Origin of the sequence: Clostridium tyrobutyricum DSM 2637 = ATCC 25755 = JCM 11008, from assembly GCF_000359585.1 — a bacterium.
In the GTDB taxonomy this organism is placed as follows: Bacteria; Bacillota; Clostridia; order Clostridiales; family Clostridiaceae; genus Clostridium_B; species Clostridium_B tyrobutyricum.
The window spans coordinates 1-40,570 of record NZ_APMH01000036.1; the positions used below are offsets into that span (position 1 = coordinate 1).

At 30.6% G+C, this 40,570-nt stretch carries 39 protein-coding genes, 7 tRNA genes and 1 other annotated feature; of the genes, 31 read left to right on the forward strand and 15 right to left on the reverse strand.

The genetic code is table 11. The features are described from left to right. Positions 1–95: 95 nt before the first annotated feature. Positions 96–1,325, reverse strand: a complete 1,230-nt coding sequence (locus J418_RS0113165; RefSeq protein ID WP_017895855.1) for a BaiN/RdsA family NAD(P)/FAD-dependent oxidoreductase — start codon at positions 1,323–1,325, stop codon at positions 96–98. Positions 1,326–1,463: 138 nt separating this feature from the next. Here J418_RS0113165 and J418_RS0113170 point away from each other — a divergent pair, with 138 nt between their 5' ends. The 9 genes from J418_RS0113170 to anfO all read left to right on the forward strand — a co-directional run bounded on the left by J418_RS0113170 (position 1,464) and on the right by anfO (position 3,832). After that, positions 1,464–2,273 carry a pyruvate, water dikinase regulatory protein gene (locus tag J418_RS0113170; protein WP_017751354.1) on the forward strand — a complete coding sequence of 270 codons (810 nt, stop codon included), beginning with the start codon at positions 1,464–1,466 and terminating at the stop codon, positions 2,271–2,273. A gap of 129 nt (positions 2,274–2,402) precedes the next feature. After that, positions 2,403–2,477, forward strand: a tRNA-Glu gene (locus tag J418_RS0113175). A 7-nt stretch (positions 2,478–2,484) separates the two neighbouring features. Further along, positions 2,485–2,560, forward strand: a tRNA-Val gene (locus J418_RS0113180). A 6-nt stretch (positions 2,561–2,566) separates the two neighbouring features. After that, positions 2,567–2,643: transfer RNA gene (locus J418_RS0113185), tRNA-Asp, on the forward strand. Positions 2,644–2,689: 46 nt separating this feature from the next. Continuing rightward, positions 2,690–2,764 (forward strand) — tRNA-Glu (locus tag J418_RS0113190). Positions 2,765–2,768: 4 nt separating this feature from the next. Then, positions 2,769–2,844, forward strand: a tRNA-Val gene (locus J418_RS0113195). A gap of 6 nt (positions 2,845–2,850) precedes the next feature. Beyond that, positions 2,851–2,927, forward strand: a tRNA-Asp gene (locus J418_RS0113200). 3 nt (positions 2,928–2,930) lie between these two features. After that, positions 2,931–3,006 (forward strand) — tRNA-Thr (locus J418_RS0113205). Between the two features lie 190 nt (positions 3,007–3,196). After that, positions 3,197–3,832 (forward strand): Fe-only nitrogenase accessory protein AnfO, encoded by a 636-nt coding sequence (gene anfO / locus J418_RS0113210; RefSeq protein WP_017895856.1) that lies wholly within the window; start codon positions 3,197–3,199, stop codon positions 3,830–3,832. 36 nt (positions 3,833–3,868) lie between these two features. Here anfO and J418_RS0113215 read toward each other — a convergent pair whose 3' ends face one another. Further along, on the reverse strand, positions 3,869–4,852 hold the full coding sequence (locus tag J418_RS0113215) for an ATP-binding protein (RefSeq protein ID WP_017751428.1): 984 nt from the start codon (positions 4,850–4,852) through the stop codon (positions 3,869–3,871). After that, positions 4,845–5,831 (reverse strand): DnaD domain protein, encoded by a 987-nt coding sequence (locus J418_RS0113220; protein WP_017751429.1) that lies wholly within the window; start codon positions 5,829–5,831, stop codon positions 4,845–4,847. The genes J418_RS0113215 and J418_RS0113220 overlap by 8 nt, the downstream gene beginning before the upstream one ends. A gap of 192 nt (positions 5,832–6,023) precedes the next feature. Here J418_RS0113220 and J418_RS0113225 point away from each other — a divergent pair, with 192 nt between their 5' ends. From J418_RS0113225 to J418_RS0113280, 12 genes are read left to right on the forward strand one after another with little or no spacing between them, the layout of a single operon-like run. Next, positions 6,024–7,100 (forward strand): NAD(P)H-dependent flavin oxidoreductase, encoded by a 1,077-nt coding sequence (locus J418_RS0113225; protein WP_017751430.1) that lies wholly within the window; start codon positions 6,024–6,026, stop codon positions 7,098–7,100. Positions 7,101–7,136: 36 nt separating this feature from the next. Beyond that, positions 7,137–7,628 carry a MarR family winged helix-turn-helix transcriptional regulator gene (locus J418_RS0113230; RefSeq protein WP_017751431.1) on the forward strand — a complete coding sequence of 164 codons (492 nt, stop codon included), beginning with the start codon at positions 7,137–7,139 and terminating at the stop codon, positions 7,626–7,628. Beyond that, the gene (locus J418_RS0113235; protein WP_017751432.1) at positions 7,621–8,595 is read left to right on the forward strand and encodes a beta-ketoacyl-ACP synthase III; all 975 of its coding nucleotides are present in this window, start codon (positions 7,621–7,623) and stop codon (positions 8,593–8,595) included. Before J418_RS0113230 ends, J418_RS0113235 begins: the two co-directional genes overlap by 8 nt. A gap of 45 nt (positions 8,596–8,640) precedes the next feature. Beyond that, positions 8,641–9,582 carry an enoyl-[acyl-carrier-protein] reductase FabK gene (gene fabK, locus J418_RS0113240; protein ID WP_017895857.1) on the forward strand — a complete coding sequence of 314 codons (942 nt, stop codon included), beginning with the start codon at positions 8,641–8,643 and terminating at the stop codon, positions 9,580–9,582. 18 nt (positions 9,583–9,600) lie between these two features. Continuing rightward, positions 9,601–10,536, forward strand: coding sequence for an ACP S-malonyltransferase (fabD, locus tag J418_RS0113245; RefSeq protein ID WP_017895858.1), 936 nt, complete (start codon positions 9,601–9,603; stop codon positions 10,534–10,536). A 15-nt stretch (positions 10,537–10,551) separates the two neighbouring features. Further along, the gene (fabG, locus tag J418_RS0113250; RefSeq protein WP_017751435.1) at positions 10,552–11,298 is read left to right on the forward strand and encodes a 3-oxoacyl-[acyl-carrier-protein] reductase; all 747 of its coding nucleotides are present in this window, start codon (positions 10,552–10,554) and stop codon (positions 11,296–11,298) included. A gap of 42 nt (positions 11,299–11,340) precedes the next feature. Then, positions 11,341–12,579, forward strand: a complete 1,239-nt coding sequence (fabF, locus tag J418_RS0113255; protein WP_017751436.1) for a beta-ketoacyl-ACP synthase II — start codon at positions 11,341–11,343, stop codon at positions 12,577–12,579. A gap of 1 nt (position 12,580) precedes the next feature. Next, a complete protein-coding gene (gene accB / locus J418_RS0113260; RefSeq protein WP_017895859.1) occupies positions 12,581–13,078 on the forward strand; it encodes an acetyl-CoA carboxylase biotin carboxyl carrier protein in 498 nt (165 codons plus the stop codon). Positions 13,079–13,089: 11 nt separating this feature from the next. Beyond that, positions 13,090–13,539 carry a 3-hydroxyacyl-ACP dehydratase FabZ gene (gene fabZ / locus J418_RS0113265; protein ID WP_017751438.1) on the forward strand — a complete coding sequence of 150 codons (450 nt, stop codon included), beginning with the start codon at positions 13,090–13,092 and terminating at the stop codon, positions 13,537–13,539. 34 nt (positions 13,540–13,573) lie between these two features. Then, entirely contained in the window at positions 13,574–14,926 is a 1,353-nt protein-coding gene (locus J418_RS0113270) for an acetyl-CoA carboxylase biotin carboxylase subunit (RefSeq protein WP_017751439.1), read from the forward strand. 40 nt (positions 14,927–14,966) lie between these two features. Further along, positions 14,967–15,842, forward strand: coding sequence for an acetyl-CoA carboxylase, carboxyltransferase subunit beta (accD, locus tag J418_RS0113275; protein ID WP_017895860.1), 876 nt, complete (start codon positions 14,967–14,969; stop codon positions 15,840–15,842). A gap of 29 nt (positions 15,843–15,871) precedes the next feature. Then, positions 15,872–16,717 carry an acetyl-CoA carboxylase carboxyltransferase subunit alpha gene (locus J418_RS0113280; protein WP_017751441.1) on the forward strand — a complete coding sequence of 282 codons (846 nt, stop codon included), beginning with the start codon at positions 15,872–15,874 and terminating at the stop codon, positions 16,715–16,717. A 46-nt stretch (positions 16,718–16,763) separates the two neighbouring features. Here J418_RS0113280 and J418_RS0113285 read toward each other — a convergent pair whose 3' ends face one another. The 6 genes from J418_RS0113285 to J418_RS0113310 form a co-directional block, all read right to left on the reverse strand. Continuing rightward, positions 16,764–17,285 carry a ferritin gene (locus tag J418_RS0113285; protein WP_017751442.1) on the reverse strand — a complete coding sequence of 174 codons (522 nt, stop codon included), beginning with the start codon at positions 17,283–17,285 and terminating at the stop codon, positions 16,764–16,766. A gap of 61 nt (positions 17,286–17,346) precedes the next feature. Further along, positions 17,347–18,540, reverse strand: coding sequence for a S8 family serine peptidase (locus J418_RS0113290; RefSeq protein ID WP_017751443.1), 1,194 nt, complete (start codon positions 18,538–18,540; stop codon positions 17,347–17,349). 69 nt (positions 18,541–18,609) lie between these two features. Beyond that, positions 18,610–19,044, reverse strand: coding sequence for a DMT family transporter (locus J418_RS0113295; protein WP_017751444.1), 435 nt, complete (start codon positions 19,042–19,044; stop codon positions 18,610–18,612). Between the two features lie 130 nt (positions 19,045–19,174). Further along, positions 19,175–19,666, reverse strand: coding sequence for a dUTP diphosphatase (locus tag J418_RS0113300; protein ID WP_017751445.1), 492 nt, complete (start codon positions 19,664–19,666; stop codon positions 19,175–19,177). Positions 19,667–19,888: 222 nt separating this feature from the next. Continuing rightward, positions 19,889–21,094, reverse strand: a complete 1,206-nt coding sequence (hydF, locus tag J418_RS0113305; protein WP_017895861.1) for a [FeFe] hydrogenase H-cluster maturation GTPase HydF — start codon at positions 21,092–21,094, stop codon at positions 19,889–19,891. 15 nt (positions 21,095–21,109) lie between these two features. After that, positions 21,110–21,355 carry a TM1266 family iron-only hydrogenase system putative regulator gene (locus J418_RS0113310; protein WP_017751447.1) on the reverse strand — a complete coding sequence of 82 codons (246 nt, stop codon included), beginning with the start codon at positions 21,353–21,355 and terminating at the stop codon, positions 21,110–21,112. A gap of 229 nt (positions 21,356–21,584) precedes the next feature. Between J418_RS0113310 and glgB the strand changes: the two genes are divergently transcribed. From glgB to asnS, 9 genes are all read left to right on the forward strand, one after another. Continuing rightward, entirely contained in the window at positions 21,585–23,501 is a 1,917-nt protein-coding gene (gene glgB, locus J418_RS0113315; RefSeq protein ID WP_017751448.1) for a 1,4-alpha-glucan branching protein GlgB, read from the forward strand. Positions 23,502–23,555: 54 nt separating this feature from the next. After that, a complete protein-coding gene (glgA, locus tag J418_RS0113320; RefSeq protein ID WP_017895862.1) occupies positions 23,556–24,983 on the forward strand; it encodes a glycogen synthase GlgA in 1,428 nt (475 codons plus the stop codon). Between the two features lie 53 nt (positions 24,984–25,036). Further along, positions 25,037–27,475, forward strand: coding sequence for a glycogen/starch/alpha-glucan phosphorylase (locus tag J418_RS0113325; RefSeq protein WP_017895863.1), 2,439 nt, complete (start codon positions 25,037–25,039; stop codon positions 27,473–27,475). A 19-nt stretch (positions 27,476–27,494) separates the two neighbouring features. Continuing rightward, a complete protein-coding gene (locus J418_RS0113330; RefSeq protein ID WP_017895864.1) occupies positions 27,495–29,270 on the forward strand; it encodes an alpha-amylase family glycosyl hydrolase in 1,776 nt (591 codons plus the stop codon). Positions 29,271–29,297: 27 nt separating this feature from the next. Then, positions 29,298–30,449 (forward strand): glucose-1-phosphate adenylyltransferase, encoded by a 1,152-nt coding sequence (locus J418_RS0113335; RefSeq protein ID WP_017895865.1) that lies wholly within the window; start codon positions 29,298–29,300, stop codon positions 30,447–30,449. A gap of 35 nt (positions 30,450–30,484) precedes the next feature. Continuing rightward, positions 30,485–31,597 carry a glucose-1-phosphate adenylyltransferase subunit GlgD gene (gene glgD, locus J418_RS0113340; RefSeq protein ID WP_017751453.1) on the forward strand — a complete coding sequence of 371 codons (1,113 nt, stop codon included), beginning with the start codon at positions 30,485–30,487 and terminating at the stop codon, positions 31,595–31,597. Between the two features lie 92 nt (positions 31,598–31,689). Next, the gene (locus J418_RS0113345; protein WP_017751454.1) at positions 31,690–33,507 is read left to right on the forward strand and encodes a DUF4434 domain-containing protein; all 1,818 of its coding nucleotides are present in this window, start codon (positions 31,690–31,692) and stop codon (positions 33,505–33,507) included. A gap of 36 nt (positions 33,508–33,543) precedes the next feature. Next, complete coding sequence (locus J418_RS0113350) at positions 33,544–34,050, forward strand: methylated-DNA--[protein]-cysteine S-methyltransferase (RefSeq protein ID WP_017751455.1); 507 nt, start codon at positions 33,544–33,546, stop codon at positions 34,048–34,050. A 75-nt stretch (positions 34,051–34,125) separates the two neighbouring features. Continuing rightward, positions 34,126–34,376 (forward strand) — a binding site (T-box leader). Between the two features lie 47 nt (positions 34,377–34,423). Next, complete coding sequence (gene asnS / locus J418_RS0113355; RefSeq protein ID WP_017751456.1) at positions 34,424–35,815, forward strand: asparagine--tRNA ligase; 1,392 nt, start codon at positions 34,424–34,426, stop codon at positions 35,813–35,815. A gap of 45 nt (positions 35,816–35,860) precedes the next feature. Here asnS and J418_RS0113360 read toward each other — a convergent pair whose 3' ends face one another. The 6 genes from J418_RS0113360 to J418_RS16250 all read right to left on the reverse strand — a co-directional run bounded on the left by J418_RS0113360 (position 35,861) and on the right by J418_RS16250 (position 39,735). Beyond that, positions 35,861–36,361 (reverse strand): SEC-C metal-binding domain-containing protein, encoded by a 501-nt coding sequence (locus J418_RS0113360; protein WP_017751457.1) that lies wholly within the window; start codon positions 36,359–36,361, stop codon positions 35,861–35,863. Between the two features lie 152 nt (positions 36,362–36,513). Beyond that, positions 36,514–36,714: a CxxH/CxxC protein gene (locus J418_RS0113365; protein ID WP_017895866.1), complete on the reverse strand. Its 201-nt coding sequence runs from the start codon at positions 36,712–36,714 to the stop codon at positions 36,514–36,516. Then, the gene (locus J418_RS0113370) at positions 36,692–37,264 is read right to left on the reverse strand and encodes a GerMN domain-containing protein (protein WP_017895867.1); all 573 of its coding nucleotides are present in this window, start codon (positions 37,262–37,264) and stop codon (positions 36,692–36,694) included. The genes J418_RS0113365 and J418_RS0113370 overlap by 23 nt, the downstream gene beginning before the upstream one ends. Positions 37,265–37,282: 18 nt before the next feature. After that, positions 37,283–38,068: an MBL fold metallo-hydrolase gene (locus J418_RS0113375; RefSeq protein WP_017751460.1), complete on the reverse strand. Its 786-nt coding sequence runs from the start codon at positions 38,066–38,068 to the stop codon at positions 37,283–37,285. 49 nt (positions 38,069–38,117) lie between these two features. Continuing rightward, positions 38,118–39,374, reverse strand: a complete 1,257-nt coding sequence (locus J418_RS0113380; RefSeq protein WP_017751461.1) for a UDP-N-acetylglucosamine 1-carboxyvinyltransferase — start codon at positions 39,372–39,374, stop codon at positions 38,118–38,120. A 196-nt stretch (positions 39,375–39,570) separates the two neighbouring features. Continuing rightward, complete coding sequence (locus J418_RS16250; protein WP_017751462.1) at positions 39,571–39,735, reverse strand: DUF1540 domain-containing protein; 165 nt, start codon at positions 39,733–39,735, stop codon at positions 39,571–39,573. 213 nt (positions 39,736–39,948) lie between these two features. On the opposite strand from J418_RS16250, the gene J418_RS0113390 reads away from it, so the two are divergent. Then, positions 39,949–40,497: a 2'-5' RNA ligase family protein gene (locus J418_RS0113390; RefSeq protein ID WP_017751463.1), complete on the forward strand. Its 549-nt coding sequence runs from the start codon at positions 39,949–39,951 to the stop codon at positions 40,495–40,497. Positions 40,498–40,570: the final 73 nt, after the last annotated feature.

Here is a 40,570-nt window from a genome sequence, read left to right on the forward strand (position 1 = left end):
AAAGTGAGGTTTTTTGTTCATCGCTTAAGCTCTTCTGAACTCACCTGCACAGCAGGTGGTTTTTTTTTGGACAATAAGAAAAAGTGCTGACTGTATTAATTACCAGCAGCACTTTTAGCAGATATAAACCCAGAACTCCAGCACCATTGTAAATTGAATCCTCCACAGTCACCGTCTACATCTAAAACTTCTCCTGCAAAATATAGGTTTTTAATTTTTATTGACTCAAGAGTTTTTGAATCTACTTCAAGGGTATTTACTCCACCAGATGTAACTTGTGAGTTCCTAAAGGAATTAGTGTCATATACAGAAAATTTCCATGATTTCAAAATATGTATTATTTTTATTTTTTCTCTCCAGTTAAGTTGAAATACAGGCTTATGTATATTATCTATGGAAGCTTCTTTTAAAATAATAGGTATTAATTTTTTATTTATAATACCTATAAATGAATCATGAATACTTCTGTAATTAAGCAAACCCCAATGATTTTCAAAAAATTCTACAAGCTGTTTTTCATTTAAATTAGGAAATAAATCTATATTTAAAGATACTTCTTTTTTATTGATTAAATTTCGTGATGCTATTCCGCTTATCTGTAGTATAGGAGGTCCTGATATGCCATAGTCAGTGAAAAGTATTTCACCATATTCCTTTCTCATAGATTTTTTATCTACGAATATTTCACAAGTACCGTTAAATTTTATTCCAGATAATGCTTTAAGTCTATTATGTTTTAATTTTAATTGAACCAATGATGGAGTAGGTAATATTATGCTGTGGCCAAGTTTTTGGGAAAGTAAAAATCCAGATCCGTCAGACCCAGTATAAGCAGCGGATTTTCCACCAGTGCATATTATAATCTTTTTACATTTAAATATTTTATTATTGCATATTATATTAAAATTCTGATTTTCTTTTATTATATCTTTTACTTTACAATCCAGATACACAGGAATTTGCCTATCATCTATAGACATCTTTAGTATATCCAATACAGATGAAGCTTGAAGAGACAAGGGATACATTCTTCCATCTTCTAATTTTGTAAGAGGAAGCCCTAGTGCACTAAAAAAGTCAATGGTATCTTTATATGTAAATTTATTTAATACATCTTTAAAAAAATATTTATTTGTACTGTGATATCTATCTAAACTAATATTTGTATTTGTTATATTACATCTTCCATTTCCAGTAGTTAATATTTTTGTGCCTATTCTATGATTCCCTTCCAATACAGCAGCATCTTTTCCGATGTTTTTAGCTGTAATTGCTGCCATCAATCCGGATGCACCAGCACCAATTATAATAATATCGTGAAACAAAATAATATCACCTCTTAGTGTAAATTAAAATTAATTATACAGTATATTTGAATTTAATGCATTTAAATAACTATTATATAGTTAAATATATTATAATAGTATTTGATGGATATATAAATCTTAAGATAGGTGATGTGTATGCTAAAGATATATGCTGTATCTGATTCTATTGGTGAAACTGCAGAACAGGTGGCAAGAGCAGTAGCTTGTCAATTTTGTGGTGGTGTACAGGTAATAAAAGTACCATATATTAAAAGTTATGAAAATGTTAACGATTTTATAGATGGACTAGAAAAACATAAAAATATAATGATTATATCTACTATAATTTTAGTTGAGGTTAGAGAATTTTTGACACAAAGATGTATAGAAAGTGGTATAGCTATAAATAATATACTTGGTCCATGTATAAGCATGGCAGCTAGAATACTTAATAAAATACCAGATTACAGACCTGGTGCAGTTTGGGAGATGGACTCTAAATACTATGATAAAATAAAAGCTATGGAGTTTGCAATGCAGTATGATGATAGCAAAAATAATTCTGGTATAAAATACGCCGATATCATACTAATTGGACTGTCGAGAACTTCCAAAACACCTATTTGCATGTATCTAGCAAATAAAGGGATAAAGGCCATTAATATACCCCTTATGCCTGAGATACCTGTTCCCAAGGAATTGTTTGAGGTAAATAGACATAAGATAATAGCACTTACTATAAACCCTATAAGATTAATAGAAATAAGAAAAGGCAGATTGGATAGTTATAATACGACTAATAATAATATTAAATATGCTGATGGAGAAAGAGTTCTTCAGGAATTGGATTATGCTGATAGAATTATAAAAAGATTAAGTTGTAAAGTCATTGATGTTACTAAAAGAGCAATTGAAGATACTGCTTTGATTATAATGGATTATGCAGGATATATGAACAAGGAATAATGTAGTTTAAAACATGAAATCTGAAATTTATAAATTAAATTGTATAAAAAATAAAAAAAAGTGTTGACACGTGGGCAAATATTTTGTATTATAGACTATGTCAGGTCGCGAGATAAGACTTGACATCAAGGCCCCTTGGTCAAGTGGTTAAGACACCACCCTTTCACGGTGGTAACAGCAGTTCAAGTCTGCTAGGGGTCACCATATATATGGGCGCATAGCTCAGCTGGGAGAGCATCTGCCTTACAAGCAGAGGGTCACAGGTTCGAGCCCTGTTGTGCCCACCATATAGTGGCTTAGTAGCTCAGATGGTTAGAGTGCCGGCCTGTCACGCCGGAGGTCGTGGGTTCGATCCCCATCTAAGTCGCCATTTATTATTATGTAGTAATATAATAATAAATACATATATTAAATAAGGCCCCTTGGTCAAGCGGTTAAGACACCACCCTTTCACGGTGGTAACAGCAGTTCAAGTCTGCTAGGGGTCACCATTATGGGCGCATAGCTCAGCTGGGAGAGCATCTGCCTTACAAGCAGAGGGTCACAGGTTCGAGCCCTGTTGTGCCCACCACATAATGGCTTAGTAGCTCAGATGGTTAGAGTGCCGGCCTGTCACGCCGGAGGTCGTGGGTTCGATCCCCATCTAAGTCGCCATTTGCTGGCATAGCTCAGCTGGTAGAGCAACTGACTTGTAATCAGTAGGTCGTGGGTTCGATGCCTACTGTCAGCACCAAAGAAGTTTGCAGTGTTACTGCAGACTTCTTTTTTTATATAAAAATTACTTGTTATTAAATTGTAAATAATTAAATATTGAAAAATTTCCATCCATATATTATAATTTAATAAAAATATATACTATATTTTAATATAGTATCATGAAATGGTGGTGAATTTATTAAGTTTATAAACTTAATAAGACTATTATGAAAGATCAAATAGCAGTATTAGTGAATAATAGTGGAGAAATAGGATCTTTTTTAGAACCTGGTGTAGTTAATATATATGTAAATAAAAATCAAAGTTGGAGTATTAAAGATAAAGTAGAATTCGATATAGACAATATATTTGATATGAACTTGCTTAGAAGTAATATAATAAAATTAGTAGAGAACTTAGGCAAGTGTAAAGTTTTTGTAGCAAAAGAGGTATCTGGAATTTTATATAATATTTTAGAAAGGAACGGTATTACTTCTTGGGAGATAAATGGAGATCCTTATGACTGTTTGGATTATGTATATAAAAGAGAATTAGCAGAGGAGAAAAGACTATTATTAGAATCTACTAAACCTAAAGATCATATTAAACAATGGATTATTAAAGATGATGAAAGTTGTAATTATTCTTTGGATTTAGTTGAAATGCAGAATGGGAATCCAAATATTACCAGCAAGCAGGTATTAATGCCATTTCTTGAAAACACAGCATTTTCAAAGCTGATAATATACTGCAGTCATATTCCCATGTGGTTTAAAAAGGAATTCGATAGATTTAATTTAAAATTTGATATTCAAGAAAAGAAAAAAAATAAATTCCAAGTAATTGTTACACATAAGCAGTAAGATATATTGATAAGATATAAAAGAGCAGGAGATTTTTTAAAATCTCTTGCTCTTTATATTTTGTTTTATTCTTATGTCTTCTCCAAAAAATTTAAATAAAGTAAAATTTCCTAAGAGTCTTGATGAAATTCTTTCTGAATACATTTTAAGTATATTTTCCAGCTCACAATTTGTAGATATAAGCATTTTTTTTTGCTTTAATAATCTCATATTTAATATATTAAATAATTCAGTTTTGGAAAAATCAGTTATCTGTTCAGATCCAAGATCATCTATTATTAACAGATCACAATTTAAAAGAAGATCTTTAAGTTTTTCATCATTCGCAAATCGTATGGTCCTTAAATTTTGAATTAACATTTCTGAAGTTCTATATATTACTAAATATCCCTTGTCTAAAAGTTCTTTTGCTATACAATTTGACATAAAAGTTTTACCAGTACCTGCAGTTCCGTAAAAAAGTAAATTTTCAGTTGAATTTGCAAAATTCTCAATAAAATTCCAGGATTTAGATGCTATAATTTCTATATTTTTTCTAGGGCTTCTATGATCCTCTTCACTTCTTTGTGAAGAGAATAATTCAGGATTATAATTTTCAAAATTATTTTTATTCAATATATTTATTAAGTCAGAATTTTTATAGTAAAGTTTTACTAATTTTTGTTTATAGCAACTGCATTTTTTAGTACCTATAAAACCAGTATCTCTGCATTTAGGACATTTGTACTTTATTTCCAAGTAATCCATAGGATAATTATTGGCTACAAGAAGTTCTGACTTTTTTATTCTTAATTCCGTAATTTTTTCTTTTAATTGTTTTAAATGTTTTTCTGTATTTTCTTTATTTTTTAGTAGTTCCATGGATATTTTAACAGAATAAAGTCCTATTTGTTTTTCTATATTTGAAATTTCAGGTAAAATTTTTGATATTTCTATTTTCCGTTTTTGCAAAGATTCTTTTTCTTTGGATTGAATTCTTTCATATATTTTCATAATATCAGAGTGATATCCTTTAATCATTATTATCCCATCCTAATAGTTTCTTTTCTAAATCTTTAAAATCATAGTCCCTCTGTTTAAAATTATTAAAAGTGCTATTTGAATTAGAAATATTTTTAGTTTTGTTATTTATATATTTGATTTTTCTTTTATCCTTTTTTTGAATATCATCCAGAGTTTTTATTTTGTCTTTATGCCAACTTGCAAGTATTCCATCTATATATTTGAAATCTGCCTTGTTAATTCTTTTAAAACATATATCACATGCTTTAAAAATTATATCTACAGAAAAATTATATACATTAAGCCATTTGCTTAAAAGGTCTTCTTGAGGTTTCATGACCTCACCGTCTTTTATACCTAAATAATTTAATATTTTTCGTATATTTATCCATTTATCTTCATGTTTTTTGATGAAAACTTGCGCATCATTTATATTTTTGATTTTAGCATCAAACCATGATATGGCAATTTTTTCTATATACCGACTGTCGGTTTTTCTTTTTAATACACAGTATTGTATTAATAACAGTATAATTTCAGGAGAAAAATTATAATCCTTTATCCAACTTATATATATGGTTATTTCTTTAGATGAGAGAGATCTTCCAAGAAGTTTTTCTATATCTTGCAGCATATCTTTAGTAGAATTTTTATTTAATTCTTCTGCTATATTTATATTAGCTTTATGTTCATCCAATGGTTCAGACAAGTCCAGAAATTTTATGCTATAATTACCCATTTTATCTATAGGGACTATTTTTATTACATTTTCATCATCCCAATAGTTCCATGCATTTATAACATCAGTTTCTAAAAGATGCAGTGCACTTGCCATAACTTCAGAACTTACTCCCACTTCTCCAGAATTGCAATATTTTAGCCCTAGAAGATAAACTTTTACAAATTCTCCTCGGGCTTTTGGCATAAATCTCTCGATAAAGATGTTGCTAACAGGAGTATAATTTGAATCTTTATCTTTAAATACGAAAGTACTCATGCATTAATACCTGCCTTTTATTAAATTATATTTTGATAATTGATCTTAATAATTAATTATATCAAAATATGAGAACTATAACAATGACACTTCATATGTATTTTGATAGAATTGACAGTTAAAAATTTTTAATATATACTTTGATTATCAAATTATTAGACAATTAAAAATTATTTCAAAGGAGACGATCAGATGAGATTACCTCCTCTTATCATAGGAGATTTAAAAGCCGACGTACCTATTATACAAGGTGGTATGGGAGTTGGAATTTCAGGATATAGACTTGCTCAGGCTGTAGCTAACGAAGGTGGAATTGGAGTAATATCTGGAGTCCAAATAGGATATAGAGAACCAGATTTTGAAACCAATACTAAAGATGCAAATGTTAGAGCAATAAGAAAAGAGTTAAGAAAAGCTAGAGAAATGAGCCCAAAAGGAATATTGGGAGTAAATATAATGGTGGCTGTAAGTGATTATGATGAAATGGTAAAGGCCTGTATAGAGGAAAAGGCTGATATTATAATATCAGGGGCAGGACTCCCACTTACTTTGCCAAAACTAGTTGAAGGCAGCAGTATAAAAATAGCACCTATAGTTTCCTCGGGAAAGGCTGCCTCACTTATGATCAGACACTGGTTTAAAAAGTATTCCAGACTTCCTGATCTAGTAGTTGTTGAGGGACCTAAGGCAGGAGGACATCTTGGCTTTCATCTAGAACAATTAACATCAGGTAAAGAAACATTGGAAAATATTATACCTGATGTTATTAAAGTCGTAAAATCTTTTGAAGAAAAATACAATAAAAAGATTCCGGTAGCTGCTGCTGGAGGCATCTTTACAGGAACTGATATAGCACATTTTTTAAAGATGGGTGCATCTGCGGTTCAAATGGGAACACGTTTTGCTGCTACAGAAGAATGCGATGCAGATATAGCATATAAAAATGCTTATGTAAATGCACAGGAAAAAGATATAAAGATAATTAAAAGTCCTGTTGGACTTCCAGGAAGAGCAATAAAAAATAAGTTTATAAAGAAAGCAGAAGATCATAGAATTGCTCCAGTTAAATGCTATAAGTGTTTAAAAAAATGTAATCCCAAGGATACCCCATATTGCATATCCAGGGCTTTAATTAATGCAGTTAAGGGCAATTTAGATGAAGCTCTTATTTTTGTGGGAAGTAATGCATATAGAGTAGATAGAATAATGAAGGTAAAAGAACTTATGGAAGAACTGATTTCTGAAGCTGAAAAAGCATATATTAATTAATATATTATATAGCGCATATTTTAGAAGGGTGATTTGGTGAACATAGGGATAAATATTATAAATGAGTTATTAGTAGATACTTTTAATGATATATTGGAAATAGAACAGAAATCTATTCAGTATATGAATTTTAAGGATCTATCTATTTCAGAAGTACATACTATAGATGCCATAGGAATGTATGATCCTAAAAGGATGACAGAAATAGCAGGTAAACTTGATATAACATTGGGAACACTAACTATCGCCATAAATCATCTAGTAAAAAAAGAATATGTAATTAGAAAAAGAAGTGATATAGATAGACGAATTGTATATATAAGTTTAACTAAAAAGGGTGAACTTGCTTATAGAATTCATCAAAAGTTCCATCAGGATATGATTAATGAATGTGTAAAGGAATTGAGTGAAAGTGAAAAGAAAATTTTAATCCAATCACTTAAAAAATTAACCCATTTTTTCAAATCAAAATACAATGTTGAAAATTTAAAAAATAAGTATGTTAAGAGAAGGGGAAGAGATGAATAAGGTGAAAATTGCCGGTACTGGCAGTTATGTACCAGACAATATAGTAACAAATGATGACCTGAGCAGACTGGTAGATACTAACGATGAGTGGATAAAAAGTAGAACAGGTATAATAACTAGGAGAATTTCACAAGGTGAAGATACATCACAAATAGCTACTAAAGCAGCATTAAAGGCTATGGAAAAGGCCAAAGTACTTCCTGGTGATATTGATTTTATAATAGTAGCCACTGCTACTCCTGACAATTTTATACCATCAACGGCTTGTATGATACAAAATAACATAGAAGCTATAAACGCAACTTGTTTTGATGTATCTGCTGCTTGTTCTGGATTTATATATGCAATGGACATTGCAACTCAATTTATAAAAACTGGGAGAGCCAACAAGGTTTTGATTATAGGTGCAGAAACTCTTTCGAAGATACTTGATTGGAAAGATAGAAGTACCTGTATTTTATTTGGAGATGGAGCGGCAGCAGCTGTATTGAAATCTGGAGATGAAGATGGAATAATTTCAACTTATACGGGGTCGGATGGACGTTTGGGAGATGCACTTACTTGCCGTGCAGTTTCTGTCAATAATCCTTATGTAGATAAAGAGGCAGAAAAGTTCAATCCAGTAGTTAAAATGGATGGAAAAGAAATATTCAGATTTGCAGTAAAGATAATGCAAAAAACTATAAATAAATTGCTTCATGATTCTGGATGCTCAATAGATGAAATAGATTGTATAATACCGCATCAGGCGAATTTTAGAATAATAGAAGCTGCAGCTAAAAGATTAAATATATCTACAGATAAATTTTATATAGATTTAGATAAATATGGCAATACCTCTGCGGCCAGTATAGGGATAGCTTTTGATGAAGCCTATAGAAAAGGAATATTTAAACATGGTGATACTGTTATTTTGGTAGGATTTGGCGGCGGATTAACTTATGGGGGATCATTAATTAAAATATAAAATTAGATTTATTAAAGTTATAATATATAAATAAGGAGGTACCATATGGTTAATTGCGAATTTTCTAAGATGGTAGGTATAAAATATCCCATTATACAAGGAGGTATGGCATGGATAGCTGATAGCTCGCTGGCAGCTGCCGTATCAAATGCTGGAGGTTTGGGAATAATCACAGGAAATGCACCTCTTGATTGGGTTAGGCATGAGATAAGAAAGGCTAAAAAGCTTACAGATAAACCTTTTGGAGTAAATATAATGCTTCTCTCTGAAACAGCAGAAGAAGTAGCTAAAATGGTATGTGAAGAAGGTGTAAAAGTAGTTACTACTGGAGCAGGAAATCCAGGTAAATACATAAATATATGGAAACAAAATGACATTAAGGTTATACCAGTAGTGGCATCAGTAGCGCTTGCAAAGAGAATGGAAAGATATGGAGTGGACGCTGTTATTGCAGAGGGTTGCGAATCAGGAGGTCATGTAGGAGAACTTACTACTATGGCATTGGTACCTCAAGTTGTAGATGCAGTCAATATTCCTGTTATTGCAGCAGGTGGAATAGGTGATGGAAGAGGTGTGGCAGCGGCCTTTATGCTTGGTGCTTCTGGTGTCCAACTTGGAACTAGATTTTTGGTGGCAAAGGAATGTACAGTACGCCAGGAGTATAAAGACAGGGTTATACGTGCAAAAGATATTGATTCACAAGTTACTGGAAGAGTAACAGGACACCCTGTAAGAGTACTTAGGAATAAGTTGACTAGAAAATTTCAGCTTTTAGAAAAAGATAATGCTCCACTTAGTGAGTATGAGAGACTTGGCAAGGGAGCACTTGTTAAAGCTGCTCGAGAAGGTGATGTTGATAATGGATCAGTTATGGCAGGGCAAATAGCTGGACTTGTAAAAAAGGAACAAAGTGCAGATGAGATAATTCATGATATATTTTCAGAATTAGTTAATAGCTTAAATAGGTTAGAGAATATTGTTAAGTAAAAGTTTTGGGAGGATAATATGGGAAAAGTAGCATTTTTATTTTCAGGACAGGGAGCTCAATACACAGGTATGGGAAAAGATCTTTATGAAAATGTAAAGCCTTCAAGAGAAGTATTTGAGAGTGCAGATGAGGCATTAGGATTTTCTATAAGCAGTATGTGTTTTTCAGGTCCCAAAGAACAACTAGATAAAACAGAAAATACCCAACCTGCAATTTTGACAACCAGTATTGCAGCACTTAGAGCTTTGGAACAGTATGGAATAAAACCTGATATTGCAGCAGGGTTAAGTCTTGGAGAATATTCAGCTTTGGTTTTAAGTGGAGCATTTAATTTTAAGGATGCTGTAGTACTGGTTAAAAAGAGAGGTAAGTATATGCAGGAGGCAGTTCCTCAAGGAGTAGGAGCTATGTCGGCTATAATAGGATTAAAAGTTCCTCAGGTTGAAAGTATATGTAATGATTGCTCTGATTCAGGAATAGTTGAAATAGCCAACTTAAATTGTCCTGGTCAGATTGCAATTTCAGGAGAAGAGGCAGCAGTAAAAAAAGCTTCTAAGATGGCAATTGAAAGAGGAGCAAGAAAAGCTGTAGAACTTCATGTAAGTGGCCCATTTCATACATCTATGATGAAACCTGCAGCACAAAAGTTAGAAGTAGAACTTAAAAATATAAATATTTCAAGGATTGATGTTCCTGTAATTACAAATGTTACAGGTGAAATAATAGAAGATATAAGTGATGTAAGGACACTTCTAAAAAAACAGGTTATGAGTACAGTTTATTTTGAAAAGACTATAAAAAACATGATGAACATGGGTGTTGACACGTTTATAGAAATAGGACCTGGAAAAGTATTGAGCAGTTTTGTAAGAAGAGTAAATAGAAAAGTTACCATACTAAACGTTCAGGATATAGATTCCTTAAATTCAACAATAGAAAAATTAAATAATTAGATTGGAGAAATTTAAATGGAAGGTATAAAAGGAAAAGTAGCTGTAGTTACAGGGGCTGCTAAAGGTATTGGTAGAGCCATTGCATTGAGACTCGCAAAAGAAGGAGCTAATATAGTAATAAATTATAGAAGTGATTCAGAGTCTTTAAAAGAACTTGTAAGTGAGATTGAAAGCTTTGGAAGCAAAGTTGTAACGGCACGTGGAGATGTAAGCTCATTCTCTGATGCTAAAAATATTATGGAAAAGGCAGTAGACGCATTTCAAACAATAGATATACTTGTAAACAATGCTGGAATAACAAGAGATGGATTGATGCTTAGAATGAAAGAAGAAGATTTTGATAGAGTTATTGAAGTGAATTTAAAAGGGGCTTTTAATTGTATAAGGCACGTATCCCCTATCATGGTTAAAAAAAGAACTGGAAAGATAATAAATATATCTTCGGTAGTAGGTATAACAGGTAATGCTGGCCAAGTAAATTATTCTGCAGCAAAGGCTGGTATAATTGGATTAACTAAGTCTGCTGCAAGAGAACTTGCTTCAAGAAAGATAAACGTCAATGCAGTGGCTCCTGGATTTATAAATACAAGCATGACAGAAATATTACCACAAAAGACAAAGGAAAATATTTTAAATAGTATACCATTAAAAAGAATTGGAAGCCCAGAAGATATAGCAAATACAGTAGCATTTTTGGCATCCAGCAATGCAGATTATATTACTGGTCAGGTAATAAATATAGATGGTGGAATGGTAATGTAGAGTACTGAATGATAAAATATTATTTAGAGGTTGGTGAAATATATGAAAAACAGGGTTGTAATTACAGGTCTTGGAGCAATTACACCAGTAGGAAATAATGTAGATACCTTTTGGAATAACATAAAAAATGGAGTCTGCGGAATAGATTTTATTAAGGCTTTTGATACAAGTGAATTTAAAGCTAAGGTTGCAGCAGAAGTTAAGGATTTCAATCCTACTGATTTTTTAGATAGAAGAGAATCAAGACGATTGGATAGATTTGCACAATTTGCTCTTGCAGCGGCAAGTGAGGCAGTTAAGGACTCCAAATTGGATCTAGACAGTTTGGATAAAGAAAGATTTGGGGTTGTAGTAGGTTCCGGAATTGGAGGAATAGGAACTTTGGAAAAACAGGACAGGACACTTATAGACAAAGGTCCAAATAGGGTGCATCCATTGTTTATTCCAATGATTATAAGTAATATGGCTGCTGGTAACATTGCTATAAAGTTTGGAGCTAAAGGTGTATGCACTAATGTAGTCACGGCTTGTGCAACAGGCACTAATTGTATAGGAGAAGCCTATAGGATGATTCAAAACGGTATTGCCGATGTTATAATTGCAGGTGGAACAGAGGCATGTGTTACTCCTCTTTCTATAGCCGGATTTGTATCTTTAACTGCACTTAGCAAAAGTGATGATCCCAAAAGGGCTTCCATTCCGTTCGACAAGGATAGAAATGGATTTGTCATGGGTGAAGGATCAGGAATTGTTATATTGGAATCCATGGATCATGCTAAAAAAAGAAATGCAAAAATATATTCAGAAGTAGTTGGATATGGTTCTACTTGTGATGCTTACCACATAACATCTGTAGATCCTCTTGGTGCAGGAGCAGCAAATGCTATGAATATAGCTATTGAGGAAGCAGGAATAGATAAAAAGGAAGTATCTTATATAAATGCACATGGTACCAGTACTGCATCAAATGATAGTGGTGAGACTAAAGCTATAAAAAGACTATTTGGGGATGCTGCATATAACATACCAGTAAGTTCAACTAAGTCCATGACAGGACATTTACTAGGTGCTGCAGGAGCTATAGAAGCTATAGTGTGTGTTAAGTCTATTCAAGATGATTTTATTCCGCCTACCGTAGGTTACAAGGAAAAAGATGAGGAATGTGATTTGGATTATGTCCCTAATGTTGGCAGAGAAATCAAAGTAGAATATGCCATGTCAAATTCATTTGGATTTGGTGGACATAATGCAGTAATCTTATTAAAAAAATGGAGTGAGTAATTTGGATTTTAAAGCAATTGAAGAGATGATACATACTATGGATAGTTCAAGTCTTGGATACTTAGAAGTCAATTGGCAGGATATTTCCATAGTTATGAAAAAAAAGGGTGAGTCTGGTTTAATAAAATTAAGTAATTCAGATAACAATTTGGAAGAATTAAAAGATCAAGTTAAAAAGGTTAAAGAATCTAAAAATGATAATGAAGATACAAAAGATACTCCAAATATTAATCAGGAAGTCAAGCAAGATGACAATATAAAGGAAATAGCAGCGCCTATAGTCGGTACATTTTATAGTAAGTCAGGACCTGATAAACCAGATTATGTGTCTATAGGAGATAAAGTTAAAAAGGGAGACACTCTTTGCATAATAGAAGCCATGAAGATTATGAATGAGATACAAAGCGATGTTGATGGAGAAATTGTGGAGGTTGTTGCCAAAAATCAGGATATGGTAGAATATGGTCAGACATTATTTAAAATAAAACTTAATAGCTAAGGGGGATAATCATGGAAGATCAAAATTTTAATGTGAATTTAGGTATAAAGGAAATTAAAGAGATTATTCCTCATAGATATCCCTTTTTATTAATAGATAAAGTGGAGTATATGGAACCAGGGAAAAAAGTGGTTGCCTATAAAAATGTAACTGCAAATGAATATTTTTTCCAGGGACATTTTCCACAAGAACCTGTAATGCCTGGAGTACTCATAGTGGAAGCATTAGCTCAATCTGGAGCTGTAGCTATACTTACCAAAGATGAGTTTAAGGGAAAGATAGCTTTCTTTGGCGGAATAAATAAAGCTAAATTTAGAAGAAAAGTTGTTCCTGGAGATATTTTAAGGCTTGAGGTAGAAATTATGAAAATAAAGGGCCCAGCGGGAATAGGAAAAGGCATTGCATATGTTGGAGATAAAAAAGCCGCTGAAGCGGAATTGATGTTTATGATAGGAAAATAGATAAAAACTAAAATAGTAGGAGTGAATCTTAAAAGTGTTTAATAAAATTTTGATTGCCAATAGGGGTGAAATAGCAGTTAGGATCATAAGAGCATGTAGGGAAATGGGGATAGCTACAGTAGCAGTTTATTCTGAAGCAGATAAAGATGCTCTTCATGCACAGATGGCAGATGAAGCTATCTGTATAGGTCCAGCTTCACCTAAAGATAGTTATTTAAATGTACAAAATATAATAAGTGCAACAGTTTTGTCAGGAGCACAGGCAATTCATCCTGGTTTTGGATTTTTATCTGAAAATAGTAAGTTTGCAAAGATATGTAAAGAGTGTAACATTACATTTATAGGTCCTGATCCGGAGTGTATTGATAACATGGGAAATAAATCAAATGCCAGGGATATAATGATAAAAGCAGGAATACCTATTGTTCCAGGTTCCAAAGGAGCAATTGAAAATGAGGAAGATCTTTTGAAAACTGCAGTACATATCGGTTATCCAGTGATGATAAAAGCATCTGCTGGAGGCGGTGGCAGGGGAATAAGAATTGTGTATGAAGAGAAGGACATCATAAAAAATTATGAAAATGCAAAAGCAGAAGCAGAAGCATCGTTTGGAGATGGCACTATATATTTGGAAAAATTCATAGAAAAACCAAAGCATGTTGAGTTTCAAATATTAGGTGATAATTTTGGAAATATGGTATATTTAGGTGAAAGAGACTGTTCAATGCAGAGAAGAAATCAAAAGGTGATGGAAGAAGCACCAAGTCCAATTATGACAGAAGAACTTAGGAAAATCATGGGTGAGACAGCTGTAAAGGCTGCCAAGGCTGTTTCATATAATAATGCAGGTACTATAGAATTTCTTCTTGATAAAAATAAAAACTATTACTTTATGGAAATGAACACTAGAATTCAAGTAGAGCATCCTATAACTGAAATGGTAACAGGAATAGATTTAGTAAAGGAACAGATTAAAATTGCTGCAGGAGAAAAGTTGAGTATTTCTCAACAGGATATAAATATACATGGACATTCTATAGAGTGTAGAATAAATGCAGAAGATGTAAGCAAAAATTTTATGCCTTGTCCTGGTACTATAAAAGAATTATGTATTCCAGGAGGATTTAATGTTAGAGTAGATAGTGCTGTCTATTCAGGATATAAGATACCTCCATTTTATGATTCTATGATAGCTAAATTAATAGTATATGGATCAGATAGACAAGAGGCAATAGATAGAATGAGAAGAGCATTGGGAGAATTTGTTATAGGTGGGGTCAGTACTAATATAGACTTCCAATTTGATTTGCTTAACAGTGAAGAATTTGTAAAGGGAACTTATGATACAAAATATATAGAAAAATACATGAAAAATTTAAGCTACTAAAAGTATTTGTACATTACGTGGGGAAGGAGTTGAATAAAGCTTGTTGAATGAATTTTTTAAAAGAACAAAATATATTACTGTAAGCCAGGAGTCTCTTAGAAATGCCGCTGAAGATTCAGATGTAAAACCATTTATACCAAATGGTATGTGGATAAAATGTAGTAAATGTAAAAGAGCTTTATATAAAAAGGATTTAGATAGAAATAATAAAGTTTGTCAGTATTGTGGTCATCATTTTAGAATGAATTCAAAAGAAAGATTAGAACTTATAATGGATAAGGATAGTTTTGAGGAATTTGATGGAAATATGGAATCTGCTAATCCTATAGCATTTAAAGGATATGAAGAAAAGATAGATACAATGAGTAAAAAGACGGGGATGAAAGAAGCTGTAATAACTGGCAAAGGAACTATAGGAGATATGCAAACTGTAATTTGTGTTATGGACAGTAATTTTATGATGGGAAGTATGGGATCTGTAGTTGGAGAGAAGATTACAAGGGCAGTTGAGAAAGCCATAGAAATGCATTTGCCTTTGATTATTTTTACAACCTCCGGTGGAGCAAGAATGCAGGAAGGAATATTTTCACTTATGCAGATGGCAAAAATAAGTGCTGTGCTTAATAAATTAAACAATGAAGGGTTACTGTATATATCGGTAATTACAGATCCTACAACAGGCGGAGTTACAGCAAGTTTTGCCATGCTCGGAGATATAATTTTGGCAGAACCAAATGCCCTTATAGGTTTTGCTGGAAAAAGAGTAATAGAACAAACTATAAGGCAAAAGCTTCCAGATGGTTTCCAAAGTGCAGAATTTTTACTTCACCATGGTTTTGTAGATAGTATAGTTTCAAGGGAAAATTTGAAGAACACTTTAAAAAATATATTGTTTATACATGCTAGAAATAGATAGGAAAATTTAAATTGAAGGGAGGTTTTGATATGGGTAGAATTTCAAAATTACAAGATATTTTAAATGAAAAGTTGGATACTAGAACAGCATGGCAGAAAGTAAAACTTGCTAGAATGATTGAAAGACCTACTTCTTTAGATTATATAGAAAAAATATTTGACAATTTTATGGAGTTTCATGGTGATAGATATTTTGGTGATGATCCATCAATTGTAGGTGGAATTGCACTTTTAGATGGAGAGCCAGTTACCGTAGTAGGTCAGCAGAAGGGACGAAATACCAAGGAAAATATAGAAAGAAACTTTGGTATGCCAGAGCCAGAAGGATATAGAAAAAGTTTAAGACTCATGAAGCAGGCGGAAAAATTTAACAGACCTATCATATGTTTTGTAGATACTCCCGGGGCCTTTTGTGGAATGGAAGCAGAAGAAAGAGGGCAGGGTGAGGCTATAGCAAGCAATTTGATGGAGATGTTCAACTTAAAGGTTCCTATAATATCAATAGTTATAGGAGAAGGCGGAAGTGGTGGAGCACTTGCATTTGCTGTAGCTAATTCAGTTTGGATGCTTGAAAACTCTGTTTATTCAATATTATCACCTGAAGGATTTGCTGGAATACTTTGGCGTGATGGATCTAAAGCGGAACAAGCTGCTGAAGTTATGAAATGTACTGCCAAGGACTTAAAGTATTATGGTGTAATAGAGAAAGTTTTAAAGGAACCTCAAGGTGGTGCACATAAGGACTTGGCCAAGATGGCAGCTCTTATGAAAAGTGAACTTGTAGAAAGTATAGGAATATTTAAAAAATATACTACTCAGGAGCTATTAGATCAAAGATATGATAAATTTAGAAAAATTGGAAAATATAAGGAATAACTATAGATTAGGAATATCTATAGTTATTCTTAAGTAAGATACTATATTAATTTGCTGCATTTGAAGTAGTAGGAGGCACGAAAGTTCTTGCCTGCAACTCTGTATCTAACATATAAAGAGCAGCTGCGTTATCTCCTATTCTCTCTAATTTTTTGATTAATTTATTAAAGGTATCCTCTTCTTCAACCTGTTCATCAATAAACCATTTGAGCAAACTCATTGTGGCATGATCTCTTTCTTCTGTTGCTATATTCATAAGGTTATAAATTCTTTTAGTAACTTTCTTTTCATGATTTAGAGCTTCCTTAAAAGCCTCAAGAATCGAACCATAATCATTGGATGGTGCTTCTATTGCTCCAATATTTATCCTGGCATCCATTTGATTCAAAAAATTATAAAATTTGGATGTATGGAAGTTTTCCTCTTCAATCTGAACTTTGAAAAAATTTGCAAAGCCATCAAGGTCTAATGAATCACAGTATGCTTGCATTGCAAAGTATATATTTGCAGAATACATCTCGTAATTTATCTGATCATTTATAGCGGTTACAAGTCTATCACTTAACATAAGTAAACCCTCCCTTTAATCTTTGGTAATTAATAACTCATATTAATTATAATAGCACATTTTACATAAGTTTTTCAAATTGTATCATACCTGATCCCTGAAAATATTTTGGCAAGTCTAATGATTTGCAGGATATTTTTATTAGTGCAACAAGGTCGGTAAAGGTTATATCTGGCTTATTTTCATATAATAACGCACATATGCCACTTACATATGCAGCTGCACATGAAGTACCAGTATAACATGTATAAGGATCTTTTAAAGCTATTGGATATAATTTTTTGCCACTTCTTTCAGATATATAATTTATATTTGCATTGGTGGAGCAAATATCTACACAAGCAGCTACTAGATCAGGCTTTTGAGTTTTGGAAAATGGACCAGAAGATGAATATTCATAAGGCTTTATATTATTAGAACTTGTATCAATACCACCTACTGTTATACAGTTCTTTAGTAAGGCTATACCTTGGATACTATTTTCATGATTTGAATTGTTACCGGATGCAGTAATTATGGCTATATTGTTTTGTACAGCTATATTGAAAATTGATTGGAATAGATTCAATATGAACTCATCTCTTGTATTTACCTCAAAAGGAAGGCAGATTACTTTTAGGTTTAAGTCTGATGCTTCATTTATCAGCGTTTGAAGAGAGAATAATATATCACCTATATAAGCTGTACCAAGGGCATTAAATGCTTTTATAGAATATATAGTACTATTTTTAGCTATACCGCAATATAAACCGTTGGATGATTTCCCAGTTCCTGATATTAATCCACTTATAAATGTACCGTGCCCATTATCATCGTAAGGATAATTATAGAAATTTATCAAGTCTAGAAATTTTCTGATTTTATTTTTGCCTTCTATTAAATCTGGATGGGGATAAGTACCTGAATCTATAAGACCTATACATATGTTTTTGCCTGTAAGTTTATATTTATCTTGGAAAACTATTTTGTTTGCAGTCAGCACATTTTTACCACATAGATTGGCCTTTATATCCCAAGTAATATATTTTACCTCAGGAAATTCTATTAATCTGTTTAAAGCACGATTACTTAAAATGGCGCATATGCAATTTATACAAGATATTGAACGTAATAATTCGCCACCATAGCTTTTAACTTTTTTTTCTATACGGTCTATTAGGGAACTACACTGAATTATAACTCTGTAATTCCTATAATATTTGTTTTTTAAGGCTGATTTTAAGTTTGATTCTAATTTGCTCTTTATGGAAAACATGGTATGCTCCTAAAAATTAATCCTATTATATTATATATGTAATAGCAAGCATGATATTGACTAATTCTTTTATTTGATTTGCCATTTTAATACAATTATGCCTGCTATCATAAAGACAATTCCAATTATTTCATTCCAATTAAACTTTATAGTTTTTGTATCGAATAGTCCAAAAATTTCTATTAAGCAAGCTGTTATCACTTGAGCAAGTAAAATTAATATAGTGCAGTAGGATGGACCTAGTGATTTTATACCATACATCACAGTAAAGGTTATTATGATACCAAGTACACCACCTAAAAGATAAATTTTTTTACACATTTTTATATTATGTATATTACCTTTTCCCAGTATAAGTACTAGTAGTAAAGTTATTACAAAACCTATTCCTTGTACTATAGCTGTAGTTTCCAAAAGACCTATTTTTTCACTTAATCTAGTATTAAAAACACCTTGTATGCTCATTACCATTCCGGATATTATGGAAGATAGAATACCTAACATAGTTTCACCTTCTTTTTTGTATTTTGTATATAAAATAGTGTAACCCAAATACAGAAATATTATAAAGTGAAGCTTTATTCAGTTATGGATGCAATAAAAAAGAGATTTTAATAAAAATCTCTTTTTGAAATTACAAATATTGTTTTTCTCCCAAATAATGTCCACTAATATAAGTACTAGTGTATTCTTTTATAATAGTATTGGGAGAATATCCAAAGTTTAAAGTAATACTTAAAAAATCTTCAAATAAAGTTATGTAGTGATCTTTAGAAGAACAGACTATAAAATCATTTATATCTACATATAAATTTAAAAATTGAGAAGTTATGTTTGCTTTGTTTTCTCTATACTGAATAGTATTTATATCATTAAAGTTTTTTTCTATACCCAGAGACAATAAAAAATATAGAGAATTGACAAGTGATTCAAGAATTGATTTATTATTTGAAATATTAGTGCTATTCCAAAACTTATAACAGCGAGATTCATTGGCTAATTCAGCTATTTCTACTTGCAATGCTAGTGTTTTTTGCGAAAGAAGAGATTCATGTTCTAACCCCTGCTCTTTTCTAATTCTTACATCTAAATTTTGTTGCAATTCAAATAAATTTATAAGATTCATATAATAGAGCCGCCCTTCTATATACTTATAATTAAATAATATTAATTGTTGATTATAACAATCAATTTAAAAATTCCCACATATATATTTTATCTAAATTTATTAAATATTGAAATAAGGTGCAATCGATTGCACCAAAAAAATTAAAAAAATTTTAAAATTTTTTAGTAAATGATAAAGAGTAAAGGAAGAATTAAAGTAATATTCTTCCCTTACTCTTTATCATTGAAAAAACATATTTGTAACTTTGTCTAATATTCCATTTAAATAAGCTATAGTTATTCCATAATTTGTAATCGGAATGTTTTGTGATTGTGCTCTTATAAGTCTTGTAATAAATTGTTTTCTGTTAAACATACAGGAACCACAGTGTATTATTATATTATAAGGTGTTAAATCCTCAGGAAAATCAACACCTGCTTTTACTGTTACATCTAGATTTCCACCTACTTTATTTTTTAGCCATCTTGGAATTTTATCTCTACCTATATCGTTTTTTAAAGCATGATGTGTACAGGCTTCTGCTATTAAAACTTTATCTCCTGGTTTTAATTTATCTATAGCTTTGGCACCGTTGACTAATGTTTTTAAATCACCCTTGTATCTTGCCATTAATATGGAAAAGGAAGTAAGAGGAATATGTTCAGGTAATATTTTATTTACTTTCCCAAATACTTGAGAATCTGTAATTACAAGATCAGGATCATCTTTTAAGCATGCAAGCATATCTGAAAGTTCTGAATCCTTTACTGTAAGTGCAAGACAGTCATGATCCAGTACATCCCTTATAACTTGAACTTGAGGAAGTATAAGCCTCCCTTTAGGTGCCTCTAGATCTTGTGGAGCAACTAATATTACTTTAGATTTAGGTGAAAGTATATCCCCTACTATAGTTTCCTTTTCAAAGTCTGTAGGTGCAGTTACTTGAATCGCTTCTTTTAAAGTACCTATATTTTTATTCATTTTGGCACTTACCTTTATAAAAGGTATGGGAAATTGTTTTTTTAGAAGCTTTAAAGTTTCGTCTATGTCTATTCTATCATTGTCTATTTTATTTAATACTCCGATTGTAGGTATTTTACATTCTTTTAATTTACTATACCAATTTTTTTCAAGGGTCAGATCAAGATTTTCCTGAGTAAATACCAAAATTGCCAGATCAGTTTTGTCCATTACTTCTTTTGTCTTCTTTATTCTAAGTTCTCCAAGTGTACCTGTATCATCTAATCCTGCTGTATCTATTATGACTACAGGACCAATAGGTGGGAGTTCCATAGCTTTGTATACAGGGTCAGTAGTTGTTCCTAAGAATTCTGACACAAGAGCAATATCTTGACCTGTTATTGAGTTTATAAGACTGGATTTTCCCGCATTTCTTCTTCCAAATAATGCAATATGTAGTCTATTTGCCTTTGGAGTATCTTGCATAATATCAACTCCCTGTTATTTTTTTGTTATTGCAACTTTTACAGTTATTCCATCGATTTTACCAAGTTTTCCTGTCATAGAACTTATTTCATCTGAAGTACCATCCACTATTAAAGATATTATTGATATATTTTTTTCTTTATATGGAATTCCCATTCTGCCCACTATTATATGAGCGAAAGTATGAAGTATTTTATTTACTGTTGAAGCATTATCTAAGTCTTTTACAACTATTCCAACTACGCCTATTCTTTTTTCCATAACACACCCACCAATTTTAAACATTAAGATAAATTAATTATAATTATATAATTTTTTTATGTCAAAATTATTTTGGATTTTTAGTTCTTATAATCTTATTTTATAATTATATTTAATATATGAACAACAAAAAATTATATATTATTTAATAGAAGGGAAAATAAAATATATATAGAATCTTATATATATAAATATTGTAAATGATTAGAAGTATGGGGTGGTGATGCCAATGATAGATAAGAATGTAATTCTCTTTTATAAAGGTAATAACTATAAAAGTTATAGTTTTATGGGAGCGCATTTTAGAAGGGAAAAGGGAAGGTCTGGAACTAGATTTACTGTATGGGCACCTAATGCCAAAGAAGTAAGGGTAGTGGGTGACTTTAATAATTGGAAATCTGATGATAGATATAGATTAAATAAAATATTTGGCAAGGACTTGTGGAGTAGATTTATACCAGGTATAAATAAGGAATATATATATAAGTACCAAATTATAGACAAATACAATAAATCTATTTTAAAATGCGATCCTTACGCTAGATATTCACAAAAACGACCTGACAATGCTTCAAAGATAGTACGGCAAAAAATATTCAGATGGGAAGATGCTAAGTGGATATCTAGAAGGAAAAAAACAAACGTATACAAAACACCTATTAATATATATGAGGTCCATCTTGGTTCATGGAGAAAAAATAAAAGTGGAGAATTTTTAAATTATAAAGATATATCACTACAACTTTCTAAATATTTAAAAAGTATGAATTACAATTATGTTGAAGTAATGCCAATAATGGAGCATCCATTAGATGACTCCTGGGGTTATCAAGTGACGGGGTATTATTCTATAACGAGTAGATATGGAAGCATAGAAGATTTCAAATATTTTGTTGATACACTTCATAAAGAAGGCATAGGAGTTATATTGGATTGGGTGCCGGGACATTTTTGCAAAGATGAACATGGATTATATAAATTTGATGGTACATCTACCTATGAATATAAAGATGAAAAACAATCTGAAAATAAGGGCTGGGGTGCTGGAAATTTTGATTTGGGCAAACCGGAAGTTAGGAGTTTTTTAATATCAAATGCTCTATATTGGTTAAGAGAATTTCATATAGATGGTCTTAGAGTGGATGCTGTTGCCAATACACTTTATTTGGATTATGACAAAGGACCGGGTGAATGGACAGCTAATGAAAATGGTGATAATAAAAATCTACAAGCTGTGGAATTTTATAGGCAATTAAATGCTGCACTTTTTAATGAATTCCCAAATTTAATTATGATTGCAGAAGAATCTACAGCATGGCCTTTAATTACAGCACCAGCATATGTTGGGGGATTGGGATTTAATTTTAAGTGGAATATGGGATGGATGAACGATGTATTGAAATATATAAATATGAGCCCAGAGGAAAAAAAATATAATCATAAATTACTTACATTTTCCATGATGTATAATTATTCGGAAAATTTTATACTCCCAATATCACATGATGAAGTTGTTCATGGAAAGGGATCGTTGGTAAATAAAATGTGGGGAGATTATTGTAATAAATTTGCAGGACTTAGAGTATTTATTACATATATGTATACTCATCCAGGTAAGAAAGTCATATTCATGGGAAGTGAATTTGGACAGTTTTCAGAGTGGAAAAATTCAGAACAGTTGGATTGGGAACTCATAGACAGATTTCCTATGCATAAAGCTACTTTAAACTTTTTTAAGAATATAAATAAAATCTATATACATGAGAAATCACTATGGGAATTTGATTATGATAAGAGAGGCTTTAATTGGATAGATGCAGATAACTCTAATCAGAGCATATTAATATTTATGAGAAAATGTAGCCAAAAAGAAAATGTGCTTATAATAATTTGTAATTTCACATCAAAAAGTTATTCTGATTATGACATAGGGGTGCCATATTTAGGTGAATATAAAGAGATTTTCAATACTGATAGAGAAGAATTTGGAGGTTCAGGAGTAATAAATAAAGACATACTTTATTCTAAAAATAAAAAATATCACAATCAAAAGTTCTGTCTTTCTATAAAGATACCTCCTATGGCTGCAGTTATAATAAAACCTAAAAAAATATATTTTCAAATAGCACAACATAATGTAATTTGAAATTTAAAAAATAAAATAGTATAAAAAACAAGCAATGGTTAAGGGGGAATTTATATGAAAGTACTATTAGTTGCTTCTGAAGCAGATCCTTTTATTAAAACTGGAGGACTTGGTGATGTAATAGGTGCACTTCCTAAGTATTTAAAAAAAATAAATGTAGATGTGAGAGTGGTTATTCCTAAATACAGTACTATAAAATCTGATTTAGTAAAAAAATTAAATTTTATCAAATATTTTTATGTACCTGTAGGTTGGAGAAATAAGTATTGTGGAATATTTGAGTATGAATATGAGAGAGTAATTTATTATTTGATAGATAACGAATACTATTTTTCAAGGGATAACATTTATGGATATTATGATGATGGAGAAAGATTTGCATTTTTTGACAGGGCCGTATTGAATATGTTGTGGCAGATTAATTATAAACCGGATATAATACATTGTAATGATTGGCAGACAGGTATGATTCCAGTGTTATATAAAATTGAATACAAACAGGATGGTTTCTATAGTGGAATTAAATTTGTATATAGCGTACACAATCTTCTTTTCCAGGGCAACTTTGATAAAAATGTTTTAGGAGAGTTATTTAATCTTGATAAGATATTATGTGAAAATGGCAGTGTAGAATTAAATGGGGCTGTAAGTTTTATGAAAAGCGGCATAAATTACAGTGACAAGATATCCACAGTAAGCCGTTCTTATGCATTTGAAATACAGAGTCCTGAATATGGAGAAAATCTAGATGGATTGTTAAGGAGCAGGAGCAGTGACCTTTGGGGAATCTTGAATGGAATAGATTATAATATTTACAATCCAGAAAAGGACAATATGATATTTAGAAATTATGATAAAAATAACTTGAGAAATAAAATGATAAATAAATTAAAACTTCAAAAAGATCTAAATCTGAATATTGATGAAAACGTACCTATGTTGGCAATCATATCAAGATTCACTCCTCAGAAGGGAATGGATATTATAGAAAATATAGGGGAAAGACTTGTTTCAAAACATGTTCAATTGGTAATACTAGGAACAGGGTATGGTGAATATGAAGATTATTTTAGATACCTTGCCTCAAAGTATCCTAGAACTGTATCTTCAAGTATATATTTTGACGATGTATTGGCACATAAAATATATGCTGCATCTGATATGTTTTTAATGCCATCTCTATTTGAGCCTTGTGGGTTAGGACAAATGATAGCATTAAGATATGGTTCTATTCCAATAGTTAGAGAAACTGGAGGACTTAAAGATACAATTATACCTTATAATAAATATACTATGAAGGGAAATGGATTTAGTTTTTCAAAATTTAATGCAGATGATTTTTTACATGTAATAGATAATGCACTTGAATACTTCAGAGAAGAAGAGATATGGAAAAATATAATTAAGCAGGGAATGGAAACTGACAATAGCTGGAGTAATTCTGCAGAACTTTATAAATCATTGTATAAGAGTATGTTATAGTTGTATGTTTTAAATATTCACCTAAGGATAGATATTTTATTAGGAGGAATTTCATGCTAAGTATAGATAAAGAAACATTCAAGAAGGATTATAGACAAAAATTTATAGAAATTCATGGTAAAGATTTAGATGAAGGAACAGATTATAACAAATATGAGGCATTAGGAAGTCTTGTGAGAGATTATGTTGCCAAAATGTGGATAGATACAAATAAAAAATATAAGGAAAATAGTAAGAAGCAAGTTTACTATTTTTCTATGGAATTCTTGCTTGGCAGACTTCTTGGTAGTAATTTATTAAATTTAGGTATAAGAGATACATGTAAGGCAGCCTTAGATGATTTGGGAATAGATTTAGATAAATTAGAAAATCTTGAGGAAGATCAGGGACTTGGTAATGGAGGATTAGGAAGACTAGCGGCTTGCTTTTTGGATTCAATGGCATCCTTGAGTATACCAGGCCATGGTTGTGGGATAAGATATAAATATGGATTTTTTAGCCAGAAGATAATAAATGACTCTCAGGTAGAAGTTCCAGATGATTGGCTAAAGAGGGGAAATATCTGGGAAATAAAGAAGACAGATAAAGCAAGAGTAGTTAAATTCGGCGGAGATGTTAGGGTAGATTATACAGATGGAAATTTAAAATTCAATCATACAAATTATGATGCGGTTTTAGCTGTACCTTACGATATGCCAATAGTAGGATATAAGAATAATGTTGTAAATACTCTAAGACTTTGGAGTGCCGAGCCTTTATCTAATGAATTTGATTTTTCATCATTTAATCGTGGTGATTTTAAAAAAGCTATGGAGTATAGAGATTCTGTTGAATCCATATCTCAAATATTATATCCCGATGATAGTTTTTACGAAGGAAAGGTCTTGAGATTAAAGCAGCAGTATTTCTTTGTATCTGCAGGGCTTCAAAGTATCATACATCATTTTAAAAGCGCTCAAGGAAATATGAAAGAATTAGATGAAAAAATAGCGGTACACATAAATGATACACATCCTACTCTCGCTATACCAGAACTTATGAGGATACTTATAGATGAGGAAGGTTTTGGATGGGATACTTCATGGAGAATGACAAATAATATAATGTCCTATACAAATCATACTATAATGGCAGAAGCACTGGAAAAATGGCCTATAGAAATGTTTAAAAAACTGTTACCAAGGATATTTATGATAGTACAAGAAATAGATAAAAGATTTTGCAGTGAATTAAAAAACAAGTATGTTGGTCAATGGGATAAGGTAAGAAAGATGGCAATAATAGATAATGGATATATAAAAATGGCTCATCTTGCTATAGTAGGAAGTCACAGCGTAAATGGTGTAGCAAAACTTCATACCGAGATATTAAAAAAGCAGGAAATGTCAGATTTTTATTATTGTTACCCTAATAAATTTAATAATAAAACAAATGGTATAACTCATAGAAGATGGCTCATAAGTGCAAATCCAAAACTTACAATGTTCTTAAAAGAAAAAATAGGTGATAGCTTCATAACTCATCCTACAGATATGATAAATTTTGAAAAATTTGCGCACAATATAGAAGTTCAAAATAGATTAAGAGATATAAAATTAGAAAATAAAAGAAAGTTGGCAGATCTTATATATAAAGACAAGGGTATAAATATAGATATAAGTTCTATATTCGATGTTCAGATAAAAAGAATTCATGCTTATAAAAGGCAGACTTTAAATTGTCTTAGAATAATGGATTTATATAATAGACTTATTGAAAATCCAAATCTTGATATAGTTCCTAGAACTTTTATATTTGCAGGTAAATCTGCACCAGGGTACTATTTAGCTAAAGATATAATTACATTGATAAATATGGTGGCTGATAAAATAAATAATGATGATAGAGTAAATAAAAAGATAAAAGTAATATTTATGGAGAATTATAGAGTATCCTTAGCTGAAGTTATTATACCTGCTGCAGATGTTAGTGAGCAGATTTCTACTACTACTAAAGAGGCGTCAGGGACTAGTAATATGAAATTCATGATGAATGGAGCAGTTACAATAGCAACTTTAGATGGAGCAAATGTGGAAATAAGAGATGAAGTTGGAGATGAAAATATAGTAATATTCGGACTTACAGAAAAGCAGGTATTGAATTTGTATAAAACCGGAGGATATGTTTCACAAAATATTATAAACAATGATGTAAGATTAAAAAAAATTATTAACTCACTGGTAGATGGTACTTACTGCAAGGATAAAAACAAATTTAAAAGCATATATGAGAATCTAGTAACTTATAATGATGAATTCTTTGTAATAAAGGATTTTTATTCTTATTTAGAGGCTCAGGAAAAGATAGATAGACTTTATAGGGATAAATCAAAATGGCAAAGAATGTGTGCTGTAAATATAGCTCACTCTGGAATATTTTCTAGTGATAGAACCATAAGAGAATATGCTACAGGTATATGGGGGTCAAAATGTTTATATAAAAATCTAGAATAAATTTGGAAAGAGGCATGGTATGGATTTTAAATTAAAACATGATTCTAGAGAGAGTTGCTATAGAAAGCCTTTTGGGGCAGTACCTAAGGGAAAAAAGGTATATATTTCGATAACGTCTAATAAACTTTTAGAAGTATATTTACACTTACAATATTTCAATTATGATGAAAAATATGCAAAGATGAATGTTGAAACTAAGGAAAATGAAACTTATCTGTATTATTACAATATAGACTTATCACAAAATTACACAGGGCTTATCAATTATTTTTTCAGGATAAAGCTTAATGATGATTCTTATATTTACTATGGCAATAATTCTGATGGATTGGGAGGAGAAGGGCAAGTATACTATAACAATCCAGTAACCTATCAAATAACTGTATATGAGCCTTTTAAGGTACCAGAGTGGTTTAAGGAAGGTATTGTATATCAAATATTTGTAGATAGGTTTAGAAATGGCAATGGAAAAATTATTAACACTAAAAATAATAGTTTTATATATGGAAGTTGGCAGGATGAACCAATGTATGTAAAAGATACAAATGGAAAAATAGCCAGATGGGATTTCTTTGGAGGAAATTTAAAAGGTATAATTGAAAAACTTGATTATATAAAGAGTTTGGGGACTACTGCAATATATTTAAATCCTATATTCAAATCTAAAAGTAATCATAAATATGATGCTGGAGATTATAAATCTATAGATGAGATGTATGGAAATGAAGAAATATTTAATGAATTATGTAAAGAAGCAAATAAGTTAGGTATAAAAATTATTTTAGATGGAGTGTTTAATCATACTGGAGATGACAGTATTTATTTTAATAAATATGGAAACTATAATTCAACAGGGGCATATCAATCAAAAGATTCACCATATTATAAATGGTATACATTTCAGGAGTACCCAGATAAATATGATAGTTGGTGGGGCATAGACAATATGCCGAGTATAAACGAAATGGAAAGCAGTTATATAGATTTTATTATCGAGGGAAAAGACTCAGTATTGAAGAAATGGATGGATCTAGGCGTATCCGGATGGAGATTAGATGTAGCAGATGAGCTGCCTGATGATTTTATAGAAAAAATAAAAACTAAGATAAAGAGAATTAAAGAGGACTCTATACTAATAGGTGAAGTTTGGGAAGATGCATCCAATAAGATAAGTTATTCAAATAGAAGGAAATATGTTTTTGGCAGGGAACTTGATTCCATAACTAATTATCCATTTAGAAATGCTGTGATAGGATTTCTAAATGGAAATGTAGATTCCAAAATGTTTGAAAGAATGATAATTAGTTTATATGAAAATTATCCTAAAGAAATATTCTATTCCAATTTGAACATAATAGGAACCCATGATACAGAGCGAATTCTCACAGTATTAAGCAATAAGCAAAACGATCAAATACAATTTTTAAAAATGGCTGTCACTATTCAAATGACTATGCCGGGAGTTCCACTTATATATTATGGTGATGAAGCAGGAGTTTCTGGAGGAAAAGATCCACTTAACAGAAAGACATATCCTTGGGGAAATGAGAATAAAATTATATTGAAGTTTTATAAATATATAACAGGGTTAAGAAATAAATATGATGCATTAAAAAATGGCAGTATAAGATTTTATGATATGGGCAAAGACGTATTATGTTATGAGAGAACATTTAAGCAAGAAAGAATATTGATTGTAATAAACAGAAATTCATCTAAATCTTTTGATATAAAATTGGATAAAATCAGTGACACAAGGATACTGCCTTTGGAAATAAAAATTTTATGCCGTTAATTATTGATCAGAAAATGGGGGATTGCCATGAAGAAAAAACAGATATTATCCATGATATTAGCTGGTGGACAAGGCTCAAGACTGGGTATACTGACTAAAAAATTAGCTAAACCAGCAGTACCTTTTGGAGGAAAATATAGAATTATAGATTTTGCATTAAGTAACTGCTCTAACTCAGGAATATATACCGTAGGAGTTTTAACGCAGTATAAGCCTTTGGAATTGAATTCACATATAGGTATAGGAAGTTCATGGGATCTAGACAGGAGAGATGGAGGAGTATATATACTCCCACCTTATCAGGAAGAAAATGGTGGCAATTGGTATAAGGGAACAGCAGATGCCATATATCAAAATATTACTTTTATAGATAACTATGACCCTGAATATGTACTCATACTTTCAGGAGATCATATATATAAAATGAATTATGGAGATATGCTTAAATTTCATAAGGAAAAAAAAGCAGATGTAACTATTGCGGTTATTGAAGTACCAAAAGAGGAGACATATAGATTTGGAATAATAAATACAAAGCAGGATATGAGTGTATATGAATTTGAAGAGAAACCAGTAAAAGTTAAAAGTACAAAGGCATCCATGGGTGTATATATTTTTAATTGGAAGCTTCTAAAAAAATTTTTAAGAGCGGATGAAAACAACAAAAGTTCGGCTAATGATTTTGGGAAAAATATTATACCAAATATGTTGGAGATGGGAGTAAAAATGTATGCATATTCTTTTAAGGGATATTGGAAGGATGTTGGAACTATAGATAGCCTATGGGAAGCCAATATGGATCTTTTAAGAGAAGATAATGAACTTAATTTGGGGGATCCTGATTGGAGAATATATTCAGTGAACAATGTAGAACCAGCTCAGTATATTGGACCTAATGCAAATATTAAATCATCAATTGCAGTAGATGGGTGTGAAATATATGGAGAAGTAAATCATTCTATTATATTTTCAGGATGCGTTATAGGGAAGAATTCTAAGATAATAGATTCAGTTATAATGCCTAATACTAAAATTGGGGATAACGTTATAATTAATAAAGCAGTTGTTGGCAGTAATGTAACAGTTAGAAGAAATAGTATTATAGGCGATGGAAAACAAATTACTGTCGTAGGATCAAATGTAGATGTAAAGTCAGGATCTATATTTGTGAATGTGTAGAATGTGCTCAATTTTTATTTTATAGGAGTGATACTATGTATGAAAACTTTATGGGTATTATAAATCTAGATGAAAATGATGATAATATAAAGGAACTTTCTAGAGACAGAACTTTTGCCTCTATACCTATTGCAGGTAGATATAGAATTATTGATTTTATATTATCCAATATGGCTAATAGCGGTATAGAAAATATAGGAATATTTACTAAGATGGAGTCGAGATCACTCATAGATCACCTAAGCAATGGAAGGCCCTGGGATTTAAGCAGAAAAATAGATGGACTCAGAGTTTTTAATTTTACAGAAGAAGCCCCTAGTTTTGACGATGTACATAATTTTTCTAAAAATATAACTTATTTTAAGAGAAGTAAAGAAGATTATGTGATTATTGCATCTTCTTATATGTTATGCAATATAGATTTAAACCAGGCAATGAAATTTCATATAAGATCAAAAAATGATATTACAATAGTATATAAAAATGTTGAAGATGCAGATTCTAGGTTCTTGCATTGTGAAACGTTAAATATTAATGAAAAGGGAAGAGTTGTAAGTATAGGAAGAAATATAGGAGTAAATAAGGAAGCAAATATAAATATGGAAATATATATGATGGAGAAAAAAATATTTCTGGATATAGTCAATGAATGTGTATCTACGGGAAGTTATAGGAAGGTAAAATATCATATATATAATTGTCTTGAACATTTAAAGGTGGGTGTTTTTGAATTTGAAGGATATTTAAGTTGTATAAATTCTATAAAAACTTATTATCGTACAAGTATGGAACTTTTAGATCATAAGGTAATGAAAGAATTGTTTTCAATTGAAAGACCTATATATACTAAAACAAATGATGAAATACCCGCAAAATATTTTCAATCAAGTAATGTAAAAAATTCTATAATAGCAAATGGATGCTCTATATATGGAACTGTAGAAAATAGTATAATATTTAGAAGAGTAAATGTATCTAAAGGATCCATACTTAGAAATTGTATAGTACTTGAAAATTGTGTTTTAGGTGAAAATGTTAAGATGGAATATACTATTTTGAATAAAAATGTGTGTATAGATTCCAATAGAGAATTAAAAGGGGACAAGTATACACCTGTTGTAATACAAAATGATGAAAAAATATATTAAGTATATACTATAAAAATTTTATATTATATAATTTTAAGGGGATATTAATTTTATCTCCTTTTAATTTAATATAAATTTGAGAGGAAAATAATATGAAAAGAAGAAACTTTATATGTTTATTATTAATTGTTATTATATTTTTTACAGGTATATTATTGTACTTTAGAAGTCCATTAAGACAAAATAAGAATTATCCTATATTATCAGGCTCATTTATACAAGTTGATTTAGCTCAGAATTGGGATGAAAATGATTGGAATAGGGAATTGAAGTATCTTACTGAAAATAAAATGCAGTATTTGATTTTGACAAACATTGCTTTTACAGAAAATAACATTACAGAAACAGTCTATCAAAGTAATATACCTGGAACTAAAAAAATTTATGGAAATACAGATCAAGTAGATTTGTGTTTAAAAGCAGCGGAAAAATCAGGTATGAAGGTTTTTTTAGCTACTGATTTTAATAATGCTTGGTGGAATGTATCTATAAATGATACAGACTGGTTTAAAAATGAAATGAATAAAACAAACCTGATTTGCAATGAATTGTATAAGAGATACCATTCTAAATATCCACATGCTTTTTATGGCTGGTATTTTCCATACGAGGTAGATAATGCTAAATTTAATAGTAAAGATGCATTTGAAAATTTGGCACAGGGTATAAATATAAACCTAAATTATCTTAATTCATCAAAGCAAAGATTGCCTTTTTTAATGTCACCTTTTATAAATTCTGATATGGGAACGGCTAAAGAATATGCAGACAACTGGAAATACTTTTTTTCTAAAGTAAATCTCCAAAAAGGAGATGTATTTTGTCCACAAGATTCCGTGGGGTCTGGAGGACTGGATATAAATCAGATAAATCCATGGTTTACTGCCTTAAGAAAGGCTGTCAACACTAAAAAAGGTTTGCAGTTGTGGGCAAATGCAGAGACTTTTGATTATGTAAACAATTCTAGCGCAAGTTTAGATAGATTCATAAATCAACTTAAACTTGAACAGCCATGTGTAGATAAGATAGTTAGTTTTTCTTATAGTCATTATTACAGTCCTAATAATATTAATCCTGGATTTAATAAAGCATATTCACAATATGTAAAAGAAGGTGGATTAAAAAATAATAATGTTCCTAAACCTAAAAATCTAACTGTGAGTACTATTGATAAAAATGAATTTAAATTAACTTGGAATAGTCCAAGTAGGAATGATAATATTGAAGGATATAAAATATATAGAAATGGAGTTCTGATCTTTAATCCTGTAGTACAGAGAAAATATGGTGGGCAAACCAAACAATTTTATTTAAGTGTGGTTGATAAACCTATATTACAGAACAATGTTAGATTATTTACCTATTCAGTTAAATCTGTGGATTTTTATGGAAATGAGTCTCATGTATCCAATACTGTTACAGTTGCTTCAGATACTTTAAAAGTATTTCCTATACTTTTATCAAAAGGATGTAATTACACTTTAAGTCCAAAACCAGATTATAATTATGATAGTTTATGGTCTAATAAACTAACAGACAGTAAATTTTCTTCACGTTATACAGTAAAAGATAAAGCTTTTTTGGGATGGTATAATAGCCCTTTTAATGTACAGATAGATCTTAAAAGTATTAAACAGGTTAGCCAATTTATGATAGATTATTACAGAAAACCCAGGGAGTGGGCAATGCTGCCTAAATCAGCATCAATTGCAGTTTCTGAAGATGGAGTTAATTTTATACCTGTAGGTCTTGTAAGAATACCCGACGTTCCATTTTCAGAAAGAAATGGTTCAAAATATCCACTTTATCTTACTTTAAATAAACCGGTTAGGGCAAGATATGTGAAGCTTACATCTATACCTGAAGCCAATCATTATATTTTTATAGATGAATTTCAGGTAAGAAATTAAATATTTAAAATATAATACAAGGAAAGTGAAAAGAGAATGAAGAATTATAGCGAATATTACAAGTCTCCTATTGGAATAATAAAAATAACAGCATCTAAATTGGGAATAATATCTATAAGTTTTATAGATGGGAATTTAAATGAAATAAGCTCAAGTAAATTTCAAAAAGATATGGATTTGGATGTCTATAGGTATTTAAGGGACTGCAAAGATCAATTGAATGAGTATTTTATGGGAAAGAGAAAAGAGTTTTCATTAAGAATAAGCTTACAAGGAACAGATTTTAGAAAAAAGGTGTGGAATGAGCTTATGAACATACCTTATGGAAATACTTGCTCTTATATGGATATAGCAGATAGAATTGGAAATAGAAAGGCTGTAAGAGCTGTTGGAGGAGCTAATCATAACAACAATATTATTATTGTAATACCTTGTCATAGAGTAATTGGAAAAGATGGAAGCCTTACTGGATATAGTGGAGGTTTATGGAGAAAAAGATGGCTCCTTAAGCATGAAAAAAATTTTAAAATTATAGTAGATTAATGACAATACATTTTTATATTGACACAAAATTATATAAATATTATAATTTTATGGTAAAGTATAATAGAAGAATATTATATAACTATGAAGAGAAGAGTAAATATTTAGAATTATTTTAGCGAACTGGTTATGGTGAAAGTCCAGTAATAAGTCTTTTATTGAAGAACATCTCTGAGTTTCTAACCGAAATTTAATCATAAAAAGTAGGCTTAGAGGTATTGAGCGTCTTATAGCTTATAGAATAGGCAAATTCTATTCTATAAAAGATTGGTCATTTTATGACAAATTGGGTGGTACCGCGGATTTATAGCTCTTTCGTCCCTTTAAGGGATGAAGGGCTTTTTTAATTAAAATATTTATGGAGGTTACATTTATGGAAACAACATTAGTAAAAACTATTTATCGAAATACTGAGAAGTTTTCAGATAAAGAAGTAAAAGTTTTAGGATGGATAAGAACTATAAGGGATTCAAAAAATTTTGGATTTATAGAACTAAACGATGGAACATTTTTTAAAAATATTCAAATTGTTTTTGATAATACTATTGATAATTTTAAAGAAGTAGCTAAACTTCCAATTAGTTCTTCACTAGCAATAGAAGGAAAGGTAGTAATTACTCCTAATGCAAAGCAACCTTTTGAAATTCACGCTAAAAACATATTTATAGAAGGAATGTCATCTTCAGATTATCCTCTACAAAAGAAAAGACATACTCTTGAATATTTAAGAACTATTGCACATTTAAGGGGAAGAAGCAATACATTTTCTGCAGTATTTAGGGTGAGGTCTGTAGCAGCATATGCTGTACATAGATTTTTTCAAGAAAGGGGATTTGTATATGCACAAACTCCTCTTATAACAGGAAGTGACTGTGAAGGCGCAGGGGAAATGTTTAAAGTTACTACACTGGATTTAAATAATGTTCCTAAGACGGAAGATGGAAAAGTAGATTATTCTAAAGATTTTTTTGGTAAAGAGACAAATTTAACAGTAAGTGGTCAGCTTTCAGCAGAAACTATGGCACTCGCTTTTAGAAACGTTTATACATTTGGACCTACATTTAGAGCTGAGGATTCAAATACTGCAAGACATGCAGCTGAATTTTGGATGATAGAACCTGAAATGGCTTTTGCAGATTTAAATGATTATATGGATACTGCGGAGGAATTAGTAAAGTATATAATTAAATATGTACTTGAAAATATTCCTGAAGAAATGCAATTTTTTAACTCTTTTATAGATAAAGGACTATTTGATAGATTAGATAATGTAGTAAATTCAAAATTTGGAAGAATAACTTATACTGAAGCAGTTGATGTACTTAGAAAAAGTGGACAAAAATTTGAATATCCAGTAGAATGGGGAATTGATCTTCAGACAGAACATGAAAGATTTTTGACTGAAAAAGTCTATGGTAAACCTATATTCGTAACAGATTATCCAAAGGACATAAAAGCTTTTTACATGAGGGCAAATGGTGATGGTAAAACTGTAGCAGCAGCAGATTTACTTGTCCCTGGAGTAGGAGAAATAGTTGGCGGAAGCCAAAGAGAGGAAAGGTATGAAGTTCTTGAAAACAGGATAAAAGAGCTTGGATTAAATAAAGAGGATTATTGGTGGTATCTTGAACTTAGAAAATATGGAGAAACTAAACATTCAGGATTTGGACTTGGATTTGAAAGAATACTTATGTATATTACAGGAATGTCAAACATAAGAGATGTGATACCATTTCCTAGAACTACAGGATCTGCTGAGTTTTAAAAATAATTTGGACATATAAATTAATTATTTATATGTCCGGATATATTAATTTTTACCGCAGCAGTTTTTATATTTTTTACCACTTCCACATGGACAGGGATCATTTCTACCAGTTTTATTTTTATTTACTATTGTTTTTGAAGAAACCCACTGTTTATGAATAGCTTTTCTCTTTTCACTGGAAAAAATAGAATCCCATTGTGAAAGTTTATAGAGATAATCAGCTTTGGCATCTAGCATATTGAAATATAATTTTTCAAAATTAATTTTTATAGTAATATTTGAATCTTCTTCTAACTTTTCAAGGTCAAGCTGTTCATCCAAACTGTCGTTTATACCATCCAAGAAACCTATAAAAAATACTGTTGATATATCAAAATGCTTGGATAATTCATTTATGTTTCCAGTAATAGTACTTCTATTTTCAGCTAATATTTTTGTATATACATTTTTTTCAGTTTCCCCATATTCTTTCCAAAACTCAGCTTCTCCCTTAGTTTTAACTAAGGTTACAACTTTATTTGTCCAATCTTTATATAAACTCATAGTTTATTATACTTATATACGTTTGTATATAAGCAGTACCTCCCTTTTTATTATAATGTTTAAAATTAAAATATTTGCTTGAACTATTATAATAAATATTATGATAGTTTGCAATTATATAAGTTAATATTCATATAAAATTAAAATAATGATTAAGGTTTTATATCCAATGAATAAACAGCATTACTATTGCAATAGCTGCATTTAATGTTTTTTTCATGTACAACTTTAGAATTTTGACAATTATTTACATAAGTAAGATATGGAAATGTCTCAAGTTCATCTAAAAATTCATCTAAAGCTATATCTACATGTTCTTCACAAGAGTATCTAATTTTGTTTGATATTTTCAACATCCTCCTTTCCAACAGGTTTTGATAAATCAAAATTATTTCCAAATATATTGATATCAGTATTTTCTATTGAAATTTTTACCTTATTTATGGTGGATACTTGAGTTAGTGATAGAACTATACTTTTGATACAAGTCTTTTCTTTTGAGAAAGTCATAGGTATATTAGCTTCTTTACTTAAGTTAATGTAAGCTATGTTATCTTTTATTGATAGAGTTAAGAGTCGTGTATCATTAGGTAAAATAGGTGATAACTGTCCTTTTACTGAAGGTCCCTTTATGAGCTCATTCATTATGGTTTCAGCTAAAAGTTCATCTTTTTTTATAACTCTCTTTTCTTGGGACACTTTTACGTTGTTAAGTTTACTAGAAGAGTCAAAATATATCTTTAAATCTAATAAATTATTATTGTCGCTATCTTTTGAAAAGGCAATTTTCTTTTCTTTTTCACTATTAGTTATACTTACAGTATCTTTTTTAGTGCAAGAAGTTAATAGTAGGGATGAAATTATGATAATAGAATATAGTAAAATATTAAAATGGTTTTTCAAAAAATTTCCACCTTTCTATTAAAATTCTGTATAATTACTTGGCATATTGCGATTTGCCATAGATATATTTATATCTTTGTTTAATTTTATTCCATTTTCATTCAAAATGTTTATTACGGTTTTGTAAGCTAATTCAGGATAATTGTTAATTTTACTTAAATGCCCTAAAACTATTTTTTTAAATTTATCGTTTATAATATCAATTATGGCTTTACCACAATCATCATTGGATAAATGACCTATACTGCTTAAAATTCTTTTCTTTAAAACATATGGATATGGACCAAATTTTAGCATTTCCGTGTCATGATTGCTTTCAAGCAATATTACATTTGCCCTATATAATCTTTTTTTTACTTCATCTGAAAAAAAACCTAAATCTGTTGCGATACAAGCTATTTTGTTTCCAGCACAAATTTCGTAGCCTCTTGGATCAGCTGCATCATGAGATATTTTATAACTTATTACGTCCATATCCTTAATATTTACATGTTTATCAGAAATTATTTTTATGTTATTGTCTTTAATTTTTCCTATGTTTGGTGACATAGCATTCCAGGTGAGTTCATTTGTATATATAGGTATATCATATCTTCTGGATAGTACGCCTACACCTTTTATATGATCAGTATGTTCGTGAGTAACAAAAATAGCATCTAATTCTTTTGGATTTTGATTAATACTTGATAACGCCTTTTCTATATTTTTACCGGCAAGACCTGCATCTACTAAAATCTTTGTATTATTGGAAGCTATAAATGTACTATTACCACTGCTTCCGCTAAATAATGGACAAAAAATCATATTATAAATTCTCCTCTTGCCTTAAGTTTTCTTACGTACTCATATAAATTTATTCACATTCTCTATGGATATAAGCTCCTAAGGCCTTAAATTTATCTTCAATATTAGGGTAGCCCCTATCTATATGTTCTATACTTAAAACTTCTGTAGTTCCTTCTGCTATAAGTCCTGCAATGACCATTGCAGCTCCAGCTCTTAAATCCGTTGCTTTTACTACTGCGCCTGTTAATTTATCTACGCCATCTATTATAGCAGTTCTTCCCTCTACTTTAATATTTGCACCCATTTTCTTTAGTTCATCTACATGCTTAAATCTACTTTCCCATATGCTTTCGTTTATTATACTTCTACCCTTTGCTACAGTTAATAGTGTACTCATTGGTTGTTGTACATCAGTTGGAAAACCAGGATAAGGTTGAGTTTTAATGTTGACACCTTTTAAGTTACCGCTTGATTTTACAGTAATAGAGTCCCCATTTTCTCTTATTTCTGATCCCATTTCTACTAGCTTTGCGGAAATGGATTCAAGATGTTTTGGAATTACATTTTCAATGGTAACTTCACCGCCACATGCAGCAGAGGCAATCATATATGTACCTGCTTCTATTTGGTCTGGAATTACGCTGTAGGTGCATCCACTTAGGCTTTCGACTCCAACTATTCTTATAACATCGGTACCAGCACCTTTTATATTTGCACCCATACTATTTAAAAAATTTGCTACATCTACTACATGTGGTTCCTTTGCCACGTTTTCAAGTGTAGTTACACCTTTTGCCAATGTTGCAGCAAGCATTACATTTATTGTGGCGCCAACACTAACTACATCAAAGAATATATTAGTCCCTATCAATTCATCAGCTTCAACCATAACAGAACCATGTGTAATTTTCACTTTGGCACCTAAGGCTTCAAAGCCTTTTATGTGCTGGTCTATAGGTCTAACTCCTATGGGACAACCACCAGGAAGTTCTACAGATGCTTTTTTGAATCTTCCAAGTAATGCACCTATTAGATAATAAGATGCTCTCATTTTTCTTACATCATCTGTATTTGCACTTAGACTAGCTATATGAGTACTATCAATTGTAGCAGAGTTTTTTTTGGTTTTAATATCACACCCAAGGCTTTTCAGAATTCTTTCAATGCAATGTACATCTTCTATATTAGGTATATTATCTATTACGCATTTATTTTTACTAGCCATTATTGCAGCAGGTAATATTGCTACAGCAGCATTCTTTGCACCATTTATTTCTATAGAGCCAAAAAGAGGATTGCCTCCAGTAATTACTAATTTATCCATTTAAGTAACCATCCTTATCACAAATTTATATATGTAAAGTTTAGAAAATATCAAATTAATTCATATTACACAAATTTTATTATATCATAAATTAAAGAGTTTTTAACATAAAAATTTTTAAAAGTAAACGTCAAAAAGCCTAGTTTAATTAGTTAAACTAGGCTAATATATTGATATATAAATTGTGGTTGATGAATTATTGTTTCATAAAACTTCCACAGTCAGTACATTCAACGTCGTGTGCTGTATTTTCATGTTTAGTTACTTGAATTTTGTTTAATGTACAGAAGTTATCTTTCTGTGCATGGTATTTACATTCATTTACTATACATCCTATACTTTCATTCTTTGTATTATTCATAGTTTCATCTGCTGTCTTTTTATTTTAATATCAGATTTACAGCAGATTTTTCACCCCTTTCGATTTTTAATATTTTAAATGTTGTACAATAAATAGTATGGATACTTTACTTTTAAATATACTGGAAATAATTTCATTCAAATGAGAATATTGAATTTATAATTATATGTTATAATTAATTGTAGAACAATATTAATTGGAGGATTAAAATAAATGAAGTATTATCTAGTAGCATTATTTAATAAAGATTCTTATTCACATGTTGAACGTATTCAAAGAGATATGTGCAGAAAATATAAATTATATAGGCATATGCCAGTTTTACATATAACACTTGAAATTATTGACAATCCTGATATAGATAAATTGACTAAAATAGTTTCAAAATTTTTAAAACCATATAAGGAGTTTAAAGTAAATATAAATGGTGCCATATGCTTTGACCCTCCATATAAGTCTGTGAATTTGAAAATAGAAGATAAGGGCTATATAATAAGATTATCTCGACAGTTAAATGAACTTTTAAGATTACATAAATTTAAAGTAAGAGAGAATATCGAAAATTGGGATCTGCATATTTCACTAGCAAATACGAATTATGCAGTTAGGGAGTGGAGCAGTAAGGAATATGTAGCAGCTTGTCAAACTGCTAAAAAAGAAAATATACACAAAATGATAACTGTCAATAGAATAGCATTATGGAAGCCTGTGAATAATAAGAAAGAGATGCTTATAAAAAATTTTCAACTTAGAGAGTATTAAAAATATCCTGGATGGTTTTAACTATCCAGGATGTTTTATACCTATAGATCAAGTAAATTCTTTTTATAAGTTG

What these genes read in the sequence shown, in the direction of transcription:
- J418_RS16250 (WP_017751462.1), bottom strand. Translation starts at nt 39,735, where the DNA reads ATGAATAATACAAAGAATGAAAGTATAGGATGTATAGTAAATGAATGT.
- J418_RS0113360 (WP_017751457.1), bottom strand. Translation starts at nt 36,361, where the DNA reads ATGAGTTTATATAAAGATTGGACAAATAAAGTTGTAACCTTAGTTAAA.
- hydF (WP_017895861.1), bottom strand. Translation starts at nt 21,094, where the DNA reads ATGCAAGATACTCCAAAGGCAAATAGACTACATATTGCATTATTTGGA.
- fabK (WP_017895857.1), top strand. Translation starts at nt 8,641, where the DNA reads ATGGTTAATTGCGAATTTTCTAAGATGGTAGGTATAAAATATCCCATT.
- J418_RS0113225 (WP_017751430.1), top strand. Translation starts at nt 6,024, where the DNA reads ATGAGATTACCTCCTCTTATCATAGGAGATTTAAAAGCCGACGTACCT.
- J418_RS0113295 (WP_017751444.1), bottom strand. Translation starts at nt 19,044, where the DNA reads ATGTTAGGTATTCTATCTTCCATAATATCCGGAATGGTAATGAGCATA.
- glgD (WP_017751453.1), top strand. Translation starts at nt 30,485, where the DNA reads ATGTATGAAAACTTTATGGGTATTATAAATCTAGATGAAAATGATGAT.
- J418_RS0113390 (WP_017751463.1), top strand. Translation starts at nt 39,949, where the DNA reads ATGAAGTATTATCTAGTAGCATTATTTAATAAAGATTCTTATTCACAT.
- fabG (WP_017751435.1), top strand. Translation starts at nt 10,552, where the DNA reads ATGGAAGGTATAAAAGGAAAAGTAGCTGTAGTTACAGGGGCTGCTAAA.
- J418_RS0113280 (WP_017751441.1), top strand. Translation starts at nt 15,872, where the DNA reads ATGGGTAGAATTTCAAAATTACAAGATATTTTAAATGAAAAGTTGGAT.
- glgB (WP_017751448.1), top strand. Translation starts at nt 21,585, where the DNA reads ATGATAGATAAGAATGTAATTCTCTTTTATAAAGGTAATAACTATAAA.
- J418_RS0113310 (WP_017751447.1), bottom strand. Translation starts at nt 21,355, where the DNA reads ATGGAAAAAAGAATAGGCGTAGTTGGAATAGTTGTAAAAGACTTAGAT.
- J418_RS0113285 (WP_017751442.1), bottom strand. Translation starts at nt 17,285, where the DNA reads ATGTTAAGTGATAGACTTGTAACCGCTATAAATGATCAGATAAATTAC.
- J418_RS0113335 (WP_017895865.1), top strand. Translation starts at nt 29,298, where the DNA reads ATGAAGAAAAAACAGATATTATCCATGATATTAGCTGGTGGACAAGGC.
- J418_RS0113375 (WP_017751460.1), bottom strand. Translation starts at nt 38,068, where the DNA reads ATGATTTTTTGTCCATTATTTAGCGGAAGCAGTGGTAATAGTACATTT.
- fabF (WP_017751436.1), top strand. Translation starts at nt 11,341, where the DNA reads ATGAAAAACAGGGTTGTAATTACAGGTCTTGGAGCAATTACACCAGTA.
- fabZ (WP_017751438.1), top strand. Translation starts at nt 13,090, where the DNA reads ATGGAAGATCAAAATTTTAATGTGAATTTAGGTATAAAGGAAATTAAA.
- J418_RS0113325 (WP_017895863.1), top strand. Translation starts at nt 25,037, where the DNA reads ATGCTAAGTATAGATAAAGAAACATTCAAGAAGGATTATAGACAAAAA.
- fabD (WP_017895858.1), top strand. Translation starts at nt 9,601, where the DNA reads ATGGGAAAAGTAGCATTTTTATTTTCAGGACAGGGAGCTCAATACACA.
- J418_RS0113170 (WP_017751354.1), top strand. Translation starts at nt 1,464, where the DNA reads ATGCTAAAGATATATGCTGTATCTGATTCTATTGGTGAAACTGCAGAA.
- asnS (WP_017751456.1), top strand. Translation starts at nt 34,424, where the DNA reads ATGGAAACAACATTAGTAAAAACTATTTATCGAAATACTGAGAAGTTT.
- J418_RS0113330 (WP_017895864.1), top strand. Translation starts at nt 27,495, where the DNA reads ATGGATTTTAAATTAAAACATGATTCTAGAGAGAGTTGCTATAGAAAG.
- J418_RS0113300 (WP_017751445.1), bottom strand. Translation starts at nt 19,666, where the DNA reads ATGAATCTTATAAATTTATTTGAATTGCAACAAAATTTAGATGTAAGA.
- J418_RS0113220 (WP_017751429.1), bottom strand. Translation starts at nt 5,831, where the DNA reads ATGAGTACTTTCGTATTTAAAGATAAAGATTCAAATTATACTCCTGTT.
- J418_RS0113380 (WP_017751461.1), bottom strand. Translation starts at nt 39,374, where the DNA reads ATGGATAAATTAGTAATTACTGGAGGCAATCCTCTTTTTGGCTCTATA.
- J418_RS0113290 (WP_017751443.1), bottom strand. Translation starts at nt 18,540, where the DNA reads ATGTTTTCCATAAAGAGCAAATTAGAATCAAACTTAAAATCAGCCTTA.
- J418_RS0113235 (WP_017751432.1), top strand. Translation starts at nt 7,621, where the DNA reads ATGAATAAGGTGAAAATTGCCGGTACTGGCAGTTATGTACCAGACAAT.
- J418_RS0113350 (WP_017751455.1), top strand. Translation starts at nt 33,544, where the DNA reads ATGAAGAATTATAGCGAATATTACAAGTCTCCTATTGGAATAATAAAA.
- J418_RS0113215 (WP_017751428.1), bottom strand. Translation starts at nt 4,852, where the DNA reads ATGATTAAAGGATATCACTCTGATATTATGAAAATATATGAAAGAATT.
- J418_RS0113345 (WP_017751454.1), top strand. Translation starts at nt 31,690, where the DNA reads ATGAAAAGAAGAAACTTTATATGTTTATTATTAATTGTTATTATATTT.
- glgA (WP_017895862.1), top strand. Translation starts at nt 23,556, where the DNA reads ATGAAAGTACTATTAGTTGCTTCTGAAGCAGATCCTTTTATTAAAACT.
- anfO (WP_017895856.1), top strand. Translation starts at nt 3,197, where the DNA reads ATGAAAGATCAAATAGCAGTATTAGTGAATAATAGTGGAGAAATAGGA.